Genomic DNA, 56482 nt, shown 5'->3' on the forward strand with positions numbered 1-56482 from the left:
TTATATTCCTACTAGGTCGTCTATCATATTTGGGAGACCAACGATCAGATGTTTTTTTGTAAATCGTAAATACATCATTATATTCTTTCGACCCAATCCTATAATCATACTTAATAGAAAATTCACTGCCTTGCCACTGTGAATAGGTAGTTGGTATAAAAAATTCACTAAACTTCCAATTTTTCTGATCCGAATTTAAAGGCTTATAGCAACACGCCAGAGCATGAATTATTGTTGATTTACCAGATCCATTTACACCCATAATTGCAGTAAGTTCTGAACCTTCAAAGTTAATTTCAACATCTTTTAAACTTTTTAATTGTAATATATGTATCGATTTCAAGTACTGCTGGCTAGGTTTAGTTACAGTAAATTTTTTCTGGACCAATTTAACATCTCTCCCATTAACTATTAGTTATAATTAGTTCCGCATGCAAATAAAGTTCCAATTTACCGTGCACAGGCCTTCCTATAAGTAATAACAACGTCCACAATCTACTAAAAATGTAAGTTATGGGCGTTTTCTCCATAAAGATGGCAGTATCCTGCTAAATTTTGTATGTTATTTGAAAATAATTGGAATTAATGTAAAACTGCTTATTCGCTCAGCTGATTTTTCCAACCGGTGGCTCAAAATCGAACCGGCTAAAATGGCTCAATTTCAACCATTCTTGACATATATTTCTGAGCTGTTCCTAATTTAAATAGCAAATGTTTATTATTCCAATATCCATTCAACGGCTCCTAATAAGTTCGCTGCTATATAATCAAGTTCTATTTTTAACAATTTATCCTGATACTCTCTAACTGACTCTTTACCGACTCCCGTCATTACTAATATTTTTCGCGCGTGTACTTTGTCTGCGGCCAACATGTCAGTCAACCTATCGCCAATTACTGCGCACCTTGAAAGATCCAGTCCATGTTTAACTGCTGCTTTTAACAATAAACCAGCTTCTGGCTTTCGACACATACAGCATTGCTCCGGAGTGTGCGGACATATATATGCATCCTCTAATCCAAAATCTAATAACTCTTTCACAAATCTATCTTCCGTAGAATTACCCAAAGAAATTCCAGGTTGATTAGTAAATGCAAATATCTTTATATTCTCTTTTTTTAATAATTTAAAAGCGTTTTTTGTAAAAGGATACAGTGTGAATTCGCCGGGATAAATTACTTCTCCATCTCCGCCTATGGTACCATCCCTATCAATAAATACCGCCTGAATTATATTTTTCATAAAATACTCCATCTGCCTTTTTATATTCTAATATTATTCGACTCACATAGCCCTCAAACTAGCTATTATCAATTAACTGTATTTGCTACGTCAGATTAGAAATATAAATGCCCGTAACCTACTAAAATGTAAGTTATGGGCGTTTTCTTCATAATAGTGGAAGTATCCTGCTAAATTTTGTATGTTATTTAAAAACATTGGCAGATAATGCGAGCATTCTCAAATCGACGAATTTAAAAATGTATAGGGTTCTCTTTATTCATCTTTGTCTTTTACTCGATTGAAATACTTTCTCTTGATTGCTGGAATTATACTTTCCCACATTATATCGCAAAAAATATAAAGAAATAAGCCACCAAAACCAGCATATATAAAAAAATCTGATGGAAACATTATATGGTTCCTTTCAAAATTACATCACATTATTTTCCATTCTGTCACTTAATATATCGTGAAATCTGTTTATAATATTAGCGTTTTACATTTATTTTTGTTAAAAGAAAAAACAAGAAGCCGCAGCAGATAAGCTTCAGCTTAGAACAACACCCATAACCTACTAAAGTTATGGGCGTTTTCTAATGGTAGAGTATCCTGCTAAATTTTGTATGTTATTTAAAAATATTGGCAGTTTATTTTAAACGAACTATCTTCCGAATCATCAGGTTAATGTTTTTTTCGATGTTCAGTATCGTGGCATACATTGCAGAGAGTAATAAGATTTTCAGCGGTATTTTCGCCACCGTCCTTGTGATGCTGCCGGTGGTGAAGTTCAAGCATTTTACGTGGATCTTCACGAGAAAGCATATTTCTGCTCCAACCGCATTCAGCGCATTTGAATCCGTCTCGCTTCAAAACCTCCACACGGACGGGATCAGGGATTTTACGGTCATGTTCATAGGTCTGTTTATCTTCTTCTAAAACATAAACACCGACAGCCAAATCATCCCGGCCGGTATTTTTAGTAGCTATAGGCCAACCATCTTCCGTACGTAATTCTCTGACTCGCCTCGGCCATTCACTTTTATCCTTAGCTAAATATTTTAGCTCTTCACCGGTAATCTGAACCCCAACATTTCGCCGAAAATACTCTATAATCTTGTCCTTAACAGCAATTTTCTTTGTGCGTATTTCATTAAGGACATTCCAACGATGCGCTGCATCCCTATCTTCCTCGATACGCATTAGCACATATTGATCCGGTTTAATTTTGGATGGATCAATACCTATAGCCTTTAAAGAATCTACTTCCTCTTGATCTTCGGCCATGTCTTTAAACGTGACTCCGGAATAAATCCACCAGCCGAATTGAACTCGCAATTCTCTAACTCGACGTGCCCATTCTCCAATCCCAGATACCACCATAAGTTCGTCACCATCAATAACTTTTTGAGGATATTGACGGAGATAAGCGATTATCCGGTCACGTGCTGAAGGCGCTTCACTCTCAGGAATTAAGGAACTGCCTAGGTCTCGAAGTTTATGAAAGGCCGGAATTAAAGCAATGACCTTTTTTCGGAGATCACTTCTCTTAAGCTCTGTTGCAAAGTTCGTTAATAATTCAACTAGGGATTGTCGAAGTTTTTCTGGATTCCCGTTAGGCATCGACCGTCTCGCCAATTTGTTCGCTCCTTTTCCCTCATTTGGGGCCACCGTTCATTCTGCCGGTATCCCCAAAAAAACCGCAAAAATCAGTGACCTTTAACGTCTTCACTATTTAAAAATTCTTTTATACGCACTATAAGAGCATCCATTTGTTTTATTTCACATTGCCAAATTACCAAGACCCGCCATCCAAGCTTCTCCAGATTATTCATATTAACCTGGTCACGCTTTATATTTCCATCAATTTTTTTATTCCAGAATTCTTCATTTGTCTGGGGTCGATGTCCTCGCTTACAACTATGCCCATGCCAAAAACAACCATGAACAAATATGACAGCTTTGTACTTCGGCAACACAATATCCGGTTTTCCAGGAAGATCTTTTCGGTTTAATCGGAACCTAAAACCAAGACTATGAAGCGTGCTTCTTATTTTAATTTCAGGTCCGGTGTTCTTCCCCTTAACCCGCGACATTATCCGGCTTCTTTCTTCCCGGGTGAATCGGTCAGGCACTTTTTTCTTTGCTCCTTGCATTAAGGAGATTCTCAACACAACCCGCAATTTCTGCAGCCAGTCGCGGAGGGACTGCATTACCAATTTGTTTTGCGATTTCTATCTTACTGCCTAAAAAACGGAAAGAATCAGGGAAAGACTGAATTCGAGCTGCTTCCCGATGGGTAATCGGTCGATGCTGGCAAGGATGGAGATAACGTCCCTTTTCAGGTTTAAAGAACTCTGTACGGATGGTGACGGAAGGTCTATCCCACCAGAGACGGCCGAATAAGTCCGTACCTCCAGAAGTCTTTTTTATCCAACACTTTGGAGTCAACTCCGGTGCTCTTTTTTGTAAATCAAAACGATTCATTCCTTCATTCGGAATCGATTCGTATCGTCTGAGGCTTGTTTCTGTAGGCGTCCGGCCAAAATGCAAATTAAGCGGAGGATCTTCTTCTCTGATTTGTGTACCTACTGGCCTTGGCAAGTCCCCAATGGCATCCCGTACCGTTTGCCATGGACGAGCATCGGAAATATATTCGTTCTGTATCTTTAAAGGTAATACGGGACCAAGATTAGGATTATAGTGGGTTTTTAATGGCGGAAAGAAATTATTAGGGTCAATAAACCGACAACCAATTATGAAAGCTCTAAAGCGAATCTGAGATACGCCATAGTCGGCAGCACACAATTTTGCTTTTGTTAGAAAAAAACCTAATTTTTCGGCATACTCAGCAATATCCTCAAATTCTGCTGAATCAAGAATTTGGGGAACGTTTTCCATAACAAATATTTCAGCGCCCGATCGCTCGACAACGTCCATATACGGACGCCAAAGATGTCTACGCGGATCACCATCACGGTTTTTATTCAACAAGCTAAATCCCTGGCAAGGAGGACCACCAATTACAACATCGGCTTCAGGAATCTTTACTTTAGGATCCTTTAGTATGTCAACTATGTCACCAACGACACAATGCTTGCCGAAATTTGCATTATAGGTATTCGCTGCGTACTGATTGAAATCGTTAGCCCATATCGATTTAAAGTTATGCCCGAATTCTTTCCCTGCAAAACCAAGAGAAAGTCCTCCAGCGCCACAGAATAAATCAATGAGTTTGAACTTTTTATTTGTCATGTAGTAATCATCCTATCGTGAAACATATATAAATCTATTTTTCGTCGCAAGAAATGTTATTCCTGCCTTAAATTGGGACCTATTCATCATATTCTAACATATTCATGTATTTAAATAGCAAATATTACAAAATCCGGCTTTCTATAAGCGCCCAGAAAAAAAGTCAGCGGATTTTCCTCTGTTGACCTGAATGCCCATCCCCCAAAAACTGTCTAACTGAAAGAATAAACCATTTTAGCTGCAATAATAATTACTTTATCTCCAGAGTTAAGCAAAATACTCACCTTAAAATAATCACCTTCATCGTCATCTACATTTAACGTGAAAATGTAACAACCAGGTCCCCATGGTTCTTTACGATTCACTTCCACATATGCTACGTTTTCAAATTTCAGCAATGCAGCATATTGATGAGTATCATCCATAATTATGGGCATTTCAACTGTCCCTTCATCGTAATCACTAATAATCTTTGAAATTTTCGCATCATGAAAGTTAACGTTCTGAATTTTATCTATTTCCTTTTTACTAAAAATAATCACCATTTATCATTCCTTTTATATTCTGGGACATTGTCTCTAGGATACATATGGCACTCTAGTTTATAACATCCTAATATTCATTCGGAACTATCATCTTCATTTAATATCCTTTATATTTAGACAAAAACTCGATAATGGATAAATTACGCATGTCGTCTATTATGTTATCATCGGATTCCCACCAGGTATCGGCAATATACAACTTGCTATCAACACACTCCCAAGGTACAATCCGATTTTCTTTAATCGCTAGCCCAGTTGCTATATGATGTAGATAAATATGCTCGGAGATTTTTATGCCTAAATCATCTTTTATTTTATACATTACTTGAAAAAATTCGTTATCTTCTCCTGTTTTTTTGACCTCTAAATATTTTTGATAAATTTGTGTACTTTCAAAATCACTTTTTTCGACTTCTTCATCAAACAGTTCTTTCATTATAGTATCCATACCATAATGTTTTTTGAAGTCAGAGTCACTACTAAAGTTATAATCAACAGTTAACAATATCAGTTTCGAAACAAGATCGCCTTTTCTATAAATTTTATTTCTAACTATTATTTTTTCACACTCCACTTTAGTTCCCCCAAGTAATATCCTAATTGTTTTCTATATTCGACAATTGTTCTAAGCTCCATGCCGACTTAACAGAGGCAAAGTACTTTTCCTACGCCATTCACCAAATGCCCCGACAATTCCTGCCAGATGCTTTATTTCTGTAAGTACCCGAAAAAGGTCAGCGGGTTTTCGTCCGTTGACCTTGATACTTTAGAAAACATATTTTTTCAGGTTAAACAACTCATCTATTAAACATTCAAGATTTACCAATAAACTCCACGTAATCCTTCAACATCTCTTCATGCATGTCTTTAATTACCTTATCCATTTCTTTAATATTAAAAACATCATCCCGCTTCCCTACTAGATGGTACAGCTTTAGCCAATAAGCATCTTTCTCTGCAAAGGATTCTAAAGCGTTTTTTATATTATCTTCAGTTAAAGTCCGAACTATAATAAACGGAGGACTAGGATTAATATAATTCATTTCTTCTTTATCCATATACCACATTAAATTTTTTGGTGTACTAACTACCACAGTATACGTGATACCATCCTCCAACTCAACAAATACATCTATATTGTCATTTTCAATATCTTTGATATCGGAAAGTGGTACTGGATATTTTATCTTATTAATCTTCAAATTATTACCTCCTTTATTTTTACCCATATATCCTGATTCGGCAATCAGTATTTCATTATAGTCAGGACTATTATCTTAATGCCCTGTGCTTTCAAATACATCTTTGCTGCATTTATTACACTTTCAGCCCCTAGTTCATTTTCTTGTGAATTATGGGCGTTTTCTCCATAAAGATAACAGTATCCTGCTAAATTGCATTTAGTGAAAAAATTTGCAGGATTTTCTCTTTTATCTTCGAAACCTTATATAACTTAATCTCTTAACCAGCAAAAATCACAGCACAAAATATGCTGTGATTAATTATTAGGAGGCCAATTATGAAAATTACCGTCAATCGTGCTCAATTTCTCGAACTGGCTTCCGCCATCTCACCAGGTCACGATATTTCGCTAATGGCCGCCGATGGAATTCTTTCTGTTACCAGTTTTACCGCCGGAGTTAACAGCAAAATGGTTTGTTATTGCGTTCAATCAGGACAAGCCTTTTTAACCAGCGAGCAATGGAAACAAATAATTAAAGAAATTAAGGATTCAAAGAAACTTGTTGTTAATATCACCATCGGGTGAAGCTTTACTAAAACAGACGAGAGGAGGTGGAACGGATGCGCAAAAAATTAGCACTACTACTCGCCTTTTTACTGCTTCTTACTTTATCATCCGCCCTTGCTACTCCACAGTATCATTCTCAGTTCATAACAAATAAAATTGTAGAACTTAATGATTACGCCGGCGATGCCTTAATAACGCCCCACCCTGCTATAGTCCCGTTTAGTGCAACATACATAGGCAATTCCCATTCGGGCATCTTCCATTATTCATATTGTCGCTATGTAGGCCGAATGTCTGAATCACACAAAGTATTTTTTGAATCCCGGGATGATGCTATTAACGCCGGGTATAGGCCATGTAAGGTTTGTAAGCCATAAAAGTAGCTCCGCATCCGCGGAGTCATAAATTCCATTACCTATTTGAATAGGCAGGATTTTCTTTTCTAAAGCAAGTATTATAATTATTATCGTAGTTTAGGCGGGAAACCGCTTTTTTCTTCACCAACATACCGAACATACGTACTAGAATAAAGGAGTTTTCTTATGTTTGAATCAGAAGAAACCAGACTCTATGCCCGAACCTCCTCCGAAGATCAGGCTGAACGAGGAACGATCCAAAACCAAGTAGATTTCGGAACTAAATACTGTGACCTTCACCAACTCCCTATCGCCGGCTGGTATCGTGATGACGGCGTTACAGGAACTCTCCCCCTTCAAGAACGACCAGAAGGTCGAAGATTACTCGAGGATGCAAAAGCTGGCAAAGTAAAATTACTGCTAATATACAAACTGGACCGCCTGGGCCGTACCGCCCGGGTAATTCTCAATGCTGTATATGACCTTGAGCAGTACGGAGTAAAAATTCGTTCTATGACGGAGCCTTTCGATACCTCTACGGCTGCTGGCCGTCTTCTTCTCACTGTCTTGGCCGGCGTCGCCGATATGGATAGAGAAACCATTCTGGAACGCCTCTGGCTCGGGGCCAACAGAGCTGCCAGAGAAGGCAAATGGCTCGGGGGTATAGTTCCTTACGGCTATATCGTAAACGAAGAAAAATGCCTAGAATTAAGCGATAAAAACCCCTTACCCGGAATGGACATGACCGAGGTCGATGTTGTAAGGCTCATATATCACATTACTGCCGATGATGGCATCTCTACGATCAAAATTGCAGATTATCTAAACTCTCTCGGTATTCCTCCAGCTTACGCTATTGCCGGTCGTCAGGCAAGAAAAGGAAAAAGAATAGAAAATACCGCAGGCATATGGCGCCCCGCTCGGGTCCGGAACATGATCGTCAACGAAACCTATAAAGGGATTCATTTATACGGAAAACGTTCCAAGAAACAGCGCGAAATCATTTCGCGTGAAGTACCTGCTATTGTTTCTGAAGAAATTTGGGACAGAGCTCAGCAAGTCCTTCATAATAACCAGCTTGAATCTGTGCATAATTCCAAAAGACAATATCTACTCCGCGGTTTAATTAAATGCGGTTGTTGTAGCCTAACTTACTGCGGAACAGCTTATTCTAGCAGCCAACGCGGATGTTATATATGCAATGGCAAAACAACCTATAGGGGCTCTCTCATGGGGAAATGCGGATCGAAAAATCTTCCTCAGGATTGGATTGAAAACCAGGTTTGGAACGACTGTGTAAAATTCATCATGTCCCCTGGTGAAGCCCTCAATCAGTTTGAAAATAGCATCCAAGAAAATAAATCCAGGGTACTGCAAATCGAAACGGAAAGAGCCCTTATAACAAAATCCATGGACGAAAAAGAAGTTGAAAAACAAAGCATCCTCGATCTTTATCGTAAGAAACTTATAGAGGCCAAGGACGTAGAGCAGCAATTACAAAAAATCAATATTGAAAAGCTAGAACTGCAAAGCCGCCTTGATCAGCTTGTAATCAAAATGGACTCGGTTGACACCATGTCCCAACGTTTTTCTAGTGCTAAACTTTTTCTGGATGACCTTCGAGAAAAACTTGGTAATGGTGAACCAAACTTTGAACTCAAGCGGGAAATCGTCAAAGCGCTGGTCCATAAAATTATCGTAGAAACAAAAAATCCTGGGGCTAAGAAGCCACAGGCAAACATATCCGTTCAATATTCCTTTGCACGAGGTATTCTCCGCACGGACAAGGATTCATTGCAGCAATAAACATAATTTTAGCCGGGTAGGAAAGAGATGCGTGCACTCTGGAGATTGTCACTTCGCCATCTTCCAACGGCTGGCGCAGGACCTCCAGAACATCACGGGGAAATTCCGGCAATTCATCTAAAAATAAAACACCATTATGGCTTAACGTTACTTCTCCCGGTCGTGGAATAGAACCGCCGCCAATCATTCCTGCCGCCGATACGGTATGATGCGGACTGCGGAACGGTCGTTCCCTGACTAATCCCCGGCAATTGGACAGATAGCCGGCCACACTATAAATTTTAGTTACTTCTAAGGCTTCCTGATCCGACATAGTTGGCAGAATCGAAGTTATACGGCGGGCCAGCATGGTTTTTCCTGACCCCGGCGGACCAATCAACAGTACATTATGCCCTCCGGCGGCAGCCACTTCCAGGGCACGTTTCGCCTGAAACTGCCCTTGAACCTCGGAAAAATCATTGTCAATTGACTTCTCTGTTTTCTCCCCGGTCACCGCTCTGGTTTCCAGAGTGATCAGTTGTTCGCTGCGTAAATGGAGAACAACCTGTGTCAGTGTATCCGGAGCGTAAATGGTCACATCCTTCACCAATAAAGCTTCCTGCGCATTCTCCGGCGCAACCATTAAAGTAGTTTTACCGTCTTTCGCACAGTCAACCGCCATTGGCAGCAATCCGGTAATTCCGCGCAACCGTCCCTCTAATGACAATTCGCCAATAAATACATACTGCTGGCATGAGATAGGATCCACCTGTCCGCTCGCTGCCATAATACCGATTGCAATAGGAAGATCCAAGCCGGGACTATCCTTCTTCATATCGGCCGGTGCAAGGTTAACTGTAATTCGCCTGGTTGGGAATTCAAAGCCGGCATTTTTAATTGCCGCACGCACCCGTTCGCGGCTTTCCCGAACGGCAGTATCGGGCAGTCCAACAATGTCAAAACCGGGAATTCCATTCGCAATATCCACTTCAACATGAACTAATGCTCCATTTAATCCAAACGTTGTTGCCCCAAAAGTCTGTGCGTACATAGCCATACCTCCGGTTTGGTTCCCGTCCCTGCCAAGGCCATGCTAAATAACAAACTCCGCTGCCAAAAGGTCTATTGGACAGTCACCATTACAGTCTAATCATTAATCACCAAATGCGTTGATAATATGATTGCACTTTCCTTTATTGAACGGGTCCAAATAAACTTCCACGACATCAAACCGTATCTCCGCTTGGGGGTTATGAGTCTGATTCAAGTAACACAATGCGGTATTGATGATCTTTCTCTGTTTATAATAATCGACGGCTTCTGAAGGGGTCCCATATCTGGTACTTCGCCGTGCTTTCACTTCAATAAAAACCAGTACCCGCTTATCAAGAGCAATAATATCAATTTCACCGGTCTTTGTCCGGTATTTCCGCTGCAGAATCCGGTATCCCGCATCGCTTAAAAACTGGGCTGCCGCCGCTTCACCAACATCCCCTAAAGCTGAACGATTCAATGGTATCCCCCTATTCAGCGCTCAACAATATCTGCAATATATACGCGGGAATTTTGGGCTAAATCAACCTCAACCAACCGGTTAATGCGTTGTTTATTTTCATCGCTAATAATTCGTACAACCGGCTTTGTCTTATTTTCCCGTGTACTGCTTACAACGACCCCAAATTCTCCCGTATTCAGTCGTACAACACACCCAACCGGATAAATTGCGATGTTATCGGCAAATGCATTTACCAATTCTTCATCAAAATAAGTTCCGCCTGATTTCATGATAATCGCCAATGCTTCATAAACAGGCAGTGCTTTTCGGTAACTGACATCGGCCGTAAGCGCATCGTATACATCCGCAATCGCCACAATGCGCGAAAAGATATGAATTTCTTCCGCTTTTATCCCGCGCGGATAACCGCTGCCGTCGTATCTTTCATGGTGCTGAAATGCACAGTGGGCGGATAAAAGACTGATATCAGGATTTTTGCGCAAAACTTCAAAGCCATATTGGGGGTGCTTTTTTATTTCTTCCGCTTCAGCAGCCGTCAATCGCTCCGTCTTATTCAAAATGTCCTCGGCAATACGGGTCTTTCCCACATCATGTAATAGCGCTCCCACTCCCAGGTCCCGCAGCCGTAATTCGTCGAATCCAAGAGAAAGGGCAGTCATAATTGATAAAATACAAACATTGACGGAATGACTGAACAAATAATCATTTTTAGTGCGCATATCGGTAAAATTAAGTAAAACATCATGATTCCGGCTTAGCTCATCGGCCAGTGTATTGGTAACCTGCTTGGCCTGGCTGGCGTCAATCCCTTTACCTACCTTAACCCGGTCCACAATGTCCTTTACACCGGCCACGGATTCAATCCTGGTTTCGTCGCTGATCACATCGCTGATCTCAATATCCCCGGTTAAATCATCCTCAATGTAGATATAGGAAACATCTAACTCTTTCAAACGGCTTATATAACGTTCATTCAGTTCGATTCCGGCATTTAAAAGTACATTGCCTTCCGCGCTGTATAAAGGCTTAACCAGCTTCATGCCGGGAACAATATTTTCTAATAGTATTCGGCGCATAGTAACCTCCGCTCTTACTAGTTATCTGCGGATACGGCGTTTCCCGGCTTCCTGGTCCAGCCGGTATACATAGGCTAAAACCTCGGCAACAACTTGATATAATGCAGCCGGAATTTCACGATCCAGCTCTACTGCCATCAACATTCCGGCAACCGTTTTATTTTGATAAACGGGAACGGCGGACTGCTTGGCGATATTCAAAATATTCTCGGCGATTAAACCAGTGCCCTTGGCCACAACGCGGGGGGCATTCTGCCGTTCCGGGTTGTAATGCAGCGCTATGGCTTGTTTGGTTTCGTTGTTCGATTTAGGATTTTCCATTGTCTTCACCTGTAGTCCGTCCGGTTGCTTCTACCTGAATATTTGTCACCTGCAAAGAGCTGTTGCCGAAAGAATTCTGCAAGTCCGGAAGATAGGCAGCAAACACAGCAGCCTCATCTTCATCCGCGAAATTTACTTTCACATCGACTTGGTCACCCTGATAATAATGAAACGTCATATCTACAATTCCTACATTTTCTGTTGCCAAAGAAATACGAAGCCACACGTCATAATTTTGAACGGCACTGCCGCCCTTGCCATCCTTCTCCCGATAAATATGAACATAGGCCGGATACGGTTGCGGTGGATTGCCAAAATACATGGGAACCGTAAATACAGTGGCATTCGTACCGGAAGGCCCCTCGTCAGCCGGCGCTTCCTGCTTTTGCAGCGACATCCCGAGCTCCCGTAAAGAATCAGCGGACTGGCGCATTTTCCGGGCGTCCAATTCCAGCCATTTCGCCGCATCGGGCAATTTCATAAGCACCCAGGCGTCGAATAATTCCGGCATTACGAACATCTTTGCCGCTTCCCTTAAAGATGCGGGTGCCTGAAGCGAAAAAAACTTTATCAGCTTATCTAAAAAAATTTTTTCCGGCGCAGATAATTTACCATCCATTTCTGATAACAATTGGCCCTTCATTTGCTTAATTCCGGAAAATAATTTCTCAAAGTCGCCCGGTTGACCAAAAGATTCCCTTTCATTCTCCATAAAAACAAATTCCTGCCTTCCCGTTGCGGGAGCCGGCATCTCCTCCGTCCTGCCCGGCGTAAACTGGGTAACTAAGGACGACAGCTTTCTGGCTTCGGCGGTATCTGGGCCATTAGGGCCTGACGGAACTGTCCCAGGGGGAACATTGGCTCGCGTAGCAGGACTTGTCTTATCTTCGTCCCCGGCATCGGGCTGATTAAGCGACAGCTCTGCAAGAACCTTCCCTTCAGGATTCTTATTTTCTGCCGTCGTATCAGCAGGTACCGTCGAAAATCCCGTTGACTGCCGTGAGGGTGCAACATCCTTAATTAAATTGCCCGTATTTGCGCCGCCCTCCGGCTGGCTTTTCTGGGTTAAATTAGATTGGCTCCGGTCCGAAACTCTGCGGTCTGTTTTATCCTGCGCAAGCAACTGCGCGACCATCGCCAAAAGAACTTTCTCGCCCCCGCTCCTTTGGGTATCTGTCATGCCTGAATACTCCGCTTGAAAATTCCCTAAAAACTGCCGGAGCGTCCCGGCAGGATAGCCATCTTGTGTATCGGGAGAAAGCGAACTTGCTTCCGCCAAAAGATTAGCCAATGCGACCAGTTTCTCCCCGGTACGTGTTTGCCCCCGTACTAACGAAACCAGGCCCTGGGAAACTAAAATCCGGGCATCCAGGGATTGCTGTAACATTTCCTGTACGGGTTGCCGTACCGACGGAGGTAATGACAGCAACAGGTTTTCTCTGTTCACTAAGACTTGGCCGAACTCCGCCAAAGCGCTTTTCAAAACAATTTCCATACTTAGCTGTACATTGGCACTTGCCAGTTGAGTCTCCGGGGCACCGCCGTCCTGAGCCGCCAATAAATTTAAATCCGTGGTCTCTTGCGGGCTTGCTTCCATTATTGCGGCAGACGCAAGAGCTGTAACAGGCGAAATCGTATTTATACTCATGACTGTTTCCCCCATGACTTTACTGGTTCAAAAGTACGGCGGTGAAAGGGGCAGGGTCCATAGTTCCGCAATGCTTCCAGATGCTCCGGTGTTCCATATCCTTTATTGCGGCAAAAACCATACATAGGAAAATCAGTATGTAACTTATCCATAATCCGGTCCCTCTCCACCTTTGCTATAATGGAAGCGGCCGCAATGGAAGCACTTTTAGCATCACCGCCGACTATGGATAATGAAGGGACCAATAAATCGCTTAAAGGTACGGCATCGATTAAAGCACTGTCCGCCGTGGGGGAAAGGGCGGCAATCGCCCGGTACATACCTTGTATCGTAGCCTGGTAAATATTGATTTGGTCAATTAGTTCGTTTTCAATGATCTGATAACTGACAGCCACAGCTTTTTCCATAATTAATGTATACAATGTTTCCCGCTGTGAGGGTAACAGCTTTTTAGAATCATTTAACAGGGGAAAATGGCATTCATACGGCAAGATTACAGCGGCAATTACAACCGGACCGGCCAATGGCCCGCGGCCGGCTTCATCAACACCGGCAATAAACTGACAACCTTGAGCTTTTAGTGAGCTCTCATAGGCATACAGTTTTTTTACCCTTTCCCGTTCTTTCGCGGCTTTAAGACGGCGTTGTTCCCATTGTTGCAACAGACGAACAACCATACGGCGGGTATCTTTTTTCAGGGCCTGCAATAACTGCGGGGCTATGCTGTCGCTGTTTAATAACCGGGTAATCTGAGCAACTGTCATAGAATCGGTATTCACATAATCACCCCCGTATGTAATCTAACTTTAGTAATTCTTGCAAAGAAGAATAATCCCTTCCCTAAATCAAAAGATTGAACACCTGTACTATTGGAGAATTCAAGAGTATGGTAAAATAGAGTAAAAACTGAGAGGCTCTTATAAATGGATCTTGTTCAAAACATTTTGGAAAACGCTAAGGTTGACTATGAATTTATATTTCACGAAAAACAAATTTACTCGGCAGTTGAGGGAGCTGAATATTTTGGCATTAAAACGGGTCAGACCGCACCCACGTTAATTATCAAGACGGATAAGGGACATTTCGCTATCATCTTCTCGGGTAGCCGTAATCGCATCGATTTTGAGCGAATTGCAAAAATCTTAAATGTTTCTTGGGCTAAATTGGCAAACAAAAATAAAGTCCAGGAAATTACCGGCTTTGAACCTGGCAGTACGCCGGTCGTCGGCCTTACACTGCCAGCCATATTTGATAAAAAACTTTTACAATATCCCTTTGTATATGGAGGATCCGGGCAATCGAACCGAACATTAAAAATATCTCCGGTCACGTTAACCAAATTAAATCAAGTCGTTGCTTTTCTGGATAATGACTGAAAATAAAAGGGTCTTTCCCGTCTTCCGTATAAATTTCAGCTTTATGAATATACTATTATTAGGAGCCGGTAGCACATGGTGTGTCAAAATATGATTAGTCCTTGTACGATCATATTGTATCGGCTCCTTCCATAATATTCTTCTCTCTCATCTCGGGTATAGCCCGGGTTTTTTTATTTTTAAACAACATAACGATTTATTTGTAACCGTCAGAGATTTAGCAGCGTAATCTGCAATATAGGAAATAATCAGCCACCCATTTAAACCTTAAAATTGAAACATCTTAAAATGAATGAATTCCCTAAAGCAAACTGAGAAGGAGGTGACAATCGTGGTTATTGATTTAGATGAACGAAAATTAAGGCATGAAATCTTTCGAGAGCTTAGAGATTACCCAATATCACCTAGAGACCAGGAAAAAATTGCCGCAAAAGTTATAAACATTATAATAAAATCAAGTAAAGTTATTAAATAAAATCACGTCACCATTCTTAAGCTTCAAAAGTTTATTTCCTGGAAATTTATTCCACGTGAAACTTTTTCAACCGACATTGTTTAGAAGGATAAAAACTTGATAATAAGAATGCCCATAGCCTACTAAAATGTGGTTATGGGCATTTTCTCTCTGCTTTATGAATCAAATGCATTCCTAATAATTATAATGATCTTGGCATAGGTTACACATTATTTCAATACCTATAAATAACAAGTCTTTTTCGAGGAGGATATCTGTGAACCTATCCCCTATGATTCATCAGCTTGGGCTTTCGTTAACGGTAAATCAGTTATGGGTTATTCTTCTTTTTAGAATTTTTCTCGTTCTAGGATTTCTGCTTAGTGCATGGAAATGGGGTGACTGGGAAAATCAGGAAAAATATTACCCCACAATCTTATTTACAATGACTGTCGATCTGAGCGTAAGTTTTTTAGTTTACCGTCACAGTTTATGGAACTATCCTCCGGATGCCCTGGTAAAAACCCAGACAGTAGCGGAATTTATCAATTGTTTCTTTATATTAACCGCCACTACTTTTACCTACCTCTCTAAATTTCCTGCCGGCAATCGTTTATATCAAATTGCTTATATGGTTCTCTGGATTTCAATTTATAGTGGCTTAGAATGGATTGACTCTCAAGTGATAAAAGGAATTTACTATACAAATGGCTGGTCCTGGTCATCAACGGCTCTTTTTGATTGTATTATGTTTTCGATTCTTAGGCTTCATTATTTAAAACCTTTTTGGGCCTGGATAATCACTTTTTTAATAACTGCATTTATTTTAGTAGTATTTAATTTTGCTTCGGCAGAAATGAAGTAATTTAAAAAGCCAGTAAAATAAAAGACCGCCCCGAAGGGCAGCAGATGAGTTTTAGAATAACCCTACTGCAGCACGGTAGGGTCTATATAAATCTGATGAGAAATCGTATACCAAGTAGCAGCGGCAGCCAGTAACATATACACGGCATAGATACCAATTCCGAGAAACTTATTACTATTTTTTTTCTCTTTGTCTGCAAGATCACAATAGCCTTCATGGGAATAAATCTGGGCCATTACAATCATTCCTTTCATAAACAAAAGTGTATATTTATTTTTATGATAAATATACCATTCCCGATAATCAATGTCAATTTACAAAATTACTATAAGCTATACTGAAAAAGGAATACACCCAGCGAAAAATCTGCCGGGTGCGCTCACAATGGATCCTGACATCAATCAATGTGGCCTGAAAAATCGACTTTGCTGAATCAACCGATAACTATGTTATAGGGTATTAACAACTTGAAGAGAATTCATTGTCAAAACAACAGAAGAACAGCAGCAAAATGATTATGATTATGATAAATATCCAACTACCGCCAAAACCGCGACCTCCGAAACCCATAGAAATTCCTCCTTCAGTAAGTAATAACTCTCTATACACCATCTTATGACGGATAAATATATTGGTTACTACTATAAGGGAAAAACCGCTGCGCGGTCTTTTCTGATCCCACAAAAAAACCTGAGGCCAAGAGCCTCAGGCAAACTATTCTTATTGGATATCGGATGGCAAACACGCTATTCATTTCCTTGATTTACAGGCTCCGGAGGGTAATCCAGTGTAATCGGGCCTAGCTTACCGGCACGAAACTCCTGTAATACAATTTTACCCGCTTTTTCATAATCAATAATGCCGCCGCTGCGCAGGCAACCTCTTTTGGCACCGATCCTTCCCAACAGCTCCCCGTCGTCAACAGGCAGCGGGACCGAAAGCTGATACCGGGCAAGAAGCCTTTCGCTATGATACTGTTTCAGCCAGGCTAAAAATTGGTGAATCACCTTTTCCAAATCATATACATCATCATTAATTGCTCCCGTTAAAGCCAATTTGAAAGCTACGTCCGCATCTTCCAGTTTAGGCCATAAAACTCCCGGTGTATCCAGCAATTCCAGGGTCTTACCGATTCGAATCCACTGTTTGCCACGAGTAACGCCCGGCTTATCTGCCGTCCGGACGGCAGCCGTACCTAATAGCCGGTTAATCAACGAAGATTTGCCCACATTCGGAATGCCTAAAATCATGGCCCTTATGGCGCGTCCTTTAATCCCTTTCGCCGCCAGTCTGGCCATCTTATCGCCGCCTATTGCCTCTACCCGGCCGACAAGTTCCCGCATTCCCCGGCCCGTAGCCGAATTAAGTTTCACCACCGGCAGTCCTCGACCGGTAAAATATTTTACCCACCGTTCTGTCCATTCCGGCTCAGCCAAGTCTTCTTTATTCAGTACTAAAATCCGCGGCTTATTCTCAATCACTTCATGAATCATAGGATTGGCGCTGCTGACGGGAATCCTGGCGTCGAGCAATTCAATGACCACATCGACCAGCTTTAAATGTTCCTTAATCATCCGGTGCGCTTTTGCCATATGCCCGGGAAACCATTGAATCTCCATTCAACTCACTTCCTTATCGTCAATTTATACTAAGGAAGAGTTTTCATATGGTCAAGCGGCCAAAAAACCACCATCGCTTTTCCCTTTACTAAATCAAGCGGTACAAAGCCCACATCCGGAAATCGACTGTCTTCCGAGTTATTACGGTTATCCCCCATAACAAAAATCGTCCCTGGCGGAACCGTGGATAGAGGATACGAACCACGCATAGGTTCCAAAATATAGGGTTCATTCTGTAATTGCCCATTGACAAATACCCGGCCGTCCTTAATTTCAATTGTATCACCGGCCACGGCAATCACTCTTTTTATAAAGTCCCGGCTGGGATCGCGCGGATAACGGAAAATCAATACATCTCCACGTTCCGGTGTTTTGAAACGATAAATAAATTTATTTACTACCAAGCGTTCGCCGTTAAGTAATGTGGGCCGCATAGAAGGTCCTTCCACCATATATAATTCAACAATAAAGTGGCGAATGAAAAAGGCCAGTATAACGGCTATTAAAATCGATATAACCCAATCCTTGATTTCTTCTCCCAGATTTGTGTTGCTCAATATAACACCTCCTAGATAAAAACTCAATGTTGGCCTGATTGCTATTACTGCTCCCTGAATAAACGAAGTAAAATATTTCCTGGAAATATTTTACTTCGTTTATCGTGAAGAAAAGGGACTGTCTACAGTCCCTAATTATTATGATACTAACGTTTTTCTTTAATACGGGCTGCCTTGCCGGTCAGATTGCGCAAATAGTAAAGCTTAGCCCGGCGGACAACGCCTCTGCGGACAACTTCAATCTTATCAATGCGTGGTGAATGAACGGGAAAGGTACGCTCCACTCCCACACCATAGGAAATTCTTCTAACAGTAAACGTTTCGCGGACACCGCCACTTTGACGTTTAATGACAACTCCTTCAAATACCTGGATCCGCTCACGGCTGCCTTCTACAACCTTAACGTGCACCCGTACGGTATCCCCAGATTGAAATGACGGAATATCTTGCCGAAGTTGTTCCTGTTCTAACGCTTTAATAATATCCATAATACTTCCTCCTTATACTAGACGTTCATGCTGTTAGGCAGAGGACCGTCCGTTTTACACGACAGCAATTATATCATAACTTTACCAAAAACACAATTCCTATTCCCACCATTTTTCACCAAGCAGGCGGTCTAAAATAATAGCTACGGCGGCACGAACCGGTAAATGATTATAGTCACTTGGACCATAAATCGGCTCAAGAATATAGTCGAACTTTTCCATAACCGTTTTTTCCATCCCCCAGCCGGTGCCAAATAGCAATAAACAAGGCCTATTTCCCTGTTCAATCCGTTGACGCATGCTTCCATAGGATACCGTATTGGTAAATTTCCGGGCATCCGTTGTAACAATCAACGGATATTGACCTTCCTGCGAACGGATTGTTTCCGCGGCCGCAGTAATATCCGGCAAAATATCAAGGATACGGAAGGCTTCCCGCCGGTCGGGATTATACTCGCCGCCATAACCGGCCTGCCAGTAACCCATAATTTCTTTAACTAAATTCACTTGGCTTTCCAGGGGATGAATAATATAATACCGTTTTATACCATAAGTACGGGAAGTACGCGCAATATCATGAACATCAAAATTGGTCACCGCCGTGGTGATTACTTCACCATGCTTATTGTATATCGGATAATGTACCAATCCCAGGTAAACAGGTACTGCCATGCTAGCCTCCTGAAACTTCATTCATTATTTCCGCCAGCAATTTTTCATCATCCGGACTCAGTTCAATATTTTGCAATAAATCAGGCCGTCGTATTAGTGTATTTTTTAGAGATTGTTGGCGGCGCCATTTATTAATTCTTGCATGGTCTCCCGACAATAACACTTCGGGTACTTCCCAGCCGCAAAATTCCCGCGGCCTTGTATATTGCGGATACTCCAAAAGACCATGATAAAATGAATCACCCTCGGCTGCGTCTTCCGCCCCAAGCACACCGGGAATCATGCGGGCGACGGTATCAACAACCACCATAGCCGGCAGTTCTCCGCCGGTTAAAACGTAATCGCCAATCGAGATTGCCTCATCGGCAAGATGCAGGCGAACCCGCTCATCAATGCCTTCATAATGACCGCAAATAAAGATAAGCTGCCCGTACCGGGACAATTCCTTAGCCTTATGTTGGCTGAACAAGCTGCCGCCGGGACACATCAAAATAATCCGCCGCTCTTCTATATTGGTTGTCGTCAGAACATGCTGCACTGCCTGGTAGAGCGGCTCAGGCTTCATTACCATCCCCGAACCGCCGCCAAACGGATAATCGTCCACAATATGATGTTTATCGCTTGTAAAATCACGCGGATTCGTTACCTGAATCTGCAACAGTCCGTTGTCCTGGGCCCGTTTCAGAATACTATGGCCGAAAGGCCCCGCAAACATTTCCGGAAATAAGGACAGGATATCAATACGCATATTATTCCCATTCCTTCTGTAGTTCTACCATCATTTGCCCGGCCTTAATATCAATTTTCTTAACTACTTTTTTCAGCGCCGGAACCAGCACCGGCCGTTTATCGGCCTGTTCGACCACATAAACGTCATTACTGCCGGTCCGGATAATATCCGTAATGGTGCCCAATTTATCGCCGGCTACGGTATAGACTTTTAACCCGATAATTTCAAATTGATAATAATGCCCCTCCGGTAAAAGAACCGCATCTTTGCGCTGTACCTGAATCAGTTTGCCCCGTAATCCTTCCACCGCATTCATTGTATCCAGGCCACGGAACCTAAGCAGCACAAACTGCTTGTGGAAACGTGCGTCTTGAACAGAAAGACTGGTGCCGTCTTCCAAATATACCGTTTTTAAACCGTTGAACCGTTCCGGAAAATCGGTAAGCGGAATAACACGAACATCACCCCGCACACCGTGCGGGGCAACAATTTTTCCAATCGCAATAAAATTATCAGTCATAACTTAGCTGCGAAATGCCAGTATTTTGCCGTCTTCCAGCAAAATTTCCATACCCATCAATTTTTGCAAATCATCGCCTACACTTACGGTAATCAGCCGTTCCATCGTTCCTTGAACAATTTCCGCACCGATTTCCAGTTGAGCGGTTTCCTTCAGCTTTTCCAGCATATGATTTTTAAAATCCAGACGTTTCTGCTTTTCCGCATCAATTTGCTGCCGTAAAGCAGTAAGTCCCTGGGCATCCTGCCTGGCCTGTTCGGTCAAAAGGCGCTTACCGTGAAATTCAATTTGCTGCAACTCCATATCGGCCTTTTTTATGGCCTCCTGAATTTCGGCAGCTAAATGTTTTTTCAACTCTTCCGTCACTTTAGCCTTAATGGTCACCGGACATTTCAGAGTCATACTGTCCATAGTCAGTCACCTTCTTACACGATTTCAACCATTACTTTTTTATTTTCCCTGGTTGCTGCTGCTTTTACTACTGTTCTTATTGCTTTGGCAATACGGCCTTGTTTACCAATTACCTTGCCCATATCTTCAGAGGCTACATGCAACTCGTAAACGACGGCATCACTGTCTTCTGACGCTGTAACATTGACTTGCTCCGGATTCTTCACTAAAGCCTTGGCGATAACCTCGACTAAATCTTTCATAAGTTATCAAGCCTCTTTCTTAGCGCGCTTAATTTCATCCCATTTTTTCATGATACCCGCTTTGCTGAAAAGCGTCTTTACAGTATCAGTCGGTTGAGCGCCTTTTTGCAGCCAATCAATTGCTTTTTCTTCATCAATCTTAATCACTGCAGGCTCAGTCGTCGAGTCATAATGTCCCAGAGACTCAATAAAGCGGCCATCACGCGGCGAACGGGAATCCGCTACTACAACGCGATAAAAAGGGCTTTTTTTGGCTCCCATACGTTTTAAACGAATTTTAACTGCCACAAACATTCACCTCCTTCATAGAATATCCCATTATCATAATTTTATTGCTAACTAGCGCATAAACGGCAACCGGAACCCGCTGTTCTTCTTACCACTTTTTTTCATTTCCTGCAGCTTTTTCATCATTTTTCTGGCTTCGGTAAATTGTTTAAGCAGCTTATTCACCTCTTGGACACGGGTACCGCTCCCCAGGGCAATCCGTTTACGACGGCTGCCGTTAATAATCGCAGGGTCCTTGCGTTCCTTTTTCGTCATGGACCGAATAATGGCCTCGATCCGTTTGATTTCCTTCTCGTCAATCTTCACGTCCTGAAGCTTTTTCAAATTACCCATGCCCGGCAGCATGCCCAGAATTTGGTCCAGAGGCCCCAATTTCCGCACTTGTTCCATTTGATCCAAAAAGTCATCCAGAGTAAATTCCTCTTTCCGGAATTTTTTCTCCATTTCCTGCGCTTTTTCCAGGTCAATTGCCGTTTGCGCCTTTTCAATCAGGCTCAATACGTCACCCATACCTAAAATGCGCGAAGCCATCCGGTCGGGATGAAATGGTTCCAGGGCATCCAGTTTTTCACCCATACCCGCAAACTTAATCGGGCAGCCGGTTACGGCTTTAATGGATAAAGCGGCGCCGCCCCTGGCATCCCCGTCCAGCTTAGTCAGGATGACACCATCCAGTCCCAGTTGCTGGTTAAAATTTTCAGCTACGGTAACCGCGTCCTGCCCGGTCATGGAATCTACAACCAGCAAAATTTCATGCGGTTTGACCGCCTGCTTCACCGATTTGAGCTCCTGCATAAGTTCTTCGTTAATATGAAGACGGCCGGCCGTATCAATAATTACAATATCATTGGCATACGCCAGGGCCCGTTGAATGGCTTTCTGGGCAATTGTAACAGGATTCTCCCTATCACCCAGGGAAAAAACGGGAATCTCCAGCTGTTCGCCTAACACTTCCAATTGTTTTATCGCCGCAGGCCGGTATATATCGGCAGCAACTAATAGAGGCCGTTTATTTTGCTTTTTCAAGTAATGTGCCAGTTTGCCGGCAGTTGTCGTTTTCCCTGCCCCTTGCAGTCCAACCAGCATAACAACGGTCGGCGGTTTCGAGGAAATCGTAATCCGGCTCTGCGTTCCGCCCATAAGATTGGTCAATTCATCATTGACAATCTTAACCACATATTGGCCGGGAGTCAGACTTTCCATCACTTCCTGCCCGACGGCCCGTTCCTTAATCCTGCTGATAAAATCTTTTACAACTTTAAAATTAACGTCGGCTTCCAACAAGGCCATACGTACTTCCCGCATTGCCTCATTGACATCCGCCTCCGATAATTTCCCCCGTCCGCGGAGCTTCTTAAAAGTCTGCTGCAGCTTATCGGCTAACCCCTCAAAAACCATCACTACAACTCCTTTGGGAAATTTAGCAAAAGGCCAATTTGATGTATGGATTCTTGAATCTCAGGCCGTTGACGCATCTCGTCCGGCAGGGAGCAAAGCAATTCATGGACCTTTTTCATCACTTGCTGGTCTTGCTGATGGCGCTGCACCAGCTTCAGCTTGCTTTCATGCTCCTCCAGAATTTGTTCGGCCCGCCGGATAATATCATGCACAGCTTGCCGTGACACCGAAAACTCAGCCGCAATCTCCGATAAGGATAAATCATGGAGATAATGCATTTCCAGACATTGTTGCTGCTTTTCGGTCAATAAAGCACCGTAGTAATCATAAAGTAAGCCTACCCGCAAAACTTTGTCCAGCACAACTGTCACCTGGCTTAAAATCAATAACTTAAAATGCTGACAAGTAAATATACTTGTCAGCATAATTTTACAAGGTCCTGTTTTATTTGTCAAGCCTATTTACTTGTCAGCGAATAAAGCGCCGGCAAATTCTGCAGCATCAAACGGACGCAAGTCGTCCATTCCTTCCCCGATACCGATCCAGCGGACCGGTACGCCCAGTTCCTCTTTCACTGCGATCACCACACCGCCTTTGGCCGTTCCATCCAGTTTAGTAAGAACAACACCGGAAACCTGAACGACATCCCCAAAAGTCCTGGCCTGATTCACCGCATTCTGGCCGGTTGTTGCGTCCAAAACCAAAAGCGTCTCCTGCGGCGCATCAGGAATTTCCCGGGCAATCACCCGGCGAATCTTTTTCAGTTCGTCCATAAGATTGGATTTCGTATGCAGCCGGCCTGCCGTATCAACAATTAAAACATCAGCCTTGCGTGCCTTAGCGGCCTGTACGGCGTCAAAGGCCACGGCGGCAGGGTCTGACCCCTCACTATGTTTGATGAGTTCCGCGCCGGTCCGGCCGGCCCATATTTCGAGCTGGTCAATGGCCGCCGCCCTAAAGGTATCCGCCGCGGCCAACAAAACCTTTCTTCCCTGCTGCCGGTAATAATGGCCCAATTTGCCGATGGTCGTCGTTTTGCCGACGCCATTCACACCGACCACCATGATAATAAAGGGCGCCGGATAATCTTTACCCCCGTCGGTTTCTCCCCCGGTTAATATGCTGTTGATTTGGTCCTGTAAAAAAGGCTTTAATTGGTCTGCTGTCTGAATTTCATTCTTTTTAATGGCTGCCTTAATATTTTGCATCAGCTTACCGGTTGTTTTTACCCCCACGTCGGCGGAAAGTAAGATTGCCTCAAGATCATCCAGCAATTCTTCGTCAATTTTTCCATGCCCGGTGATTAACTGTTCAATTCGTTCCGTAAATGTATGTCTTGTCTTTTCCAGTCCCGTCTTTAATTTATCAAAAAAGCCCAACACTAGATCCTCCTTTATCGGCCTAACCCGCTTTATCTATAAATTTTACCGAAACCAGCCTGGATATACCTGATTCTTCCATAGTCACACCATGCATAATATCGGCAGCTTCCATAGTACCCTTACGGTGCGTTACCACAATAAACTGGGTATTTTGGGCATAATCCCGCAAAAAATTGCCAAACCGCTGCACATTGGCTTCATCCAATGCGGCGTCAATTTCATCCACTACACAAAAAGGCGCCGGGCGATATGCCAAGAAAGCAAACAAGAGGGCAATTACCGTCAAGGCCCGTTCGCCACCCGATAAGAGTGTTAAATTTTGCCGTTTTTTCCCTGGCGGCTCAACCAAAATCTCAATTCCCGTATTGAGTAGATTATCCGGTTCCACCAATTCCAGACAGGCCTTTCCCCCGCCAAAGAGCCGGTTGAAAATATCACCGAAATAATCGTTGATTGTCTGAAACGCGGCTTTAAACTGTTTGGCCATGGTCGTATCAATCTCGTTAATAATTGACGACAGCGCATCACGGGCAGTAATCAAATCCTCTGATTGCTGCTGTAAAAACTGATATCGTTCCTGCAATTTTTCATGTTCTTCAATGGCCGCAGGATTAACCGGGCCCAGAGAGGCAATTCCATTTTCCAGCCTCTCAATATCTTTTAAAATTTCTTCCGTGGCCCGATCGCAAAAATACGCCTGGGCCTCTTCCAAACTGAGGGCATAATAATTCTTCAACTGGTCCTGGCAATGGTCGATTTCATACTGGTATTTAACATGGAGCATCTCAATCTCATGCAACCGGGCTTGGGCGTCCTGGCAGCGACGGCGGCAGTCTTTGACCGCTTTGTCAAACTTTTGCAAAGCAGCCAGCAAATTAAGTTTCGCACCATAAACCGTTTCCTGTTCCTTAGTCAGACGGTTTATTTGTTCCTCCATTGCCGACCTGGCAAGAATTGTCTGCGCCAGTTCCTGCGAAAATTGCTCCAGTTGCTGCGCATTTTCCTCCTGTTCCCTGGTTAAAGCTTGAATCTTCCCGGACAGCGCCGCAATTTCATTGACTGAGTGAGCCTGTGACCCATTGAGCGCAACCAGTTCCTGTGTCACGGCAGAAACAATTACTTTTAATTCGGTAATCGTTTCGTTAACTTGTTCTTTTTCCTGTAATAAATTTTTAAGGGTCTCCTGCCAAAGAGCGACTTGCTGTTTATGGTCATTGTCCCGATTCTCCAATTCAACGATCCTGGCTTGGGTCGCCTGAATTTTTTGTTCCGCTTCCGTTTGTTCCCGGCTGCATAAGGAAATATCCTTGGCAATTGTCTCAACAGAAAAAAGCAATCGCCTGCAGTCTGCCTGCACCATATCTTCGACGGCAGCCAATTCGGCCAGTCTTAATTCCCAGCCCCGGCAGTGGGTTTGCAACCGATTCAGGGATTCATCCGCCTGACCCATTTTATTTTGCGCCGCCAATATGGCCTGTTGCAGGGAAACCTGCTGCTTTTTAAGCTCGTCCAATCTTGCCGTAATGTTTTGAATTTCATTACCGCGGCCTAGAAAACTGGCTTCCCGGCGCTGAACGCTCCCGCCGGTCATAGAACCGCCGGGATTGATGACCTCGCCGTCAAGGGTGACAATTTTCACGCTAAATGAAGCCTGTCTGGCGATTGCTAATGCATCGTCAACATTTTCCGCAACAACGGTCCGTCCCAGCAAATAATCAACGATCCCTTGAAAACGCGGTTCGCAGCTTACCAATTGGGCAGCAAAACCAACAGCGCCCTTTGACTTAGCCGCTCTGACCTCGAAGTCCCGGGGTTTGCCGGCTCTGACCGTATTTAAAGGCAAAAAAGTGGCCCGCCCTAAATTATTCTGTTTCAAGAAACGAATGGCCTGTTTGGCAGTTTCCTCATTTTCGGTTATAATATGCTGCAAAGCCCCGCCTAATGCGATTTCCACCGCCGTTACATAAGCGTCCGGCACGGTAAGGATTTGGGCCACAGCCCCGCAAATATCGTCACGCCAGCTTCCCTTGCTTTTAAGAATGCTCTTAATGCCGCGGCTGAATCCCTCATATTCCTGCTGCATGTCCGACAGAATTTTGCGCCGGGAGGATAATTCATTGACTTGCTCCGTCAATCTTTTTTCCTGACCGGAAAGTTCTGCAAAACGATGCTCTAATTCCGCTTTATCCTGATTCACTAACTGAATTTGTTGCCGTTGCTCCTGTAATTTAGTCTGCAGTTCGTTCTTTTCCGCTAACAAATTTTTATACTGAATCTCTGCCTGCTGATGTTGCGTACAATGCTCGTTATGTTCTCTTTCCAGCTGGCTTTGCTTGTTTTTAAGAAGGGCTAATTCTTTTTCCGTTGCCCGCAATTCATTGCGGGCGTCAACCAATTCCTGCAAATGATTAAACGTTCTTTCCTGTCCGTCCTGCAATTGCTGTTCCAGTCGCTCAATGGAAGAAACTACGGCTTGATACTGCTCCGCCTTTGCTTGCAGTTCCTTGTCAATTTCCTGCTTTTGCTCCTGCTTGGCTGCTATTTTTTGCTGATTTTCACCGCTGTGCGCTATTAATTCATTGCTTTGCCATTCCAGTCTCGCTTTCTCCTGCGTCAGCCGTTCGTCAGTCTGTTTGCCATATTCTTCTTTTTCACGCAAAACGGCGATTTTCCCGTCTGCTCTTTCGACCTCCATACTAATATGGCGGATTTCTTCCTCAATCGTTTTTAATTGGGCATCTTTTTGCTGCAGTTCGGCAGTAGCGCTTTCTTGTTCCGCCTCTGTCTTATTTAACTGGGTACTATAGGTAATCTCTTCATTCCTAAGCCGTTCTTGTTCGACGACGGAATGATTCAGAACTCCTTCGGCCTTTTGTATCTTCTTTAACAGCAAAGTGACTTGGTTCACTGTTAATTCTTTTTGCAATTGGTTAAATTGGGTCGTCCGGACTGCACTTTCCGCCAGCGGAATTAACTGGGTCTCAATTTCCGAGGTTATATCTGTCACGCGGCTCAGGTTTTGCTCGGTATCCTCCAGTTTCCGCAGCGCTTCCCTTTTTCTTTGCTTATATTTGGTTATTCCGGCCGCTTCCTCAAATAACAGCCGCCGTTCTTCCGCTTTATTATTTAATACCTCATCCACCCTATTCTGGCCAATGACAGCCATGGCATCCCGTCCCAAGCCGGTCCCCGCCAGAAGATCATGAATGTCTTTCAAACGGCACAATGATTTATTAATATAATACTCGCTATCGCCTGACCGGAAAATCCGGCGCGTGATAGTAACTTCATTAAAATCCAGAGGCAATAACCCGTCACTGTTATCAAAAATCAGCGAAACTTCCGCCGCGCCAAGAGGCCGGCGTTCCGAACTGCCGGCAAAAATGACATCTTCCATTTTGGCGCCACGCAAAGTGCGGATACTCTGCTCGCCAAGCACCCACCGTATGGCATCCGAAATATTACTTTTTCCGCTGCCGTTTGGTCCTACAATCGCCGTAATACCCTGGCCAAACTCCATTTCGATCTTGTCCGCAAACGATTTAAATCCATAGGCCTCAAATTTGCGCAACAGCAAAAAGATCACCCTTATAATTCAAATTTAGCTCACCAAAATTTTACCACGGAAGGACAAATTTGTACAATCCCTACACAAAAAGACCTGAAGGTCTTTAAGCAGGAAGAATCGTTAAAAAAACCTGTTTGCCAGGCAAACAGGTTTTTCAGCAGAGGATATTCAGCGTGGTTCGACGATAAAACGAATAGCGGTTCGTTCTTCTCCATCAATAGAAATTTCGGCAAAAGCAGGTATGGTAACCAGATCAATTCCATTCGGTGCAACAAAACCACGGGCAATGGCAACTGCTTTAATAGCCTGGTTGACCGCCCCCGCACCAACTGCCTGTACCTCCGCAGATCCCTTTTCTCTAAGTACGGCAGCGAGCGCTCCTGCTACAGATTTCGGACTGGATTGAGCAGATACTTTCAGTACTTCCATTACTTAACCTCCTTTGATGTCAGGGCTTTATGAATAAAATATTCCGCACGTTTCCTAAAAATTCCTTCTTTTACATATTTTATTTATAAAAAAATCATTTCCTTATTAATTATATATTGATGCGCCTGCCATTCAATTCTTAACTCATTTTTCTGCTCACCGTCGGCAATGAACCGGATTTGAACAATACCATACTCTTCTTTCCAGCGGCGAAGATTTTGGCCGGCAACTCCCCGCAATTTGGAATGATCCTGCGGATAATGATGAATCGAAAAGAAACGCGGTAAGACAGGCGTGCTCTCGAGAAAACGAACAATCATCAAATAAAAAAGATATGACTCCACCATTTCTCCAAAGGCCGGATGAAACGGTCCCGCCAGTACAACACCGGGCGAACATAATTCTGCCGTTGTCTGTAACCCGGTGCGAATTACTCGTATACCCTGCCGTTCGAAGACCAGTTTTAAAAAGGCGGCCTGCCGTACCGCCTCGTTCAGAGATAAAGGCTGAAAACGGCCTTCCGAATATAACCGGGCCAGCTTGGTGTCGGCAATAACCAGTGTCGGATAAATGCGGATAAAATCAGGCCTAAGCTGAATCACCTTGCACGCCGTCTCCATCAGACTCAGCCTGGTTTCTCCGGGAAGCCCGGGCATTAGCTGGATACCGCAAAGTAATCCCTTGGCTTTAATTTGACTAACCGCGGCAGTCACATGACTAGCCAGATGTCCCCGCGCACTTTGCCTTAGTACTTCATTATCAAGGGACTGTACACCTAATTCGACAATCGATACCCCGAATTGCTTTAAATTTTCCAAAATCGCTGCATCAATACAGTCAGGCCTGGTGGAAACACGAAGGGTCCTGATTTTTCCCAACTGCAGCCGTTCCCACGCCGGTGAAAGCAACTCTTTTTGCAAATTGAGCGGTAACGCGGTGAAACTGCCGCCGTAAAAAGCAACCTCAATATGCCGTTCCTGGTTAATACTCGCTAACTGTTTATCAATAATGTCCGCCACGTCCCGGGCGGCAACCGGTGTTTCCCGGCCGGTAATTTTTTTCTGGTTACAAAAAATACACTGGTGCCGACACCCATAATGAGGAATAAAAATCGGTATAATATAATGTTTCATCCTTCGTTCTCCCCGTTGCTCAGAATAAATTTGCGGACCAGCGCAGTCTATCCGGTATTAATGCAAAAAGACGGCTGAACCGTCTTTTTAATAATTAATCATATCCTATTCAGATAATCCAATGCTTGCTGAGCAGCACGCTGCTCGGCTTCCTTCTTGCTTTTTCCCGATCCTTCTCCCAAACATTGGGAATTTACCAGCACTCCGATTTTGAAAACCTTGTCATGGTCGGGACCATGCTCTTCCAGCACTTCATAGTGTATTTTGCTATCACTGTTTTTCTGCACAACTTCCTGCAATAACGTTTTGTAGTCTTTCTTGTAATCTCCTTTTTCAATCAAGGATAACATTTCCTGCAGTTGATTCAAAACGAAGGAACGGGCTTGTTCCAAACCCCGATCGAGATAAATAGCACCAATAATCGCTTCAAACGTATCAGCCAGAATGGAAATGCGCTCCCGCCCGCCGGAGAGTTCCTCCCCTTTTCCCAAAAACAGATAATCCCCGATCCTTAATTCCCTCGCCCGCTTTGCCAATGAGGGTTCACAAACGATCATCGCTCTGGCTTTGGTTAATTCCCCTTCCGGCAATTGAGGATAGGTCCGAAATAAATAATCGCTGATGATTAAATCAAGAATCGCATCGCCCAGAAATTCCAGCCGCTCATTATGACAAAAGGGATGTAATTTACATTCATTGGCATAAGAGGTATGAACCAAGGCTTGATGAAGCAGGGAAAGGTCGGTAAAATCCACCTGCAGTGTTGCCGCTAAGGCACGTAAAGCCCGGGACCGATGGTCAACAGAATGCGCTTTCATAACTTAGGCTTGATACTTTTTCAATAAAATAGTGGCATTGTGGCCGCCAAAGCCAAAAGAATTCGATATGGCCACATTCACTGCCTGGGCCCTGGCCTTATTGGGAACGTAATCCAGGTCAAGTTCGGGGTCAGGATTATCATAATTAATAGTTGGCGGAATCATACCGGTTTCGATTGTCAGCGCCGTAGCGATACATTCAATGCCGCCGGCAGCTCCCAGCAAATGGCCCGTCATTGATTTAATGGAACTCACAGCCAATTTATAAGCGTGTTCACCAAATAAACTTTTTATAGCTAATGTTTCATTTTTATCATTTAATGGTGTGGACGTGCCATGGGCATTAATATAATCAACCGCTGCCGGTTCAAGCCCCGCATCCCGGATTGCCATAGCCATACACTTGGCGGCTTGCACTCCTTCCGGAGCCGGCGCCGTAATATGATAGGCATCGGCATTATAGCCATAGCCGGCGATTTCGGCATAAATATGGGCGCCACGCGCCAAAGCATGTTCTAACGACTCCAGAATCACAATACCGGAGCCTTCCCCCATAATAAACCCGTTCCGGTCTCTTTCAAATGGACGGGATGCTTTTTCCGGTTCTTCATTGCGCGTTGACATCGCCTTCATCGCACAAAAACCGGCGACGGCTGCCGGTGAACCAGCGGCTTCCGTACCACCGGCGACCATCACATCCGCATCGCCGCGCTGAACGATTTTAAAAGCATCACCGATTGCGTTGGTACCGGTAGCGCAGGCGGTCACCACACAGGTACAGGGTCCCTGCAAACCGAACGTGATGGAAGTTTGTCCGGCTGCCATATTGCCAATCATCATCGGCACAAAAAACGGACTAATCCGTCCGGGTCCCTTTTCAAATAATGTCCGGAATTGTTCATGCAGTGTGTCCATGCCGCCGATTCCCGTACCGATGACCGTACCGATCCGGGTGCGGTCTTCCTGTTCCAGATCCATGCCGGCATCGGCAAAAGCCATTTTGGCCGCGGCGATGGCAAACTGCGTAAAACGGTCCATCCGCTTTGCTTCTTTTTTGTCGATAAACTGGGTTACATCAAAATCTTTTACATCCCCAATAATTTGGGTAGCATATTCACTGGCATCAAAGCGGGAAATTTTACTAATCCCCGATTTACCGGCAAGCAAAGCTTGCCAAAAATTATCTTTTCCAATACCAACGGGGGTTATAGCACCTAATCCTGTCACGACAACTCTCTTCTTCAAACCCATCACCTCATCTAATTTATCTCGTCAATTTCCTTTAATAGTCGGGAAAATATTTCTTTTACAGGCAGAATTTCTTTTATTTTATGAACGTACTCGCCGGTAAAAACCAGCCCGGATTCCACATCGCCCTGTTGTGCCCGAATGAGAGCTTTAATAATGCAAAAATTCTTGGCACAATGTTTGAGACACACATCACAGGAATCGGGAGTCGGCGCAGTACCTTCCAGAATTTTCTTTGCAAATGGATTTTTAACAGCTTGTCCCGGCAGTCCCACAGGACTTTTAATCAGTACCACATCTTCAGGTTTCGCTTTTAAATAAAATTCTTTTAAAGCCGGAGCGGCGTTCGATTCTTCACTGGCGGCAAACCGGGTCCCCATTTGCACACCGTCCGCTCCCAAATTCATGACATCTACGATATCGCGGCCGTTAATAACTCCTCCAGCACCAAGAACAGGAATATTGATTGCTTTCTTAATATCCGGTAACACAACTCGCATTGACTGATTGGTACCAAGATGTCCCCCTGCTTCCTTCCCCTCGACAACTACAGCAGCAGCACCCAGTTTTTCTGCCAGTTTGGCCCCTTTTATGTTGGAAACCATTGTTACAATTGGCGTGCCTGACTCTCTTCCCAATCCAAAAACATCCCGTGAAAAACCGGCTCCCGGTACAATAAGATCAATACCTTCTTCAATTGCCGTTTTAACAATCCCGATAAATTGTCTTGCAGCAACCATAATATTGATGCCTACAATTCCTTTAGTCAGTGAGCGGGCCAATCGAATTTCGTGCCTCAATTCATCAAAAGACATCCCGGAAGCGGCAATCAGGCCAATCCCACCGGCGTCGGCGACGGCTGCCGCCAAACGGGCCGTAGAAATTCTGACGGCCATTCCGCCCTGCATAATAGGTATTTTCGCAACAAGATGACCGATTCTAAGTTCTGGAAGTTTCAAGTAATAACTCCTCCATTCAATTGCAAACAACATTACCTTTAAGAAAGTCCCGCGAAAAAGAAGAATTTCACGGGACTTTCTTTTTGCTCAGGTAATAAATTAATTAACCCTGTTTTTCCGCGTCTATGTATCCGACAGCGTCTTTAACGGTTTTGATTTTTTCAGCCACTTCGTCAGGAATCTCAATATTAAATTCCTCTTCAAAGGCCATAATCAATTCAACGATATCCAGCGAATCAGCGCCCAGATCATCAATAAAGGTGGAATCCATAGCAACGTCGGCTTCATCAACACCAAGTTGTTCTACTACGATTTCTTTTACCTTCTCGAAAGTTGTCATACTATTCACCTCCTTCCAAGACAGATTTACATTACCATACCGCCGTCAACATGTAAAGTCTGCCCTGTAATATAATTTGCCGATTCCGATGCCAAAAACAGCACACAAGCAGCAATATCCTCAGGCGTTCCCAATCTGCCGAGCGGTATTTTGCCGGCTAATTCATTTTTGACCTGTTCCGGTAAAACACCGGTCATGTCGGTACTAATATAGCCCGGTGCAATAGCATTCACCGTTATATTACGGGATGCCAGTTCTTTAGCCATTGATTTCGTAAATCCGATTACGCCTGCTTTGGCAGCGGCATAATTAGCCTGCCCGGCATTGCCCATAACGCCGACAACGGAAGTCATATTAATTATTTTGCCACATTTTTGCTTCATCATTACACGGGATACCGCTTTTGTACAGAGAAAGATCCCTTTTAGATTGATATTCATAACCGCATCCCAATCTTCTTCTTTCATCCGCATTAAAAGATTATCCCGGGTGATCCCGGCATTATTAACCAGAATGTCAACACGTCCGAAAGCATCCAGCGTTTGCTTAATCAGGTTTTCTACCGCCTGAGAGTCACCGACATTTCCCTGCACAAGAATTGCCTGTCCACCAATGGCCACAATCTGTTCTTGCGTTTGTTGCGCCGCTTGCAAATTGCCGGCATAATTAAGAACAATTTTCGCTCCGTTCCTGGCCAGCTCAATAGCGGCTGCCCTGCCGATTCCTCGCGAACCGCCGGTAACAATTGCCACTTTACCATCTAAAAGCATTTTAACGAACCTCCTTGAAATAATCAAGGGTTTTTTCTAAAGACGCCATATCTTCCACGTTTAATGCCGTAACCTCTTTAGCAATTTTTTTCGTAAATCCGGTTAAAACCTTTCCCGGTCCTACTTCAACAAAGGTATCGGCACCATAATTTACAATCTGAGCCACACAATCTTCCCACAAAACAGGACTGGCCGCTTGTTCAACCAGAGAAGCTTTGATTGCCTGCCCCTGGGTTACAATTTGACCGTTTACATTCGCGACAACAGGAATTGTTGCGTCACGAACAGCCACTTTTGCCAGCTCGGCTCCTAATTTTTCCGCCGCCGGTTTCAGCAGGGTACTGTGAAACGGTGCACTGACAGGCAGCATAACTGCCCGCTTGGCTCCGGCTGCTTTTAACTGTTCTGCCGCTTTTTCCACCGCCGCCGTTTTACCGGCAATGACAATTTGACCCGGGCAATTAAAATTAACCGCCTGAACGACCCCGGACTCCGCTTGGACCTGGTCACAGATTTCCACAACCCGGCTGCGCTCAAGTCCCAAAATGGCCGCCATACTTCCCTCGCCCAGCGGAACGGCCTCTTGCATATACTGCCCGCGCTTACGGACCAGTCTGACCGCATCGGCAAAAGACAACGCGCCTGCAGCAACCAGAGCGGAATATTCCCCTAAACTATGCCCGCCCGTAATCTGAGGCAAAACCCCATGTTCCTTTAGAACCTCATAACATACAACACTCACCGTCAAAATGGCCGGCTGCGTATTAAACGTCTTGCGTAATTCCTCTTCTGGCCCGTTGAAGCATAGCTCGGTAAGGGAAAAGCCTAATGCCTCATCGGCTTGTTTAAAAACGGATTTAGCCACATCATAACGGTCATACAATTCCTTTCCCATTCCTACCGCCTGCGACCCTTGCCCCGGAAAAACAAATGCCGTTTTGCTCATGCTTTATTCCCCCCTCTTAGCCGTTCAAAAACCTTGGGAATATCGTTTACAATCTCTTCCACAATCTCCTTAACCGGCTTAATGGAATCAACCAGGCCGGCAACCTGACCAATCATAACCGAACCGTATTCCACATCCCCGTCACGGGCGGCTATTTTCAGTTTCCCCGCTCCCAGGCGGTCCAACTCCTCCGGTGACGCGCCACTCCGCTCCAGTTCGGCAAATTCCCGCGTTAATTTATTAGCGATAACACGAACCGGATGTCCGGTGGAAAGTCCGGTAATCACGGTAGAGCGTTCCTTGGCCCGCAAAACGGTTTCTTTATAATTCGGATGGGCTATGCATTCGACCGACGCAACAAAACGGGTACCAATCTGAACTCCCTTGGCCCCCAGGGCAAAAGCAGCCACCATGCCCCGGGCATCACCAATTCCACCGGCAGCAATCACCGGAATGGAAAGGGCATCCACAACCTGCGGCACTAAAGACATGGTTGTTACTTCCCCGACATGCCCGCCGCTCTCCATTCCTTCGGCAATCACCGCATCTACACCAACCCGCTCCAACCGTTTCGCCAAAGCGACGGAAGCAACGACAGGAATCACTTTACTGCCAATTTCTTTCAGGGCCGGAATATATTCCCCAGGATTTCCCGCTCCGGTCGTAACGACGGGTACCCGTTCCTCAACCACAACTTGCATTACTTCTTTTACAAAGGGTGACATTAACATAATATTAACGCCAAACGGTTTGTTGGTTAACCTTTTTGTTTTATGTATTTCTTCCCGTAAAACCGCCGGCGGCATATGGCCTGCGCCGATAACGCCCAAGCTGCCGGCATTGGAAACGGCAGCTGCCAGTTCCGCAGTCGCCACCCAGGCCATTCCTCCCTGCAAAATGGGATAATCGATACCCAATAATTGGCATAATTCATTGTTAAGCAATCGTCTTGTCCTCCTTGCACCATTTTAAGACACAGGAAGCCCACGTTAAACCGGCACCGAATCCAACCAGCACGGCGACATCCCCGTTTTTAATTTTACCGCTTTTTACGGCTTCATCCAGAGCGATCGGAATCGAAGCCGCCGAAGTATTCCCATATTTATCAACATTAATAATGACTTTCTCAATAGGTAATTTCAATCGTTTGGCTGCCGATTGAATAATCCGGATATTGGCCTGATGGGGCACTAAATAATCCACATCTTTAGAACTCAGGCCAGCCGATTCCAGTGCTTTAACCGCCGCCTCACCCATAACCTTAACGGCAAACTTGAAAACTTCATTGCCATTCATATGAACAAAATGTAAGCGCTGCGAAACCGTTTCCGCCGAGGCCGGTAACCGGGAACCTCCTGCCGGCAGTTTTAACAGGTCCCCGCCGGCACCATCCGCCCCCAGATGAGCCCCAATAATGCCGCAACCGGCGTCAACAGCCCCCAAAACGGCAGCACCGGCGCCATCACCAAACAAAACGCAGGTATTTCTGTCTGTCCAGTCTAAAATGCGGGACAGCGTTTCCGCACCAATAACCAAAACCTTTTTGTACAAGCCCGCTTTAATCATCTGCGAACCAACAACTAAGGCATAGACAAAGCCGGAACATCCAGCCGTCAGATCAAAGGCTGCCGCCTTCGATGCCTTAATTTCGGCTTGAACCAGACAGGCTACCGACGGAAAGGCCATATCCGGCGTAGCGGTGGCGGCAATAATCAAATCAATTTCTTCACCGGCAACCCCCGCATCAGCCAAAGCCTTCTGAGCAGCCTTGACAGCTAAGTCGGAGGTTGCCATATCCTCACTCACGACTCGCCGCTCACGGATGCCGGTGCGGTCTACGATCCATTCATCCGACGTATCAACTATTTTTTCAAGATCTTTATTCGTGACAATCTTTTCCGGAACGTAACATCCCAAGCCGATGATCCCGACTCCATTCTCATTCATTTCCATTCGTGATAATTCCCTCCTTGGCAATGTTTTCGCGGATATGATCAACGACTCGAGTTTCGGTAAACTCCTTGGCAACGCGGATTGCGTTCTTTATCGCTTTGGCCTTTGAACTGCCATGACAGATTATACAACCCCCGTCCACACCCAAAAGCGGCGCCCCGCCATATTCCGCATAATCCAGCTTTTTTTTCAGCCTTCTCAGGGCCGGTAAAATCATGAGTGAAGCAACCTTAGTAAGAAAACCACTGCTTTTTATTGCGTCTTTAACCAGTTGCATAATTGCACTGGCCAGTCCTTCGCCGAATTTTAGCACGATATTCCCGACAAAACCGTCACATACGACAACATCCACGGTTCCCTTGGAAATATCACGACCTTCCACATTGCCGATAAAATTTATTGTATGAGACTGTTTTAACAATGGATACGTGCTTAAAACCTGCTCATTGCCTTTTGTCTCCTCTTCACCGATATTTAACAATCCTACGCGCGGGTTCGGCATTCCTAAAATGTACTCGGCATAAATCGAACCCATAACGGCACTCTGCAGCAAATGTTTCGGCTTGCCGTCCACATTGGCGCCGGAATCAAGCAAAACAGTCGTGCCGGTAAGATTAGGAATCGGTGTGGCTATAGCGGGTCTTTCAATCCCTTTAATTCTTCCGAGTCCAAACAGCGCTGCCGCCGAAGCCGCCCCGGTACTGCCCGCCGATATCACTACATCGCAGTTTCCTTCCTTTACCAGACGGGTGGCAACAACTACGGACGCATCTTTTTTTTTGCGGACAGCCGCTCCCGGATGTTCATGCATTTCAATAACCTGGCTGGCATGGTGGACGGAAATCCCCAACTCCTGCCAATTTTCAAATTCATTCAGAGAATGCATTATTTTATCCTGGTCTCCAACCAGTATAATTTCACATTTATATTCTCTGGCTGCTTCCACCGCCCCGAGAACAACTTCTTCCGGCGCATAATCGCCTCCCATGGCATCAACAGCAACCTTCATTCATAATCTCCCTTCACGATTCCAATGAAGCCATAATAAATTTGGCACGAAATAATTCGTGTGCATCGTTCCTAGTTTTTACCCAAATAAAATATTTATTGCCTCTTTTTTTGACTACCTCCGCTTTCGCGATTAACTTCTCACCAACATGAGCCGGCATTTTAAACTTGATGTTGGCAACCCCTGTCACCGCGGCGGGGGCATCAATCACGGCGAGAGCAAGCGAATTGGCTTGAGCAAAAATATAATGGCCTTTTACAACTTTCGTTTTCTCAAACACCATATCCGGTGTTATACTCAAAACAGAAATACCGCTCTTTCCCAATTCAAGGTCAATTAGCTCACCAATCACTTCGCCGCTCGCAATTGCCTTGAGCTTGGTCCGCGCTTCTTCCGCCATCTGCTTGGTTCGCTCGCGAAGTTCCGGGATTCCCAACTCCAAACGGTCCAGCCGGACGGTCTGGACGCTAACCTCAAGTACCACCGCCAGCTCTTCATCAGTCAGAAACGGTGTTTCCTGTAATTTTTCTTTAAGTAATTCCTGTCGTAATCTTTTTTGTGCTCGCGCCATTATAATCACCTAATTTTATAAACAAGTACTAATACCAATTCTTAGTAATTATTATAGCCACTTACTCTTAAAGTTGCAAGAAAAAAAATAATGAGCAAGATCATAAGGGTTAATTGCCCTATATCTTGCTCAGCGTTAACAAATTTATTCTACTTTTACAACAACCTTGCCGTTATAATGACCACATTCAGGACAAACGCGGTGCGGCAACTTCATTTCGTGACATTGCGGACATTCTACCAATCCGGGAGCCGTTAATTTCCAATTAGCGCGGCGTTTATCACGGCGCGATTTCGACATTTTACGCTTAGGTACTGCCATATTCCTATCCACCTCCTTAACGGGAATTGACCAATATTACTTATGTTCCAAAAAATGCTGCAAAGCGGCCAGTCTCGGGTCAATATCATTCCGTTTACAAGAACATGCCTTCACATTTAAATTGGCGCCGCATTGTGAACATAACCCCCGGCAATTTTCCGAACATACGATTTGCAATGGTTCGGCAAGAAGCAGGCTCTCACGGATTAAATCCGTCAAGTCGAGTTCATCCCCCTGGAAATAAGCTACCTCCGCCTGGGGGTCGTCCGTTTCATTACGCGATTCCTGATATTCATCTTCAAAAGGAATTTCCAGAGTCGTAAAAAAAGGTTCCAGGCAGCGATTGCAAGGGTACTCCGCCCTGGCGTAAATCGTCCCTTCCACCTTGAATCCGGGTCCCAAATTAATAACCTGGCCTTTGACGGTTATATCCCCGTCAAAATGATCCTGTTCACCAGGGATGCCAAGTTCTCCGGCTGAAGCAACAAATGAAAATGATTTATGAGATCCAACCTGTGTTTTAATTGGCAAAAGATTAATTTTCATCATTTTCCACCCCAACCTTCATTTATTATAGCGATACCCTTATAGTTTGTCAAGAAATCTCAAAAACTAAAAAGGTAGAGGCGAAAAAACCGCCCCTACCTGCGAATTACTACACCAACCCGGCGCAAATGGTTTTTGTATCCCGGGCAATCACCAATTCTTCATTCGTAGGTATAATGAAGATCTTAACCTTTGCTCCATCCACACTAATTTCCTGGGCTTTGCCGCGCACATTATTCTTCACCGGATCAATTCTGGTTCCCAGAAACTCAAGGCCATTACAAATCTTATCCCGCATGCTGGCAGAATTTTCACCCAGTCCGGCGGTAAAGACAATGGCATCGGCTCCACCCATAGCGGCGGCATAGCTGCCAATATATTTGCGAACTTTGTAGGCGAACATTTCCAGGGCCAGTTGAGCCCGGTCATTGCCGGCGACAGCGGCTTCTTCAATATCTCTAAAATCGCTGGATACGCCGGATACCCCTAATACACCCGATTTTTTATTCAAATAGCTGTCAATTTGGTCCGGTGTCATTCCTTCTTTTTTCATAAGGTACGGAATAATAGCGGGATCGATTTCACCGCAGCGCGTCCCCATAACCAGCCCTTCCAACGGGGTAAAACCCATGCTGGTATCGACCGATTTGCCAAATTTTACGGCGGCAATACTGGCGCCATTTCCCAAATGGCAAGTAATAATCCGTAAATTGGTAAGCTGTTCGTCCATCAACTCGGCAGCCCGCTGGGAAACATATTTATGAGACGTACCGTGAAAGCCGTACCGTCTCAAGCCGTATTTCTCATAAGCTTCATAAGGCAGTCCATATAAAAAGGCATGTTTCGGCATTGTTTGATGAAAAGCGGTATCAAAAACACCGGTTTGCGGTACGCCGGGTATGAGTTCCGCACACGCTTCGATTCCCAGAATATTAGGCGGATTATGTAACGGCGCCATTTCGATACATTCATCCAGCGCTTTCATAACTTCCGGCGTGATTAACACGGAATCGGCAAATTTTTCGCCGGCGTGCACGACCCGGTGCCCCACGGCGGCAATTTCTTTCATGCTGCCGATAACACCGTGGTTGGCGTCTGTTAACGCTTCCAAAACCAGTTTAATTCCAATGCTGTGGTTTTTAATGTCGGCATTAATCACTGCTTTCGGTTTGCCGGCCGGCTGATGAGTCAGAACAGACCCCTCAATGCCGATCCGCTCAACCAGACCTTTGGCCAGCACTGATTCATCAGTCATATCAAAGAGCTGATACTTAATCGAAGAACTGCCGCAGTTCACGACTAAAATTTTCATTATGAACCCCCCTGTGAAAACTTAAAGTTATGGTTAGACCATTAGACCATGAAGCATCTTATTCGCCATAAGTATTATTTTCCCTGCAAAATGAAAAAGCATTGTACAATATTTCCTTTTTCTCGCACGGAAACGGCAGGATTTTGACTTATTTTGTCCAAAAAGAAATAGACGCAAACAGCGGAGGGAAAACCGATTATGCAGGCAGTTGGAATTATTGCAGAATATAATCCTTTTCATAATGGCCACCAGTGGCAAGTCGCCAAGGCAAAAGAGCTATCCCGTTGTCCTTATGCAATTGCCGTTATGAGCGGCCACTTTGTCCAGCGGGGCGAACCGGCTATAATCGACAAGTGGCAGCGAGCCGCCATGGCCGTATCGGCCGGTGTGGACCTGGTAATTGAGCTGCCTGTCGTATTTGCCGTACGCAGCGCCCAGTACTTTGCCGCAGGCGGAATCCGCCTGCTTCATTCTCTAGGCATCGTCAGTCATGTCTGCTTCGGCGCGGAATACGCCGATTTGTCCGCTTTAACCAAAGTAGCCGGGGTAATGCAACAGGAACAAACGTTACAGGATTTGCGTTATAATTTGAAAACAGGTCAGTCCTATGCGGCTGCCTTGGGAAAAGCTTTGCAAAAACACGCCGGTATAAATATAGATTTTGTAGCCTCGCCAAATAATATCCTGGCTTTTGAATATTTACGGGCGATAAAACAATTTGCCCCCACGCTGGTGCCGGTTCCCGTACAGCGTCAATACGCACCCTATCACGCTAACCGGTTGACCACACCTTTTGCCAGTGCGACCGCCATTCGCCAAACCGTTCTTACGTACAAAGAGGAAAAGGACTTGATGGCGCTGTTGACCGGTGTGATGCCGCCATCCAGCGTACATATTCTGCTGGACAAGCTGCAGCAAGGCTGCGGCCCCGTTACGTTTGACCGTTTTTCCGCCATCCTGCTGCATACAATTCGTACCATGCCCCTTGATCAATTACAGCAGTTGCCGGATGTAGCCGAGGGATTACATTATAAAATTAAAGAAGCGGCGCTTAGGGCAACGAGCGTCTCTGAACTGACCGGGTTAATCAAAAGCAGGCGTTACTCTTTTTCCCGCATACAGCGAATCCTAATGCATGCCCTATTGGGAACAACACAAGCGCAATTAATCTCCTGCGACCAAACCGGTCCGCTTTACATCCGTGTTCTTGCTTTTAACAGGAACGGGCGCAACTTATTGAAACACATCACGTCAAAAGCTGTTCTGCCCGTCATAATCAAAACAACCGGTTTTTTGAACAGTAAACAGCGAAATAGTACCCTTGATCTTTCTCCCCTGCAATCCATGCTGGCCCTGGATACGCTGGCCAGTGACAGCTATGTATTCGGTTTTCCTAACCCGGACTGGCATACCGGGGGTTGGGACTTTCTCCACTCTCCTGTCTACATTCCGTCGACTCCAATAAGTACTTAATTTGCGGCAGGGCCGCTTCCGCCACCCGTTCACCGATTTCCAGACATTCATCAATAGCCTCAAACGAACTTGGTGAAATATGCGCCACATCGGGCTGGAGTAAAACATCACAGCATTCCTGCCGTTGTTTCAAAAGTTCCCGTTCCATAATATCAATGGACTGGATAATGACATCAAACATATTGGTAATATTGCAAACTGTGCCGGCATGAGCCAGATCGACGGCAATCACAATATCCGCGCCCATCTTTCGCACCGCATCCATTGGCGTCGGATTTAACACCGCCCCGTCAACCAGTAACATCCCGTCCAGTTCAAAAGGAATAAAAATACCCGGCACGGAGATACTGGCCCGTACAGCCTGAGCGACATTCCCTTCCGTAAAAATAATTTCCCGTCCATGATTTAATTCCGTGGCAACGACAGCCAGGGGAATCGTTAATTCGGCAAAACTTTTCTGCCGGGTCAGCAAACGCATCATTTCTAAAATTCTTTCCCCGGCTACAATTCCCATTTTGGGGATGCTAAAATCCAGCCAATGCCGCCGCTTCAAATTTTTCGCCAACTTAACGATCGTCTCCGTATTTAGGCCGGATGCATATAAGGCGCCAATCAGACTGCCAATACTGCAGCCGGCGATATAATCAACCGGAATTTTTTCCCGTTCCAAAACATTTAATACGCCAACATGCACCAACCCGCGCAGCCCGCCCGAACCAAGTGCCAATCCGATTTTGGGTCTCATCTGATCACACTCTCCCGTAAAATTTTATCATCCGTCATTTAGTTATATTACCTCGGCCCCCTCAATATATATATTAGCAAACCGCCTGGGATAGAGGAGGAGATTGCTGTATGAAGATTTGGGGCAGGGGCAAACGCTATCGTTCCCGGCTACTAGCATATTTTATGGCATTTGGTACCGTATTTATCACTATCGCTATGATAGTATATCCCAAAGATGCATTTGACTCTGCCATCCTGGGATTAAATTTGTGGTGGAATGTTGTCTTTCCTTCTTTATTGCCTTTTTTTATTTTATCCGAAATCTTAATGGGATTCGGCGTTGTGCACTTTATCGGCGTCTTACTGGAACCGCTTATGCGCCCCCTGTTTAATGTTCCGGGCATTGGAGCTTTTGCCATGTCTATGGGGCTGGCTTCCGGTTATCCCATGGATGCGGTAATTACCTGCAAATTTCGCAAAAACCAGATGTGTACCGCCGTGGAGGCAGAGCGTCTGCTCTCCTTTACCAATACGGCCGATCCCTTGTTTATGTTTGGCGCAGTAGCCGTCGGCATGTTTGGCATGCCGGAATTGGGAGCCACCATTGCCTTAGCCCATTATTTATCCAGCTTTCTTGTCGGTTTTATTTTCCGTTTTCACGGACGCAGCCGCGACAGCCACAAACCTTCCCTTGCCGTCTCGCAGGGAAATATTTTGCTACGGGCTTTACGCGCCTTATATAATGCCAGGCAGGAAGACAAACGCTCCACAGGACAGCTATTGGGAGATTCGGTGCGTAACTCCATGAATACCATTTTACTAATCGGCGGGTTCATCATTCTCTTCTCCGTATTTTTGCGCATTATTTCCGTTGCCGGCTTAACCACGCTGCTAACCGGTATGTTCGCCACCTTCCTAAATGCAATTGGCTTTCATAGCAGCTTAGCCTCATCCATGGTTAGCGGTCTTTTTGAGATTGACTTAGGAACCTTGGCGGCCAGTCAAGCCAATGCCCCCCTTATTGAAAAAGTGACAATGGCCAGCGCGATTATTGCCTGGAGCGGTTTGTCGGTTCACGGTCAGGTAGCAAGCATCGTCATTGAATCGGGAATTCGTATGGGCCCCTATATGGTTGCCCGCCTGTTACACGCAATTTTGGCCGGTCTTTTGACACTGTTCTTTTTGGGCCCCGCCCATGTTATGACTAAGAGCTTAAGCGTTCCGGTTATGTTCAATATGAGCGGTACCAATACGCTTACTTTTTGGATTACCCGGATGGAGCAAATGGGGCAGCAAGTTCTTTGGCTCATGGGAATATTAATTTTACTATCCGTAGTGTGTCAAATCTTACTGGGGATCATAAGTTATGCAAAAAGATAAGGAGCTTAATGCTCCTTATCTTTTTACTCATTTTTCTTCGCTTGCTCTAAATTGGCATGGCCAAGCCGGACGATCTCCAGCGACTTTTCCAAACTCGACTCCAACTGATTAAATACATCACCGGCATAGGCAACGGCATCACTTTGTAAATCTTTAGCCATTTTACGGGCCTGGACTACAATCTCATTGGCTTGCTCCTGCGCTTGCTGGGTTATAATGTTCTCATCCGTTAACTTGGCAATATAACCTTTGGCCTGATCAATAATATTTTGGGCCTGATTCTGCGCATCCTCCAAAATACGCTGTCTTTCCTTCACTATGCGGTTGGCCTCCATAATTTCATTGGGCAAAGCTTCCCGCAAGTCATCCAGCAAACGGGCCCAATCGTCTTCCTCCACAATTCTTTTATTGGTTAAAGGAAGACGCGCCGCATCCAGCAAAGCATTTTCCATTTCGTCTAATATCTCTTCAATTGTCATACTGTACCTCTCCCGCTTTCTAAAATTGCCTCAAATCCCCGCTAACCGCTGCACGATCTTGTCTTCGGCACTGACAGGAACCAAGCCGGTAATGGAGCCGCCGAACATAGCCAGTTCTTTGATTCCGCTCGAGCTGATACAGGAATATTCACTACTGGTCATAATAAAGACTGTCTCCATAACCGGGTCTACTTTTTTAATAAGCAGCGCCCGCTGAAACTCATATTCAAAATCACTCAGCGCTCTTAGCCCCCGGATAATAATATTCGTATCTTGCTGCCGGACATAGTCCGTTAATAATCCGGAGAATCCATCCACTTTAATGTTCGGAATATGAGCGGTAGCCGCTTCCAGCATGGCAACGCGTTCTTCCATGGAAAAAGACGGCTTTTTATTCGGATTTTGAAAGACAGCAACAATTAACAAATCAAACATTTTACTGGCCCGTTCGAAAATATCAAGATGGCCGTTGGTAACAGGATCAAAACTTCCTGGACAGACAGCAATTCGCACAGTTAACCCTCCAGCGCGCTTTTGTATAACAAAAAACTAACTAATGTTTCGCCATATTTTTCCGTCCGCAAAATTTGAAAAGACGGTAACTCGGAGTTTATCATTTCATGCCTTGAATGTTCAATGATCAGCATGGCTTCCGGATTCAATATCGTATAAAATGCCACTTTTTCGAGCACTGCCGTTATCAGACCCTGGTTATAGGGCGGGTCACAAAAAATCAAATCAAAGCTCCGCCCCGTTTGACTCAATTTATCAATTGCCTTAAATACATCATTTTTGTAAATTTCGGTCCGGTCAGCTAACTTCGTGCGTCTCGCATTCTCTTTAATCAAAGCCACACTCTGCAAGCTTTGGTCGATAAATACGGCTTTTTCCGCTCCCCGGCTGAGCGCTTCCAGACCCAAATTACCCGTTCCGGCAAACAAATCCAAAACCGAGGCATCAATAATACGACTTCCGAGAATACTGAACAGAGACTCCTTTACTCTGTCGGCAGTAGGACGGGTTGCATTACCGGCAGGTCCCTTTAAAATAACACCTTTGGCAGTTCCAGTTATAATTCTCATACAAGCCTCACAATTCCATTCTATATTTTAACACATTTTCACTAAAGTAAATAGTAATCGACAGAATCCTCCTTAATTTTTAGCAAATTTCTCGCAAATTGTTATCGAGGTGCCATAATGCTGAAAAAAATTATCGTCTTTATTTTTTTATTTCTCGCCGGCTTGACGATTATTTTTCCCTTTGGCAAACACACCGGCAGGCATACCGGCATAACCCAGTCCGTCTCCCCGGCTCAGAGCACCAAACCTATGAGAATTCTGCTAATGCCCCTTGACAGCAGACCTGCCTGTACTCAATTCGTTCAGCAGCTTGCCGGCTTGGCGCAGGCAACCATTATTATGCCTCCCGCCGAACTCATGGATTCCTATACACGACCGGCTAACCGTCCGGCTTTGCGGGAATGGCTTTCCCGCAATTGCCCCAAGGCTGACGCCGCCATCGTTTCGACGGACATGCTCATTCACGGAGGACTGTTGGCGTCTCGCCTGCCGGTTGGTACGGAAGCTGACCGGCAGGCGGCAATAAATACTCTGGCCGCGATCCATCAAGACAATCCCCGGCTCCCGGTCTATGCTTTTACGATCATCCCCCGGCTCATTATTGCCGATAACCGCAGCAATGGCTTGTACCGTGATAAAATGCTGCGTTACTCCATTTTAAAAGACGAAATCGCCTGTTTTGAAAATCCTTTGGATATCGCCGAATTCAGCAATTTAGAAAAACAACTGCCGTCCCGCCTGTTGAACCGCTATCTGACAATGTACCAACAAAATACGCTGACTAATTTACGCTTGGCCAATATGCTGAAAAACCAGCTTCTTGCCGGTTTAGTCGTAGGACAAGACGACAGTCAGCCCTTTGGCATTCCCAATATTAACCGGGAAATCATCCAGCACTATCTGGACCAAAGACCACAGTTGGCAAATTCCCTATTCATCACCCGCGGTACCGACGAAGTGGCAGTCACCCTGCTTGGCTATAGTCTAATGAAAAATTACCGGCAGCGGCCGCGAATTAAAGTAATTTACTCCCAGCCAACAGCGCCGCAACAAATTATGCCTTACATGCCGTGCTCGGTAGCTCGCTGTGTAGAGGAAAAGATCGCTTTAATCCGGGGCATACAAGTGGAAAATCCTGCGGAAGCCGATTTTATCCTCTATGTTCATATAGGAACTCCAACGACTAACCACCGGGATTTACTAACCGCTGCGCAGGAAGTCCAATCCCTCTTACAACACGGTTATAAGGTAGCCCTTGTTGATTTGGGAGAAACCTTTCAGGCATCGGAAACGCTATTACCCTATTTACTGTCGGTGCACGCCGATATTGCCCGGTTAATCGCCTATGCCGGCTGGAATACCGCCAGTAATTCCATTGGAACCGCGCTGACACAAGCCGCTATTTTTTCCCTGGCATTAAAAAGAAGTCCTGATTCAGCCGCAACATTATTATTATATAAAAAAAACCTGGAATTTTTAAGTAACCGTATTTTAGAAGACTGGTACTATCAAAAAAATACCGAGCCCCGCATTAACAAAAAGCTGCGGGAACTCGGCATTGACCCCAATCATCTTGACGAACATTACGAACCAGTACAGGCACAAATTCAGTCTGAGATGGCGGCAAATGCGCAAACCCTGTTTCAAACCGCTTTTTATCAGCGGCCTTTTCCCATACAGACCACCGCCGGCGAAAAAAAAGTAGTTATAACATCCCTGACCCTTAAAACAGAGCTGCCTTGGCCACGAACATTTGAACTTCGCCTGGAACCCCGGCTCTCACTCTCTGAATGCCGGTAAATTTTATAAATTTCTCAGATTAGATAAAAATAAAAAAAACAGCAGAGATAGGTTGACAGAAAGAAGTATCCTGTGTATAATTAATAACTGTGATGTCAACGGGGCGTAGCGCAGTTTGGTAGCGCGCTTGGTTCGGGACTAAGAGGCCGCAGGTTCGAATCCTGTCGCCCCGACCATTGTTTATAATGTTGAACGTAAAAAAAGCAGCAATCCGGATAAGCGGATTGCTGCTTTTTTCTTCTTATTCTTCTGTCTTTTCCTTTTTATAACTGGCAATGATGTTTTCGGCAATCCGTTGCGGCACATCTTCATAGTGATCAAACGTCATATCAAAACGGCCCCGGCCTTGAGTCATAGACCGTAAATCAATGGAATACCGCAATACTTCGGTCAAGGGAACCTGCGCCCTAACAACACCCAATCCTTTACCGACCGGTTCCATCCCTAAGATACGTCCGCGTCTGCTGTTAAAATCGCCGATAATATCGCCCATATAAGATTCCGGCACGGTTACTTCTACGGAATAAACAGGCTCCAGCAAAACCGGTTTCGCCTGCAACGCTCCCTTTTTAAAAGCCGAAGAAGCGGCAATCTTAAAAGCCATTTCCGAAGAATCCACATCATGATAGGACCCGTCAAACAAATTCACCTTAATGTCCGTTACCGGATAGCCCGCCAGTACACCATTGGACAATGCATCCCGGATTCCTTTCTCAACGGCGGGGAAATACTGCCGGGGCACTGCGCCGCCGAAGATACTTTCACTAAATTCAAAGCCGCCTCCCGGAGCCACGGGATCCATTTGCAGCCAGACATGTCCGTATTGTCCGTGTCCGCCGCTTTGCTTTTTGTGTTTATATTCCACCTTCACACTGGAGCGGATCGTTTCACGATACGGGATTTTAGGCTCACTTAACTTTACGTCAATCCCAAATTTCCGCTTCATTCTCTCTACGATTACGTCCAGATGCAAATCACTAAGACCTTTTACCAAGAGCTGATGGGTCTCATTGTTTTTTTCGAGCTGGAAGGTTGCATCCTCATCTACCATACGGTGAAGACTATTGCCAAGTTTATCTTCGTCTCCTTTATTTTTCGCCTCAATACTCATAATAAACATAGGTTTGGGATAGCTGACGGGATCAAATAAAATCGGGTTGTCTTTATCGCACAGCGTATCGCCCGTAGCAGCCTCTTGTAATTTCGCCACTACAACAATATCGCCGGCATTAGCAACGTTAACCGGGTCCTGCTGCTTACCGCGCAATGTAAAAATGCTGCCGATTCTCTCCGTTTTTTCTTTGGTCGCATTATATAAGCTGCTATCCGGCTTAATGGCGCCGGAAAAAATTCTAATAAAGCTCAACCGGCCTACAAACGGGTCCGCCGTGGTTTTAAAAACCAGCGCTGAAAAAGGGTCTGAAATGTTGCGTTCTATCGTTTCCCTGGTTGCAGGATGCCCCCCGGAGGCAATTTTTTTCTCCGGCGAAGGAAGATACATCGCAACGGCATCCATTAATTGCCGGACTCCAATATTTTTGTAAGCCGATCCACATAACACCGGACAAAACGAGCCTTGAGAAATTCCTTTTACAAGACCCCGTTTTATTTCTTCATCTGTCAGTTCTTCTCCATCCAAATATTTAGTCAATAATTCGTCGTCTGTTTCCGCGGCCGCTTCAATCAGAGCCAGTCTTGCTTCTTGTGCCTGCGTTACCAGGTCGGAGGGGATTTCTGCTTCAGAGTATTGTATTCCCTGACTATTGGCAGGGATGTACGCTTTCATTGTAACTAAATCAACAACGCCTTTAAACGTATCTACAGCACCAATTGGCAATTGAAGCGGCACAATGGTCCCGCCCAATTTCTCTTTCATACTATGGAGAACTCCCTGAAAATCAGCGTTTTCACGGTCCATTTTATTTATAAACGCTATGCGGGGCAGACCCAAATCAGCGGCATAACCCCAGACTTTTTCCGTCTCTACTTCCACTCCGGCCGCAGCACATAATACAACGACCACACTTTCCACAGCCCGCAATACTCCTTTTACCTCGGCAACAAAATCGGCATAGCCGGGAGTATCAATAAAATTCATTTTATTTTCATGCCATTCACACGGGGCCAACGCGGCACTAATCGTGACTTTTCTTTTCATTTCTTCCGGTTCAAAATCGGTAATTGCCGAGCCGTCGTCTACCCGGCCCAGCCGGTTGGTTGCTCCGGCATTGAATAAGAAAGCCTCGCTCAACGATGTCTTCCCGGCTCCGCCGTGAGCAACGATCCCTACATTTCTTATCCTGTCACTTTTGTACTCTTTCAAAATCTGTCCCTCCTCTGGCAAATTTCCTGTCCACACAAATCCTGCATAGTGTGAAAATTTAATTTTTACAATTCTCTGTCAACTGTAAATTTTCCTGCTTTTCAGGCGATTTGTGGTTAATTTATTGATTATTATATGGGTATATATCCCTTTTATACCAGCTATAGCTAAGAAAAACCGCTGACGCGTTTTTCGGCTCTTGGCGCAGGGCTCGGGGCGCAGGGAAACTATCTGGGAATCATTTTGGGCGAATAATCCAGGCAGAAGGATCGTCTTGTCATAAGCGGAGGTTAATAAAAGGACTGCCTCCGCAGAGGCAGCCTTTTAGAACCGTATTTTATTTTCTATCATCACCGGCAAAAGACGCGTACAATTCTACGCAGCGGTTTCGGGACAACCATACTATAGATTCTTATTTTCACCGCTCTCGCCCCCTTGCTACTTAACACTATGTAATGCTCGTTATAGTATATGTGGCACCCCATAAGAGCGTGTCGTTTTTTACTTGCAACTGCCGCAATTTTTCCCCGAACAGGACCCGCAGCCCGAACTGGACCCGGCACCATTAAAACGGGAAATCATTTTCTCCAAATTATCCGCTTTACAGTTAGGGCAGGTAACCGCTCCCCGCCAGTTTACCGGACACAATTGTTCAAACGATTCACCGCAGTTTTTACACGTAAACTCATAAATCGGCATAATTTCATCCTCTTTCCTGGCTTTCCATGCGTGATAAGACAAAACACAAGTCCGATAAACGGTTTAAAACAATCCGCACCTGCTCGTTTACCGGTTCCTCATGGGATAATCTAAGAACACACCGCTCGGCCCGGCGGGTCACGGTGCGGGCTAAATCAAGCGCCGCCGCTCCCGGCGTATCTCCGGGAACAATAAAATGATTTAACGGCGGCAATTTCGCGTCAAAATGATCAATCTGTTGCTCCAAAGTAATACTATGTTCGGAATGAACAAAGGACTTTCCGGCATCCTGACTGGCAATTTCCGCCATAAGCAACATTAATAGCTTTTGCAAATTGTGAATCGTTTGACGTACTTCCGTGTCGGTGCATAGCGCTCTGGCCATGCCTAAAGCGGAATTTACCTCATCAACCGTTCCATAGGCTTCCACCCGCAAACTATCTTTGGACACCCTTTGCCCGGTTAAAAGACCGGTTGTACCGTCATCGCCCGTCTTCGTATATACTTTCACCATTTCACTTCAACACCTCATGCTCGCCAAAAAAAAGGCTAATTTCCCGTTTAGCGCTTTGCACACTGTCCGAGCCGTGAATCACATTCCGGCTCATAGCAAGGGCAAACTCGCCGCGAATCGTACCGGGGGCCGCTTCAACCGGGTTGGTGGCTCCCATCATGGACCGGACTACTTTAACCGCACTTTCTCCCCTGACAACCATGGCAACCAACGGACCCGAAGTAATAAAATCCACTAATCCCGCAAAAAACGGTTTACCGGTGTGTTCCTCATAGTGTTTTTCCGCCTGAGCCCGGGACAAACGCAGCATTTTAAGTCCGGCAATTTGCAACCCGCGCCGTTCAAACCGGGCGATAATCTCCCCGGTCAGGCCGCGGGCAACCCCGTCGGGCTTAACTAAAACCAAAGTTTCCTCCATAAGCATCTCCCCGCAATCATTTAATTTTTATTAGGCACTGAAAATCAGTTTTCCGTCAGCTCTTTATAGACAGACTCGTCTACTTTTTTCACAACTCCAAGCAGCAACTGCACGGCCGCCTCATAATCGTCACGGTGAATAACACTGTTATGACTATGGATATACCGGGTGGGAATCGACAGTACCAGGCTGGGCACGCCTTGAGAATGAACATGGATTTTCCCTGCATCCGTACCGCCGCCTTCCATAAAATCCAACTGAAAGGGAATGTGATTTTCCTCGGCAACCCGGATTACAAAATTACGAAGTTTAGTATGAGGAACCATGCTGGAATCGTATATGGAAATGGCTACGCCCTTGCCCAATTTGCTTGCCGCCTGATCTTCCGTTATCCCCGGTGTGTCACCGGCAATACAAGTATCCACTGCAAAAGCGATATCCGGATTTACCGTACTCACGCTGGTTTGAGCGCCCCGCAGACCGACTTCTTCCTGCACCGTTCCTACCCCAAACACCACATTCGGATGGAGCTCATACTGTAATTTTTCCATTACGTCAGCCATAACGGCACAGCCAATCCGGTTGTCCCATGCCTTGGACATGAGGTATTTCTCATTCGCCATCACGGCAAACGTGCTGGAGGGAACGATCGGGTCTCCCGGCCGGATGCCAAAACTTTCTTTGGCCTCTGCCTCGCCGGCAGCGCCTACATCGATAAACATTTCCCTTTTTTGCACTACCTTTTTGCGCTCTTCCGGGGTCAAAATATGGGGCGGTTTACTGCCAATCACACCGGGCAGTTCACCGCGGGAAGTGAAAACAGTGACCCTTTGGCCAAGCATAACCTGTTCCCACCAGCCGCCCAGCGTGGCAAACTTCAAAAATCCCTCTTTGGTAATTGATTTTACCATAAAGCCGATCTCGTCCATATGACTGGCCAGCATAATTTTAGGGCCCGGTTGGGAACCTGCTTTCCGGAAAATAACACTGCCAATCTTGTCATGGGAAACTTCGGCAATATTCCCCAGCTTAGCCGTCAGCAAGGCTTTCACTTTTCCCTCAAAACCGGACACACCCGGTGCTTCCGATATTTCCTGCAGCCATTGCAAAGTTTTGTCCATAGGCAATATTACCTCCTTTTAATATAGCTTAGTCTGCGGCAAAGAATAATTTACTATCCATTACCATTATATGGACAGCTACGGCAACTGTCAAAAAGTAAAAAAAATTCCATGACGGCAGGTATGCTGTCATGGAAACTAATGAATCACGTCTTTCCGATTTACAACCAGGAGAATAAAAACCCCTCCTTAAGATACTTTTTGCGCATTTAGTTCCTTTAATTTACCACGCTGAACTTCTGTCGAATCTACTTCCGTTGCCTGAAGACTTTCCACCAGATAATGGCAGGCATCCCATGGATTCACCCGATCACCGCAAGTGAACACATCAATTGCCGCGTACCTTAACTCCGGCCAAGTATGAATCGCCAGATGCGACTCAGATATGACTACCACTCCACTAACTCCCTGTGGGCTGAACTTGTGAAAAGCCACTTCCCGTACTTCGGCTCCCGCTTCTAAAGCAGCATTCACCATTACGGTCTCAACTTTCTCCACATCGTTCAGGATATTGGCATTGCAGCCATAAAACTCTGCCAGAATGTGGCGACCTAAGGCGTTCAACTCATCATATACCTCCTTTAAATATAAAATCAACCAAATAAATTTTAACAAATCAGCAGGGAAAGTCAATATATATCTTTCGGCTCTTGGCGCAGAGCGCAGGGCGCGGGCAAATCCGTCTGAAAATCATATAAAAAACAGCCACTATTATTTTTTAGTGGCTGTTAAAAAATTACCGTATCTGCTTTGCCAGTTCCTGCAAGCGGGCAACCCGCTGTGTTGTCGACGGATGCGTACTAAACAGGCTCATCATCCAGTCTCCGCCGCCGCTGAATGGATTGATGATAAACAGATGCGACGTGGCCGGCGTAGCGTCCGGCATTACGCGGTGCTGGGCATAGTGCTCTATCTTTTGCAAAGCACTGGCCAAAGCCAGCGGATTGCCGGACAGTCTGCCGCCCGATTCATCGGCCATATACTCCCGTGACCGGGATATGCCAAGCTGGATCAATGTTGCCGCCAGCGGCGCCAGTACAATCAGGAAGATATAGCCCACAATTCCGCCGGCTCCGTTATCATCATCATTGCTGCGGCCGCCCCCGAAAAGAGCCGCCCACTGGGCAATATGCCCGATCATGGTAATGATCCCCGCAATGGTTGCTACCACGGTACTAATTAGCGTATCCCGGTGTTTCACATGGGATAATTCATGCGCCATGACTCCTTCCAGTTCTTCATAACTGAGAGCCCGCATAATTCCGGTAGTTGCCGCAACCGCAGCATGCTCGGGGTCTCTGCCGGTCGCAAAGGCATTCGGCACATCCGTATCGATAATATACACCTTCGGCATAGGAATCTTGGCTTTCTGCGCCAATCCCGCAACCATACGGACCAGATCCGGCGCCTGTTGCGGCGTAACTTCCCGAGCCCCGTACATACTAAGCACAATTTTATCGCTAAACCAGTAACTGGAGAAGTTCATCATCATCGAGACAAAAAACATGATCGTCATACCTTTGGTGCCGCCGAAAAAGTCTCCCACGGCCAAAAGCAGTCCCGTCAGTGCTGCTAATAACACAGTCGTTTTTAATGTATTCATTTTGCCACCTCCGTAGCTGTACTAATCGAATAATCTCTTATCTTAGTATCTCTTTTCCGCAACTCGTCCACATCACCCCTTTCAAGAAAAAAATGGTATTAAGCAGGCATTTCCACTTTTTCCTTAATTGCATTCAGCATATTTTCGCTATTTAACCGTACCTTCTTTTTTAAAATCGGATTCAACAAACCGGCAATCATGGGAATTCCAAACTCAAAATCCACGGTTAATTTAATTTCCGTTCCCCCGTCAAAAGGCGTCAATATCCACTCTCCCTGGAACTTTTTCAAATCCCCCTCGATTTGCTGATAGGCGATATGCATATTTTCATCATCAAAAATGTCTTTTTCCGTCCATTTGATAATACGGCCGTCAACGTTGGATACCCATTTTGTTACCGTCGTATTTTCTGTCCGTTCCATCACTTCCACACTGACTAAATCAGGCATAAATTCAGGATATTTTTCCATTTCCTTCAATAAAGGATATACTTTTTGCCGTTCGCAGTATACCGGCAATGATACTTCGACATATGGCATAGGTTTTTCCTCCTTAACAAATCATAATTCATCAATCATGTCGTGTGCGGTTGCCACTCCCTTGGCAAGAATGGCAATGACTTTATTTATATTTTCCTCGGTAATCATTAAAGGCGGTTCAATCCGGATGACTTTCGGATTATTCAGGGTATATGCAACCAAAACACCCTGCGCAATCAATTCGGACATTAACAGGCCGCCAATCCCTTCCTTGGTAAGTTCCAACCCGATCATCAGGCCTTTTCCCCGCACCGTCTGAATTACGTCAGGATAGCGTTCCCGGATCATTTGCAGCCGGCTCATAAAATAGGTTCCCATCCGGGCGGACCGCTCGACCAAATGTTCCTCCTGAATCGCCTGGATTGCCGCGACAGCCGCCGCACAGGCCAGCGGATTGCCGCCAAAAGTGGTAGTATGCAAAAGAGGACTGACAATATATTTATCCCATACCTTTTCCCGGGCTGTAAAGGCGCCGATAGGCATAACGCCGCCACCAAGCGCCTTGGCCGTGGTCAGAATATCAGGCACAACCTGCTCGTGCTCGACAGCAAACATTTTTCCGGTTCGTCCCAGCCCGGTCTGTACTTCATCACAAATCAACAAGGCGCCGTGCTTGTCGCAGAGGGCTCTCACCGCCGCCAAATAGCCGGACGGCGGTACGATAATGCCGCCCTCTCCCTGAATCGGCTCAAGGATTACAGCCGCCGTATCCGCATCAACAACTTGCTCCATTGCCTCAATCTGACCGAACGGAACATGCACAAAACCCTCCAGCAGCGGCTGAAACGGCTCGCGGAACATATCCCGCCCGGTAGCGCTAAGAGCGCCCATCGTTTTGCCATGAAACGAATTCAGCGTGGCAACAATTTTGGTGCGGCCCGTATGAATGCGGGCCAGTTTTAAAGCGCCTTCCACCGCTTCCGTGCCGCTATTGACAATAAAACTATACCGTAAATCTCCCGGTGTTATATCGGCCAGCAGGGCCGCCAGGTCGGCCATGGGTTTGGAAAAAAGTACCTTACTGGATAAAGGCATGCGGTCAATTTGCTCTTTTACCGCCGCAACCACCTTGGGGTGACGGTGACCCAGGCTGAACACGCCGTATCCTCCCAGGCAATCAATATATTCCTTGCCGTCAATATCTTTGATAATATCTCCTGCCGCTTCCCATTCTATGGTTGCCAACCCCATAAACCGGAATAGCCTGGCCATGGAAGGATTAATATAGGTTTCATACCGTTCTATGGTTTCACTAACAAGCTGATCCCGCTCCACTTTGATTCCTCCCGACAAACAATTTTTGGTATCTTTTTCTATTTATAGCATTCGAAATCCTTTTTTATGCAAATAAACAGAGACTCTCCCGGTTGTCAGGTTCACATATGCAAAAAAGAGACCATTTGGTACGCTTATACATACCAAAGGTCTCGCTTATTGGCTTTAAACCAACGGCCGCGCCAGATGCCCATGCATCGGTTGTTGACGCCAACCCTAGCAAGCTACTCCCCTTTTGGAATCCCTTCAATTTTATTATAATTTTATCTTGTATCTCTGTTTTTGTCAAGCACTCCGCTGGCTTACTGTGTTTAACTTGTGATAATGTCACCTTGTAGATTATCGCGATAAAATGTCACTATGAACAACGAGGTGCATTATCAATTGTCCCAAAAACAACTAAACAGGTACACCATATTGCAAAAGCTTGTTGACGGAGATTTTACCCTTGCACAGGCTGCATCTAGTCTAGGCTTAAGCAATCGCCAGGTAATCAGATTAAAGAAAGGATTTATCCAGGAAGGGCCTGCGGTTCTGATTCACAAGAACACGAATTGCAAGCCTGCTCATGCACTCGGTGACGAGCTCGCGGCTAAAATCATTTCTCTCAAACAGTCCGAGCTGTACCGGGATGCTAACTTCCTACACTTT

Annotated in this window: 66 protein-coding genes and 1 tRNA gene (1 of these 67 cut by a window edge); 11 read left to right on the top strand and 56 right to left on the bottom strand. The window is 45.1% G+C overall.

Annotated elements, in window-relative coordinates:
• The 8 genes from LUCIF_RS04055 to LUCIF_RS04090 all read right to left on the bottom strand — a co-directional run.
• Positions 1–388 carry the 5' end (the start) of an ATP-dependent nuclease gene (locus tag LUCIF_RS04055; protein ID WP_165865879.1) on the bottom strand. The gene continues 1145 nt to the left of window position 1, outside the view, so 388 of the gene's 1533 nt are visible here — the first part of the coding sequence; its start codon is at positions 386–388; its stop codon lies beyond the left edge, outside the window.
• 330 nt (positions 389–718) lie between these two features.
• Positions 719–1243, bottom strand: coding sequence for an HAD-IIIA family hydrolase (locus LUCIF_RS04060; RefSeq protein ID WP_122626601.1), 525 nt, complete (start codon positions 1241–1243; stop codon positions 719–721).
• Positions 1244–1906: 663 nt separating this feature from the next.
• Positions 1907–2845: an HNH endonuclease gene (locus LUCIF_RS04065; protein ID WP_207856941.1), complete on the bottom strand. Its 939-nt coding sequence runs from the start codon at positions 2843–2845 to the stop codon at positions 1907–1909.
• Between the two features lie 86 nt (positions 2846–2931).
• Positions 2932–3378 (bottom strand): very short patch repair endonuclease, encoded by a 447-nt coding sequence (locus tag LUCIF_RS04070; protein WP_207856943.1) that lies wholly within the window; start codon positions 3376–3378, stop codon positions 2932–2934.
• Entirely contained in the window at positions 3350–4477 is a 1128-nt protein-coding gene (locus LUCIF_RS04075; RefSeq protein WP_122626603.1) for a DNA cytosine methyltransferase, read from the bottom strand. Before LUCIF_RS04075 ends, LUCIF_RS04070 begins: the two co-directional genes overlap by 29 nt.
• A 212-nt stretch (positions 4478–4689) precedes the next feature.
• Positions 4690–5022, bottom strand: a complete 333-nt coding sequence (locus tag LUCIF_RS04080) for a hypothetical protein (RefSeq protein WP_207856945.1) — start codon at positions 5020–5022, stop codon at positions 4690–4692.
• A 97-nt stretch (positions 5023–5119) separates the two neighbouring features.
• Complete coding sequence (locus tag LUCIF_RS04085) at positions 5120–5596, bottom strand: hypothetical protein (RefSeq protein ID WP_122626604.1); 477 nt, start codon at positions 5594–5596, stop codon at positions 5120–5122.
• Positions 5597–5834: 238 nt separating this feature from the next.
• Positions 5835–6251, bottom strand: coding sequence for a hypothetical protein (locus LUCIF_RS04090; RefSeq protein ID WP_207856947.1), 417 nt, complete (start codon positions 6249–6251; stop codon positions 5835–5837).
• A gap of 290 nt (positions 6252–6541) precedes the next feature.
• On the opposite strand from LUCIF_RS04090, the gene LUCIF_RS04095 reads away from it, so the two are divergent.
• The 3 genes from LUCIF_RS04095 to LUCIF_RS04105 all read left to right on the top strand — a co-directional run bounded on the left by LUCIF_RS04095 (position 6542) and on the right by LUCIF_RS04105 (position 8934).
• Positions 6542–6790 carry a hypothetical protein gene (locus LUCIF_RS04095; RefSeq protein ID WP_122626606.1) on the top strand — a complete coding sequence of 83 codons (249 nt, stop codon included), beginning with the start codon at positions 6542–6544 and terminating at the stop codon, positions 6788–6790.
• Between the two features lie 35 nt (positions 6791–6825).
• Complete coding sequence (locus LUCIF_RS26960; RefSeq protein WP_122626607.1) at positions 6826–7149, top strand: Ada metal-binding domain-containing protein; 324 nt, start codon at positions 6826–6828, stop codon at positions 7147–7149.
• Positions 7150–7314: 165 nt separating this feature from the next.
• A complete protein-coding gene (locus LUCIF_RS04105; protein WP_122626608.1) occupies positions 7315–8934 on the top strand; it encodes a recombinase family protein in 1620 nt (539 codons plus the stop codon).
• Here the strand turns inward: LUCIF_RS04105 and LUCIF_RS04110 are convergent.
• From LUCIF_RS04110 to rnhB, 6 genes are all read right to left on the bottom strand, one after another.
• Positions 8849–9964, bottom strand: a complete 1116-nt coding sequence (locus tag LUCIF_RS04110) for a YifB family Mg chelatase-like AAA ATPase (protein WP_122626609.1) — start codon at positions 9962–9964, stop codon at positions 8849–8851. The two genes, LUCIF_RS04105 and LUCIF_RS04110, sit on opposite strands and share 86 nt — an antisense overlap.
• Before the next feature lie 102 nt (positions 9965–10066).
• Positions 10067–10426 (bottom strand): YraN family protein, encoded by a 360-nt coding sequence (locus LUCIF_RS04115; RefSeq protein WP_122626610.1) that lies wholly within the window; start codon positions 10424–10426, stop codon positions 10067–10069.
• A gap of 14 nt (positions 10427–10440) precedes the next feature.
• Positions 10441–11505: an HD-GYP domain-containing protein gene (locus LUCIF_RS04120; RefSeq protein ID WP_122626611.1), complete on the bottom strand. Its 1065-nt coding sequence runs from the start codon at positions 11503–11505 to the stop codon at positions 10441–10443.
• A 21-nt stretch (positions 11506–11526) separates the two neighbouring features.
• A complete protein-coding gene (locus tag LUCIF_RS04125; RefSeq protein ID WP_122626612.1) occupies positions 11527–11826 on the bottom strand; it encodes an EscU/YscU/HrcU family type III secretion system export apparatus switch protein in 300 nt (99 codons plus the stop codon).
• Positions 11813–13474, bottom strand: coding sequence for a flagellar hook-length control protein FliK (locus LUCIF_RS04130; RefSeq protein ID WP_122626613.1), 1662 nt, complete (start codon positions 13472–13474; stop codon positions 11813–11815). The genes LUCIF_RS04125 and LUCIF_RS04130 overlap by 14 nt, the downstream gene beginning before the upstream one ends.
• A complete protein-coding gene (gene rnhB / locus LUCIF_RS04135; protein WP_122626614.1) occupies positions 13471–14253 on the bottom strand; it encodes a ribonuclease HII in 783 nt (260 codons plus the stop codon). The genes LUCIF_RS04130 and rnhB overlap by 4 nt, the downstream gene beginning before the upstream one ends.
• Before the next feature lie 144 nt (positions 14254–14397).
• Here rnhB and LUCIF_RS04140 point away from each other — a divergent pair, with 144 nt between their 5' ends.
• The 3 genes from LUCIF_RS04140 to LUCIF_RS04145 all read left to right on the top strand — a co-directional run bounded on the left by LUCIF_RS04140 (position 14398) and on the right by LUCIF_RS04145 (position 16169).
• Entirely contained in the window at positions 14398–14850 is a 453-nt protein-coding gene (locus LUCIF_RS04140; RefSeq protein ID WP_122626615.1) for an aminoacyl-tRNA deacylase, read from the top strand.
• A 331-nt stretch (positions 14851–15181) separates the two neighbouring features.
• Positions 15182–15325 carry a hypothetical protein gene (locus LUCIF_RS25955; RefSeq protein WP_165865880.1) on the top strand — a complete coding sequence of 48 codons (144 nt, stop codon included), beginning with the start codon at positions 15182–15184 and terminating at the stop codon, positions 15323–15325.
• A gap of 256 nt (positions 15326–15581) precedes the next feature.
• Positions 15582–16169 carry a CBO0543 family protein gene (locus LUCIF_RS04145; protein ID WP_126720572.1) on the top strand — a complete coding sequence of 196 codons (588 nt, stop codon included), beginning with the start codon at positions 15582–15584 and terminating at the stop codon, positions 16167–16169.
• A gap of 62 nt (positions 16170–16231) precedes the next feature.
• Here the strand turns inward: LUCIF_RS04145 and LUCIF_RS25960 are convergent, their stop codons facing one another.
• From LUCIF_RS25960 to LUCIF_RS04290, 29 genes are all read right to left on the bottom strand, one after another.
• Positions 16232–16423, bottom strand: a complete 192-nt coding sequence (locus tag LUCIF_RS25960; protein ID WP_165865881.1) for a hypothetical protein — start codon at positions 16421–16423, stop codon at positions 16232–16234.
• A 492-nt stretch (positions 16424–16915) separates the two neighbouring features.
• Positions 16916–17788, bottom strand: a complete 873-nt coding sequence (gene ylqF / locus LUCIF_RS04155; protein ID WP_122626618.1) for a ribosome biogenesis GTPase YlqF — start codon at positions 17786–17788, stop codon at positions 16916–16918.
• Between the two features lie 29 nt (positions 17789–17817).
• Positions 17818–18345 (bottom strand): signal peptidase I, encoded by a 528-nt coding sequence (gene lepB / locus LUCIF_RS04160; protein WP_122626619.1) that lies wholly within the window; start codon positions 18343–18345, stop codon positions 17818–17820.
• Positions 18346–18491: 146 nt separating this feature from the next.
• Positions 18492–18833, bottom strand: a complete 342-nt coding sequence (gene rplS, locus LUCIF_RS04165) for a 50S ribosomal protein L19 (RefSeq protein WP_122626620.1) — start codon at positions 18831–18833, stop codon at positions 18492–18494.
• Positions 18834–18932: 99 nt separating this feature from the next.
• Positions 18933–19505 carry an RNA methyltransferase gene (locus LUCIF_RS04170; RefSeq protein WP_122626621.1) on the bottom strand — a complete coding sequence of 191 codons (573 nt, stop codon included), beginning with the start codon at positions 19503–19505 and terminating at the stop codon, positions 18933–18935.
• 1 nt (position 19506) lies between these two features.
• A complete protein-coding gene (gene trmD, locus LUCIF_RS04175) occupies positions 19507–20253 on the bottom strand; it encodes a tRNA (guanosine(37)-N1)-methyltransferase TrmD (protein WP_122626622.1) in 747 nt (248 codons plus the stop codon).
• Position 20254: 1 nt separating this feature from the next.
• Complete coding sequence (gene rimM, locus LUCIF_RS04180) at positions 20255–20755, bottom strand: ribosome maturation factor RimM (protein ID WP_122626623.1); 501 nt, start codon at positions 20753–20755, stop codon at positions 20255–20257.
• Positions 20756–20758: 3 nt separating this feature from the next.
• A complete protein-coding gene (locus LUCIF_RS04185) occupies positions 20759–21166 on the bottom strand; it encodes a YlqD family protein (protein WP_122626624.1) in 408 nt (135 codons plus the stop codon).
• Between the two features lie 14 nt (positions 21167–21180).
• Positions 21181–21408 carry a KH domain-containing protein gene (locus tag LUCIF_RS04190; protein ID WP_122626625.1) on the bottom strand — a complete coding sequence of 76 codons (228 nt, stop codon included), beginning with the start codon at positions 21406–21408 and terminating at the stop codon, positions 21181–21183.
• 6 nt (positions 21409–21414) lie between these two features.
• Positions 21415–21696, bottom strand: coding sequence for a 30S ribosomal protein S16 (rpsP, locus tag LUCIF_RS04195; RefSeq protein WP_122626659.1), 282 nt, complete (start codon positions 21694–21696; stop codon positions 21415–21417).
• Positions 21697–21747: 51 nt separating this feature from the next.
• On the bottom strand, positions 21748–23094 hold the full coding sequence (gene ffh, locus LUCIF_RS04200; protein ID WP_122626626.1) for a signal recognition particle protein: 1347 nt from the start codon (positions 23092–23094) through the stop codon (positions 21748–21750).
• Between the two features lie 2 nt (positions 23095–23096).
• Positions 23097–23519, bottom strand: coding sequence for a YlxM family DNA-binding protein (gene ylxM / locus LUCIF_RS04205; RefSeq protein WP_207856949.1), 423 nt, complete (start codon positions 23517–23519; stop codon positions 23097–23099).
• Positions 23520–23555: 36 nt separating this feature from the next.
• A complete protein-coding gene (gene ftsY / locus LUCIF_RS04210) occupies positions 23556–24473 on the bottom strand; it encodes a signal recognition particle-docking protein FtsY (protein WP_207856962.1) in 918 nt (305 codons plus the stop codon).
• A gap of 22 nt (positions 24474–24495) precedes the next feature.
• Positions 24496–28053, bottom strand: a complete 3558-nt coding sequence (gene smc, locus LUCIF_RS04215) for a chromosome segregation protein SMC (protein WP_122626628.1) — start codon at positions 28051–28053, stop codon at positions 24496–24498.
• A gap of 159 nt (positions 28054–28212) precedes the next feature.
• Positions 28213–28473, bottom strand: coding sequence for a stage V sporulation protein S (locus LUCIF_RS04220; protein WP_122626629.1), 261 nt, complete (start codon positions 28471–28473; stop codon positions 28213–28215).
• 83 nt (positions 28474–28556) lie between these two features.
• The gene (locus tag LUCIF_RS04225) at positions 28557–29606 is read right to left on the bottom strand and encodes an elongator complex protein 3 (protein WP_122626630.1); all 1050 of its coding nucleotides are present in this window, start codon (positions 29604–29606) and stop codon (positions 28557–28559) included.
• Positions 29607–29704: 98 nt separating this feature from the next.
• Positions 29705–30424, bottom strand: coding sequence for a ribonuclease III (gene rnc, locus LUCIF_RS04230; protein WP_122626631.1), 720 nt, complete (start codon positions 30422–30424; stop codon positions 29705–29707).
• Positions 30425–30427: 3 nt separating this feature from the next.
• Complete coding sequence (gene fabF, locus LUCIF_RS04235) at positions 30428–31669, bottom strand: beta-ketoacyl-ACP synthase II (protein WP_122626632.1); 1242 nt, start codon at positions 31667–31669, stop codon at positions 30428–30430.
• A gap of 14 nt (positions 31670–31683) precedes the next feature.
• Positions 31684–32631, bottom strand: coding sequence for an NAD(P)H-dependent flavin oxidoreductase (locus tag LUCIF_RS04240; RefSeq protein WP_122626633.1), 948 nt, complete (start codon positions 32629–32631; stop codon positions 31684–31686).
• A 103-nt stretch (positions 32632–32734) separates the two neighbouring features.
• Entirely contained in the window at positions 32735–32971 is a 237-nt protein-coding gene (locus LUCIF_RS04245) for an acyl carrier protein (protein WP_122626634.1), read from the bottom strand.
• A 26-nt stretch (positions 32972–32997) separates the two neighbouring features.
• Positions 32998–33741 (bottom strand): 3-oxoacyl-[acyl-carrier-protein] reductase, encoded by a 744-nt coding sequence (fabG, locus tag LUCIF_RS04250; RefSeq protein ID WP_122626635.1) that lies wholly within the window; start codon positions 33739–33741, stop codon positions 32998–33000.
• Between the two features lies 1 nt (position 33742).
• Positions 33743–34687 carry an ACP S-malonyltransferase gene (fabD, locus tag LUCIF_RS04255; protein WP_122626636.1) on the bottom strand — a complete coding sequence of 315 codons (945 nt, stop codon included), beginning with the start codon at positions 34685–34687 and terminating at the stop codon, positions 33743–33745.
• Positions 34684–35571, bottom strand: a complete 888-nt coding sequence (gene fabK, locus LUCIF_RS04260) for an enoyl-[acyl-carrier-protein] reductase FabK (protein WP_370744731.1) — start codon at positions 35569–35571, stop codon at positions 34684–34686. Before fabK ends, fabD begins: the two co-directional genes overlap by 4 nt.
• A 52-nt stretch (positions 35572–35623) precedes the next feature.
• The gene (locus tag LUCIF_RS04265; protein ID WP_207856950.1) at positions 35624–36640 is read right to left on the bottom strand and encodes a beta-ketoacyl-ACP synthase III; all 1017 of its coding nucleotides are present in this window, start codon (positions 36638–36640) and stop codon (positions 35624–35626) included.
• Positions 36627–37649 (bottom strand): phosphate acyltransferase PlsX, encoded by a 1023-nt coding sequence (gene plsX, locus LUCIF_RS04270; RefSeq protein WP_122626638.1) that lies wholly within the window; start codon positions 37647–37649, stop codon positions 36627–36629. The genes LUCIF_RS04265 and plsX overlap by 14 nt, the downstream gene beginning before the upstream one ends.
• A 13-nt stretch (positions 37650–37662) precedes the next feature.
• Positions 37663–38220, bottom strand: a complete 558-nt coding sequence (gene fapR, locus LUCIF_RS04275; protein WP_165865882.1) for a transcription factor FapR — start codon at positions 38218–38220, stop codon at positions 37663–37665.
• A gap of 144 nt (positions 38221–38364) precedes the next feature.
• Positions 38365–38541: a 50S ribosomal protein L32 gene (gene rpmF, locus LUCIF_RS04280; protein WP_122626639.1), complete on the bottom strand. Its 177-nt coding sequence runs from the start codon at positions 38539–38541 to the stop codon at positions 38365–38367.
• A gap of 36 nt (positions 38542–38577) precedes the next feature.
• The gene (locus tag LUCIF_RS04285; protein ID WP_207856951.1) at positions 38578–39090 is read right to left on the bottom strand and encodes a YceD family protein; all 513 of its coding nucleotides are present in this window, start codon (positions 39088–39090) and stop codon (positions 38578–38580) included.
• A gap of 106 nt (positions 39091–39196) precedes the next feature.
• On the bottom strand, positions 39197–40399 hold the full coding sequence (locus LUCIF_RS04290) for an acetate/propionate family kinase (RefSeq protein WP_122626641.1): 1203 nt from the start codon (positions 40397–40399) through the stop codon (positions 39197–39199).
• Between the two features lie 198 nt (positions 40400–40597).
• Here LUCIF_RS04290 and LUCIF_RS04295 point away from each other — a divergent pair, with 198 nt between their 5' ends.
• Positions 40598–41872: a nucleotidyltransferase gene (locus LUCIF_RS04295; protein ID WP_122626642.1), complete on the top strand. Its 1275-nt coding sequence runs from the start codon at positions 40598–40600 to the stop codon at positions 41870–41872.
• Here the strand turns inward: LUCIF_RS04295 and LUCIF_RS04300 are convergent.
• On the bottom strand, positions 41793–42617 hold the full coding sequence (locus tag LUCIF_RS04300) for a patatin-like phospholipase family protein (protein WP_122626643.1): 825 nt from the start codon (positions 42615–42617) through the stop codon (positions 41793–41795). The two genes, LUCIF_RS04295 and LUCIF_RS04300, sit on opposite strands and share 80 nt — an antisense overlap.
• A 110-nt stretch (positions 42618–42727) precedes the next feature.
• On the opposite strand from LUCIF_RS04300, the gene spoVV reads away from it, so the two are divergent.
• Positions 42728–43978, top strand: coding sequence for a dipicolinic acid transporter SpoVV (gene spoVV / locus LUCIF_RS04305; RefSeq protein WP_122626644.1), 1251 nt, complete (start codon positions 42728–42730; stop codon positions 43976–43978).
• A gap of 23 nt (positions 43979–44001) precedes the next feature.
• Here the strand turns inward: spoVV and LUCIF_RS04310 are convergent, their stop codons facing one another.
• Genes LUCIF_RS04310 through rsmD form a run of 3 tightly spaced genes read right to left on the bottom strand, consistent with a single transcriptional unit; the run spans position 44002 to position 45539 of the window.
• Complete coding sequence (locus tag LUCIF_RS04310; RefSeq protein ID WP_122626645.1) at positions 44002–44457, bottom strand: ATP synthase subunit B family protein; 456 nt, start codon at positions 44455–44457, stop codon at positions 44002–44004.
• A gap of 30 nt (positions 44458–44487) precedes the next feature.
• Positions 44488–44970, bottom strand: coding sequence for a pantetheine-phosphate adenylyltransferase (gene coaD / locus LUCIF_RS04315; protein ID WP_122626646.1), 483 nt, complete (start codon positions 44968–44970; stop codon positions 44488–44490).
• 2 nt (positions 44971–44972) lie between these two features.
• Complete coding sequence (gene rsmD / locus LUCIF_RS04320; RefSeq protein ID WP_122626647.1) at positions 44973–45539, bottom strand: 16S rRNA (guanine(966)-N(2))-methyltransferase RsmD; 567 nt, start codon at positions 45537–45539, stop codon at positions 44973–44975.
• A gap of 117 nt (positions 45540–45656) precedes the next feature.
• On the opposite strand from rsmD, the gene LUCIF_RS04325 reads away from it, so the two are divergent.
• Together LUCIF_RS04325 and LUCIF_RS04330 are read left to right on the top strand one after the other, a co-directional pair.
• Complete coding sequence (locus LUCIF_RS04325; protein WP_122626648.1) at positions 45657–47339, top strand: DUF4127 family protein; 1683 nt, start codon at positions 45657–45659, stop codon at positions 47337–47339.
• Between the two features lie 99 nt (positions 47340–47438).
• Positions 47439–47515: transfer RNA gene (locus LUCIF_RS04330), tRNA-Pro, on the top strand.
• 65 nt (positions 47516–47580) lie between these two features.
• Here LUCIF_RS04330 and fusA read toward each other — a convergent pair.
• From fusA to LUCIF_RS04375, 9 genes are all read right to left on the bottom strand, one after another.
• Positions 47581–49662 carry an elongation factor G gene (fusA, locus tag LUCIF_RS04335; protein ID WP_122626649.1) on the bottom strand — a complete coding sequence of 694 codons (2082 nt, stop codon included), beginning with the start codon at positions 49660–49662 and terminating at the stop codon, positions 47581–47583.
• A 501-nt stretch (positions 49663–50163) separates the two neighbouring features.
• Entirely contained in the window at positions 50164–50361 is a 198-nt protein-coding gene (locus tag LUCIF_RS04340; protein WP_122626650.1) for an FmdB family zinc ribbon protein, read from the bottom strand.
• 4 nt (positions 50362–50365) lie between these two features.
• A complete protein-coding gene (locus LUCIF_RS04345) occupies positions 50366–50875 on the bottom strand; it encodes a cob(I)yrinic acid a,c-diamide adenosyltransferase (RefSeq protein ID WP_207856952.1) in 510 nt (169 codons plus the stop codon).
• 1 nt (position 50876) lies between these two features.
• The gene (gene ndk, locus LUCIF_RS04350) at positions 50877–51293 is read right to left on the bottom strand and encodes a nucleoside-diphosphate kinase (RefSeq protein WP_122626651.1); all 417 of its coding nucleotides are present in this window, start codon (positions 51291–51293) and stop codon (positions 50877–50879) included.
• A 44-nt stretch (positions 51294–51337) separates the two neighbouring features.
• Positions 51338–52414 carry a M42 family metallopeptidase gene (locus LUCIF_RS04355; RefSeq protein WP_122626652.1) on the bottom strand — a complete coding sequence of 359 codons (1077 nt, stop codon included), beginning with the start codon at positions 52412–52414 and terminating at the stop codon, positions 51338–51340.
• A gap of 189 nt (positions 52415–52603) precedes the next feature.
• Positions 52604–52978 (bottom strand): adenosylmethionine decarboxylase, encoded by a 375-nt coding sequence (gene speD, locus LUCIF_RS04360; RefSeq protein WP_122626653.1) that lies wholly within the window; start codon positions 52976–52978, stop codon positions 52604–52606.
• Positions 52979–53150: 172 nt separating this feature from the next.
• Complete coding sequence (htpX, locus tag LUCIF_RS04365; protein WP_122626654.1) at positions 53151–54017, bottom strand: zinc metalloprotease HtpX; 867 nt, start codon at positions 54015–54017, stop codon at positions 53151–53153.
• A gap of 98 nt (positions 54018–54115) precedes the next feature.
• On the bottom strand, positions 54116–54556 hold the full coding sequence (locus LUCIF_RS04370) for a type II toxin-antitoxin system RatA family toxin (RefSeq protein WP_122626655.1): 441 nt from the start codon (positions 54554–54556) through the stop codon (positions 54116–54118).
• 21 nt (positions 54557–54577) lie between these two features.
• Complete coding sequence (locus LUCIF_RS04375) at positions 54578–55831, bottom strand: aminotransferase class III-fold pyridoxal phosphate-dependent enzyme (RefSeq protein WP_207856953.1); 1254 nt, start codon at positions 55829–55831, stop codon at positions 54578–54580.
• A gap of 360 nt (positions 55832–56191) precedes the next feature.
• Here LUCIF_RS04375 and LUCIF_RS04380 point away from each other — a divergent pair.
• A partial coding sequence (locus tag LUCIF_RS04380) for a helix-turn-helix domain-containing protein (protein WP_207856954.1) occupies positions 56192–56482 on the top strand: 291 nt, incomplete at its 3' end.

It is taken from the genome of Allolucifera butyrica (assembly GCF_900476375.1).
Taxonomy (GTDB): domain Bacteria; phylum Bacillota; class Negativicutes; order Sporomusales; family UPPP01; genus Lucifera; species Lucifera butyrica.

Excerpts from the sequence above, each read along its gene's own strand:
- LUCIF_RS04060 (WP_122626601.1), bottom strand. The coding sequence starts at position 1,243 with ATGAAAAATATAATTCAGGCGGTATTTATTGATAGGGATGGTACCATA.
- LUCIF_RS04065 (WP_207856941.1), bottom strand. The coding sequence starts at position 2,845 with ATGCCTAACGGGAATCCAGAAAAACTTCGACAATCCCTAGTTGAATTA.
- LUCIF_RS04070 (WP_207856943.1), bottom strand. The coding sequence starts at position 3,378 with ATGCAAGGAGCAAAGAAAAAAGTGCCTGACCGATTCACCCGGGAAGAA.
- LUCIF_RS04075 (WP_122626603.1), bottom strand. The coding sequence starts at position 4,477 with ATGACAAATAAAAAGTTCAAACTCATTGATTTATTCTGTGGCGCTGGA.
- LUCIF_RS04080 (WP_207856945.1), bottom strand. The coding sequence starts at position 5,022 with ATGGTGATTATTTTTAGTAAAAAGGAAATAGATAAAATTCAGAACGTT.
- LUCIF_RS04090 (WP_207856947.1), bottom strand. The coding sequence starts at position 6,251 with ATGGGTAAAAATAAAGGAGGTAATAATTTGAAGATTAATAAGATAAAA.
- LUCIF_RS04095 (WP_122626606.1), top strand. The coding sequence starts at position 6,542 with ATGAAAATTACCGTCAATCGTGCTCAATTTCTCGAACTGGCTTCCGCC.
- LUCIF_RS26960 (WP_122626607.1), top strand. The coding sequence starts at position 6,826 with ATGCGCAAAAAATTAGCACTACTACTCGCCTTTTTACTGCTTCTTACT.
- LUCIF_RS04105 (WP_122626608.1), top strand. The coding sequence starts at position 7,315 with ATGTTTGAATCAGAAGAAACCAGACTCTATGCCCGAACCTCCTCCGAA.
- LUCIF_RS04110 (WP_122626609.1), bottom strand. The coding sequence starts at position 9,964 with ATGTACGCACAGACTTTTGGGGCAACAACGTTTGGATTAAATGGAGCA.
- LUCIF_RS04120 (WP_122626611.1), bottom strand. The coding sequence starts at position 11,505 with ATGCGCCGAATACTATTAGAAAATATTGTTCCCGGCATGAAGCTGGTT.
- LUCIF_RS04125 (WP_122626612.1), bottom strand. The coding sequence starts at position 11,826 with ATGGAAAATCCTAAATCGAACAACGAAACCAAACAAGCCATAGCGCTG.
- LUCIF_RS04130 (WP_122626613.1), bottom strand. The coding sequence starts at position 13,474 with ATGAGTATAAATACGATTTCGCCTGTTACAGCTCTTGCGTCTGCCGCA.
- LUCIF_RS04140 (WP_122626615.1), top strand. The coding sequence starts at position 14,398 with ATGGATCTTGTTCAAAACATTTTGGAAAACGCTAAGGTTGACTATGAA.
- LUCIF_RS25960 (WP_165865881.1), bottom strand. The coding sequence starts at position 16,423 with ATGAAAGGAATGATTGTAATGGCCCAGATTTATTCCCATGAAGGCTAT.
- ylqF (WP_122626618.1), bottom strand. The coding sequence starts at position 17,788 with ATGGAGATTCAATGGTTTCCCGGGCATATGGCAAAAGCGCACCGGATG.
- rplS (WP_122626620.1), bottom strand. The coding sequence starts at position 18,833 with ATGGATATTATTAAAGCGTTAGAACAGGAACAACTTCGGCAAGATATT.
- LUCIF_RS04170 (WP_122626621.1), bottom strand. The coding sequence starts at position 19,505 with ATGGCAGTACCTGTTTACCTGGGATTGGTACATTATCCGATATACAAT.
- trmD (WP_122626622.1), bottom strand. The coding sequence starts at position 20,253 with ATGCGTATTGATATCCTGTCCTTATTTCCGGAAATGTTTGCGGGGCCT.
- rimM (WP_122626623.1), bottom strand. The coding sequence starts at position 20,755 with ATGACTGATAATTTTATTGCGATTGGAAAAATTGTTGCCCCGCACGGT.
- LUCIF_RS04185 (WP_122626624.1), bottom strand. The coding sequence starts at position 21,166 with ATGGACAGTATGACTCTGAAATGTCCGGTGACCATTAAGGCTAAAGTG.
- LUCIF_RS04190 (WP_122626625.1), bottom strand. The coding sequence starts at position 21,408 with ATGAAAGATTTAGTCGAGGTTATCGCCAAGGCTTTAGTGAAGAATCCG.
- ffh (WP_122626626.1), bottom strand. The coding sequence starts at position 23,094 with ATGGTTTTTGAGGGGTTAGCCGATAAGCTGCAGCAGACTTTTAAGAAG.
- ylxM (WP_207856949.1), bottom strand. The coding sequence starts at position 23,519 with ATGCTGACAAGTATATTTACTTGTCAGCATTTTAAGTTATTGATTTTA.
- LUCIF_RS04220 (WP_122626629.1), bottom strand. The coding sequence starts at position 28,473 with ATGGAAGTACTGAAAGTATCTGCTCAATCCAGTCCGAAATCTGTAGCA.
- LUCIF_RS04225 (WP_122626630.1), bottom strand. The coding sequence starts at position 29,606 with ATGAAACATTATATTATACCGATTTTTATTCCTCATTATGGGTGTCGG.
- rnc (WP_122626631.1), bottom strand. The coding sequence starts at position 30,424 with ATGAAAGCGCATTCTGTTGACCATCGGTCCCGGGCTTTACGTGCCTTA.
- LUCIF_RS04245 (WP_122626634.1), bottom strand. The coding sequence starts at position 32,971 with ATGACAACTTTCGAGAAGGTAAAAGAAATCGTAGTAGAACAACTTGGT.
- fabG (WP_122626635.1), bottom strand. The coding sequence starts at position 33,741 with ATGCTTTTAGATGGTAAAGTGGCAATTGTTACCGGCGGTTCGCGAGGA.
- fabD (WP_122626636.1), bottom strand. The coding sequence starts at position 34,687 with ATGAGCAAAACGGCATTTGTTTTTCCGGGGCAAGGGTCGCAGGCGGTA.
- fabK (WP_370744731.1), bottom strand. The coding sequence starts at position 35,571 with ATGGCCTGGGTGGCGACTGCGGAACTGGCAGCTGCCGTTTCCAATGCC.
- LUCIF_RS04265 (WP_207856950.1), bottom strand. The coding sequence starts at position 36,640 with ATGGAAATGAATGAGAATGGAGTCGGGATCATCGGCTTGGGATGTTAC.
- plsX (WP_122626638.1), bottom strand. The coding sequence starts at position 37,649 with ATGAAGGTTGCTGTTGATGCCATGGGAGGCGATTATGCGCCGGAAGAA.
- fapR (WP_165865882.1), bottom strand. The coding sequence starts at position 38,220 with ATGGCGCGAGCACAAAAAAGATTACGACAGGAATTACTTAAAGAAAAA.
- rpmF (WP_122626639.1), bottom strand. The coding sequence starts at position 38,541 with ATGGCAGTACCTAAGCGTAAAATGTCGAAATCGCGCCGTGATAAACGC.
- LUCIF_RS04285 (WP_207856951.1), bottom strand. The coding sequence starts at position 39,090 with ATGATGAAAATTAATCTTTTGCCAATTAAAACACAGGTTGGATCTCAT.
- LUCIF_RS04290 (WP_122626641.1), bottom strand. The coding sequence starts at position 40,399 with ATGAAAATTTTAGTCGTGAACTGCGGCAGTTCTTCGATTAAGTATCAG.
- LUCIF_RS04295 (WP_122626642.1), top strand. The coding sequence starts at position 40,598 with ATGCAGGCAGTTGGAATTATTGCAGAATATAATCCTTTTCATAATGGC.
- LUCIF_RS04300 (WP_122626643.1), bottom strand. The coding sequence starts at position 42,617 with ATGAGACCCAAAATCGGATTGGCACTTGGTTCGGGCGGGCTGCGCGGG.
- spoVV (WP_122626644.1), top strand. The coding sequence starts at position 42,728 with ATGAAGATTTGGGGCAGGGGCAAACGCTATCGTTCCCGGCTACTAGCA.
- LUCIF_RS04310 (WP_122626645.1), bottom strand. The coding sequence starts at position 44,457 with ATGACAATTGAAGAGATATTAGACGAAATGGAAAATGCTTTGCTGGAT.
- rsmD (WP_122626647.1), bottom strand. The coding sequence starts at position 45,539 with ATGAGAATTATAACTGGAACTGCCAAAGGTGTTATTTTAAAGGGACCT.
- LUCIF_RS04325 (WP_122626648.1), top strand. The coding sequence starts at position 45,657 with ATGCTGAAAAAAATTATCGTCTTTATTTTTTTATTTCTCGCCGGCTTG.
- LUCIF_RS04340 (WP_122626650.1), bottom strand. The coding sequence starts at position 50,361 with ATGCCGATTTATGAGTTTACGTGTAAAAACTGCGGTGAATCGTTTGAA.
- LUCIF_RS04345 (WP_207856952.1), bottom strand. The coding sequence starts at position 50,875 with ATGGTGAAAGTATATACGAAGACGGGCGATGACGGTACAACCGGTCTT.
- ndk (WP_122626651.1), bottom strand. The coding sequence starts at position 51,293 with ATGGAGGAAACTTTGGTTTTAGTTAAGCCCGACGGGGTTGCCCGCGGC.
- LUCIF_RS04355 (WP_122626652.1), bottom strand. The coding sequence starts at position 52,414 with ATGGACAAAACTTTGCAATGGCTGCAGGAAATATCGGAAGCACCGGGT.
- htpX (WP_122626654.1), bottom strand. The coding sequence starts at position 54,017 with ATGAATACATTAAAAACGACTGTGTTATTAGCAGCACTGACGGGACTG.
- LUCIF_RS04370 (WP_122626655.1), bottom strand. The coding sequence starts at position 54,556 with ATGCCATATGTCGAAGTATCATTGCCGGTATACTGCGAACGGCAAAAA.